This is a genomic window from Streptomyces luomodiensis (genome assembly GCF_031679605.1).
Taxonomy (GTDB): domain Bacteria; phylum Actinomycetota; class Actinomycetes; order Streptomycetales; family Streptomycetaceae; genus Streptomyces; species Streptomyces luomodiensis.
In genome coordinates, this window is record NZ_CP117522.1 from 1,321,412 (window position 1) to 1,376,991 (window position 55,580).

At 73.2% G+C, this 55,580-nt stretch carries 55 protein-coding genes (2 of these 55 running past the window's edge); 33 read left to right on the forward strand and 22 right to left on the reverse strand.

Annotated elements, in window-relative coordinates:
* On the reverse strand, window positions 1-1,030 hold the 5' portion of the coding sequence (locus PS467_RS05390; RefSeq protein ID WP_268970303.1) for an acyl-CoA dehydrogenase family protein. It extends 197 nt beyond the left edge of the window; the window shows 1,030 of its 1,227 coding nt (coding positions 1-1,030); it begins with the start codon at window positions 1,028-1,030; its stop codon lies beyond the left edge, outside the window.
* Window positions 1,031-1,196: 166 nt separating this feature from the next.
* On the opposite strand from PS467_RS05390, the gene PS467_RS05395 reads away from it, so the two are divergent.
* Complete coding sequence (locus tag PS467_RS05395; RefSeq protein WP_268970304.1) at window positions 1,197-1,853, forward strand: TetR/AcrR family transcriptional regulator; 657 nt, start codon at window positions 1,197-1,199, stop codon at window positions 1,851-1,853.
* Between the two features lie 173 nt (window positions 1,854-2,026).
* Here the strand turns inward: PS467_RS05395 and def are convergent, their stop codons facing one another.
* Complete coding sequence (gene def, locus PS467_RS05400; RefSeq protein ID WP_268970305.1) at window positions 2,027-2,578, reverse strand: peptide deformylase; 552 nt, start codon at window positions 2,576-2,578, stop codon at window positions 2,027-2,029.
* A 187-nt stretch (window positions 2,579-2,765) separates the two neighbouring features.
* Here def and PS467_RS05405 point away from each other — a divergent pair, with 187 nt between their 5' ends.
* From PS467_RS05405 to PS467_RS05430, 6 genes are all read left to right on the forward strand, one after another.
* On the forward strand, window positions 2,766-4,004 hold the full coding sequence (locus tag PS467_RS05405; protein ID WP_268970306.1) for a Mur ligase family protein: 1,239 nt from the start codon (window positions 2,766-2,768) through the stop codon (window positions 4,002-4,004).
* Window positions 4,005-4,028: 24 nt separating this feature from the next.
* Window positions 4,029-4,766 (forward strand): type 1 glutamine amidotransferase, encoded by a 738-nt coding sequence (locus PS467_RS05410; RefSeq protein WP_311034237.1) that lies wholly within the window; start codon window positions 4,029-4,031, stop codon window positions 4,764-4,766.
* 166 nt (window positions 4,767-4,932) lie between these two features.
* Window positions 4,933-5,958 carry a 6-phosphofructokinase gene (locus PS467_RS05415; RefSeq protein ID WP_311034238.1) on the forward strand — a complete coding sequence of 342 codons (1,026 nt, stop codon included), beginning with the start codon at window positions 4,933-4,935 and terminating at the stop codon, window positions 5,956-5,958.
* Between the two features lie 73 nt (window positions 5,959-6,031).
* Window positions 6,032-6,982, forward strand: a complete 951-nt coding sequence (locus PS467_RS05420) for a cytochrome c oxidase assembly protein (protein ID WP_311034239.1) — start codon at window positions 6,032-6,034, stop codon at window positions 6,980-6,982.
* A gap of 116 nt (window positions 6,983-7,098) precedes the next feature.
* Entirely contained in the window at window positions 7,099-7,254 is a 156-nt protein-coding gene (locus tag PS467_RS05425) for a hypothetical protein (RefSeq protein WP_268970311.1), read from the forward strand.
* Window positions 7,255-7,380: 126 nt separating this feature from the next.
* Window positions 7,381-8,442: an NAD-dependent epimerase/dehydratase family protein gene (locus tag PS467_RS05430; protein WP_311034240.1), complete on the forward strand. Its 1,062-nt coding sequence runs from the start codon at window positions 7,381-7,383 to the stop codon at window positions 8,440-8,442.
* Between the two features lie 176 nt (window positions 8,443-8,618).
* Here PS467_RS05430 and PS467_RS05435 read toward each other — a convergent pair whose 3' ends face one another.
* The 7 genes from PS467_RS05435 to PS467_RS05465 form a co-directional block, all read right to left on the reverse strand.
* Window positions 8,619-10,286: an alpha/beta hydrolase gene (locus PS467_RS05435; RefSeq protein ID WP_311034241.1), complete on the reverse strand. Its 1,668-nt coding sequence runs from the start codon at window positions 10,284-10,286 to the stop codon at window positions 8,619-8,621.
* A 94-nt stretch (window positions 10,287-10,380) separates the two neighbouring features.
* On the reverse strand, window positions 10,381-11,268 hold the full coding sequence (locus tag PS467_RS05440; RefSeq protein ID WP_311034242.1) for an urease accessory protein UreD: 888 nt from the start codon (window positions 11,266-11,268) through the stop codon (window positions 10,381-10,383).
* Entirely contained in the window at window positions 11,265-11,960 is a 696-nt protein-coding gene (gene ureG / locus PS467_RS05445; protein ID WP_311034243.1) for an urease accessory protein UreG, read from the reverse strand. Before ureG ends, PS467_RS05440 begins: the two co-directional genes overlap by 4 nt.
* A gap of 54 nt (window positions 11,961-12,014) precedes the next feature.
* A complete protein-coding gene (locus tag PS467_RS05450) occupies window positions 12,015-12,674 on the reverse strand; it encodes an urease accessory protein UreF (protein ID WP_311039767.1) in 660 nt (219 codons plus the stop codon).
* Window positions 12,675-12,999: 325 nt separating this feature from the next.
* Entirely contained in the window at window positions 13,000-14,721 is a 1,722-nt protein-coding gene (locus tag PS467_RS05455; protein WP_311034244.1) for an urease subunit alpha, read from the reverse strand.
* Entirely contained in the window at window positions 14,714-15,025 is a 312-nt protein-coding gene (locus tag PS467_RS05460; protein ID WP_268970319.1) for an urease subunit beta, read from the reverse strand. The genes PS467_RS05455 and PS467_RS05460 overlap by 8 nt, the downstream gene beginning before the upstream one ends.
* Before the next feature lie 14 nt (window positions 15,026-15,039).
* Window positions 15,040-15,342 (reverse strand): urease subunit gamma, encoded by a 303-nt coding sequence (locus PS467_RS05465; RefSeq protein ID WP_059145814.1) that lies wholly within the window; start codon window positions 15,340-15,342, stop codon window positions 15,040-15,042.
* Between the two features lie 463 nt (window positions 15,343-15,805).
* On the opposite strand from PS467_RS05465, the gene PS467_RS05470 reads away from it, so the two are divergent.
* The gene (locus tag PS467_RS05470; protein WP_311034245.1) at window positions 15,806-16,759 is read left to right on the forward strand and encodes a M28 family metallopeptidase; all 954 of its coding nucleotides are present in this window, start codon (window positions 15,806-15,808) and stop codon (window positions 16,757-16,759) included.
* Window positions 16,760-16,783: 24 nt separating this feature from the next.
* Here PS467_RS05470 and PS467_RS05475 read toward each other — a convergent pair whose 3' ends face one another.
* Window positions 16,784-17,086 carry a type II toxin-antitoxin system Phd/YefM family antitoxin gene (locus tag PS467_RS05475; RefSeq protein ID WP_268970322.1) on the reverse strand — a complete coding sequence of 101 codons (303 nt, stop codon included), beginning with the start codon at window positions 17,084-17,086 and terminating at the stop codon, window positions 16,784-16,786.
* Window positions 17,087-17,154: 68 nt separating this feature from the next.
* Here PS467_RS05475 and PS467_RS05480 point away from each other — a divergent pair, with 68 nt between their 5' ends.
* From PS467_RS05480 to PS467_RS05500, 5 genes are all read left to right on the forward strand, one after another.
* On the forward strand, window positions 17,155-17,790 hold the full coding sequence (locus tag PS467_RS05480) for an ATP-dependent Clp protease proteolytic subunit (protein WP_311034246.1): 636 nt from the start codon (window positions 17,155-17,157) through the stop codon (window positions 17,788-17,790).
* Window positions 17,791-17,795: 5 nt separating this feature from the next.
* A complete protein-coding gene (locus PS467_RS05485) occupies window positions 17,796-18,104 on the forward strand; it encodes a hypothetical protein (protein WP_268970324.1) in 309 nt (102 codons plus the stop codon).
* A gap of 516 nt (window positions 18,105-18,620) precedes the next feature.
* The gene (locus PS467_RS05490) at window positions 18,621-19,094 is read left to right on the forward strand and encodes a C40 family peptidase (RefSeq protein ID WP_268970325.1); all 474 of its coding nucleotides are present in this window, start codon (window positions 18,621-18,623) and stop codon (window positions 19,092-19,094) included.
* Between the two features lie 90 nt (window positions 19,095-19,184).
* Window positions 19,185-19,583 (forward strand): VOC family protein, encoded by a 399-nt coding sequence (locus tag PS467_RS05495; protein ID WP_268970326.1) that lies wholly within the window; start codon window positions 19,185-19,187, stop codon window positions 19,581-19,583.
* Window positions 19,580-20,785: a nucleotidyl cyclase domain-containing protein gene (locus PS467_RS05500; RefSeq protein WP_311034247.1), complete on the forward strand. Its 1,206-nt coding sequence runs from the start codon at window positions 19,580-19,582 to the stop codon at window positions 20,783-20,785. The genes PS467_RS05495 and PS467_RS05500 overlap by 4 nt, the downstream gene beginning before the upstream one ends.
* Window positions 20,786-20,795: 10 nt before the next feature.
* Here PS467_RS05500 and PS467_RS05505 read toward each other — a convergent pair whose 3' ends face one another.
* On the reverse strand, window positions 20,796-21,224 hold the full coding sequence (locus PS467_RS05505) for an ATP-binding protein (protein ID WP_268970328.1): 429 nt from the start codon (window positions 21,222-21,224) through the stop codon (window positions 20,796-20,798).
* 278 nt (window positions 21,225-21,502) lie between these two features.
* Between PS467_RS05505 and PS467_RS05510 the strand changes: the two genes are divergently transcribed.
* Both PS467_RS05510 and PS467_RS05515 read left to right on the forward strand, forming a co-directional pair.
* On the forward strand, window positions 21,503-22,372 hold the full coding sequence (locus PS467_RS05510) for a helix-turn-helix domain-containing protein (protein ID WP_311034248.1): 870 nt from the start codon (window positions 21,503-21,505) through the stop codon (window positions 22,370-22,372).
* An 18-nt stretch (window positions 22,373-22,390) separates the two neighbouring features.
* Window positions 22,391-22,612, forward strand: a complete 222-nt coding sequence (locus PS467_RS05515) for a DUF397 domain-containing protein (protein ID WP_432280542.1) — start codon at window positions 22,391-22,393, stop codon at window positions 22,610-22,612.
* A gap of 59 nt (window positions 22,613-22,671) precedes the next feature.
* Here PS467_RS05515 and PS467_RS05520 read toward each other — a convergent pair whose 3' ends face one another.
* Window positions 22,672-23,877 carry an 8-amino-7-oxononanoate synthase gene (locus tag PS467_RS05520; RefSeq protein WP_311034250.1) on the reverse strand — a complete coding sequence of 402 codons (1,206 nt, stop codon included), beginning with the start codon at window positions 23,875-23,877 and terminating at the stop codon, window positions 22,672-22,674.
* A 169-nt stretch (window positions 23,878-24,046) separates the two neighbouring features.
* On the opposite strand from PS467_RS05520, the gene bioB reads away from it, so the two are divergent.
* The 9 genes from bioB (at window position 24,047) to PS467_RS05565 (ending at window position 33,233) form a co-directional block, all read left to right on the forward strand.
* Window positions 24,047-25,267: a biotin synthase BioB gene (bioB, locus tag PS467_RS05525; RefSeq protein WP_311034251.1), complete on the forward strand. Its 1,221-nt coding sequence runs from the start codon at window positions 24,047-24,049 to the stop codon at window positions 25,265-25,267.
* Window positions 25,260-26,576, forward strand: a complete 1,317-nt coding sequence (locus tag PS467_RS05530) for an adenosylmethionine--8-amino-7-oxononanoate transaminase (protein ID WP_311034252.1) — start codon at window positions 25,260-25,262, stop codon at window positions 26,574-26,576. The genes bioB and PS467_RS05530 overlap by 8 nt, the downstream gene beginning before the upstream one ends.
* Before the next feature lie 96 nt (window positions 26,577-26,672).
* Window positions 26,673-27,377 (forward strand): dethiobiotin synthase, encoded by a 705-nt coding sequence (gene bioD, locus PS467_RS05535; protein ID WP_311034253.1) that lies wholly within the window; start codon window positions 26,673-26,675, stop codon window positions 27,375-27,377.
* A gap of 114 nt (window positions 27,378-27,491) precedes the next feature.
* Window positions 27,492-28,193: a class I SAM-dependent methyltransferase gene (locus PS467_RS05540; RefSeq protein WP_311034254.1), complete on the forward strand. Its 702-nt coding sequence runs from the start codon at window positions 27,492-27,494 to the stop codon at window positions 28,191-28,193.
* Window positions 28,194-28,294: 101 nt separating this feature from the next.
* Complete coding sequence (locus PS467_RS05545) at window positions 28,295-29,104, forward strand: ABC transporter ATP-binding protein (protein ID WP_311034255.1); 810 nt, start codon at window positions 28,295-28,297, stop codon at window positions 29,102-29,104.
* A gap of 66 nt (window positions 29,105-29,170) precedes the next feature.
* A complete protein-coding gene (locus PS467_RS05550) occupies window positions 29,171-30,124 on the forward strand; it encodes an LLM class F420-dependent oxidoreductase (protein ID WP_311034256.1) in 954 nt (317 codons plus the stop codon).
* A 52-nt stretch (window positions 30,125-30,176) separates the two neighbouring features.
* Window positions 30,177-30,602, forward strand: a complete 426-nt coding sequence (locus tag PS467_RS05555; RefSeq protein WP_311034257.1) for a GNAT family N-acetyltransferase — start codon at window positions 30,177-30,179, stop codon at window positions 30,600-30,602.
* Between the two features lie 247 nt (window positions 30,603-30,849).
* On the forward strand, window positions 30,850-32,232 hold the full coding sequence (locus PS467_RS05560) for a hemolysin family protein (RefSeq protein ID WP_311034258.1): 1,383 nt from the start codon (window positions 30,850-30,852) through the stop codon (window positions 32,230-32,232).
* Complete coding sequence (locus PS467_RS05565; protein WP_311034259.1) at window positions 32,229-33,233, forward strand: hemolysin family protein; 1,005 nt, start codon at window positions 32,229-32,231, stop codon at window positions 33,231-33,233. The genes PS467_RS05560 and PS467_RS05565 overlap by 4 nt, the downstream gene beginning before the upstream one ends.
* 146 nt (window positions 33,234-33,379) lie before the next feature.
* Here the strand turns inward: PS467_RS05565 and PS467_RS05570 are convergent, their stop codons facing one another.
* Both PS467_RS05570 and PS467_RS05575 read right to left on the reverse strand, forming a co-directional pair.
* Entirely contained in the window at window positions 33,380-33,634 is a 255-nt protein-coding gene (locus PS467_RS05570; protein WP_370595145.1) for a hypothetical protein, read from the reverse strand.
* A gap of 82 nt (window positions 33,635-33,716) precedes the next feature.
* On the reverse strand, window positions 33,717-33,953 hold the full coding sequence (locus PS467_RS05575; RefSeq protein WP_311034260.1) for a hypothetical protein: 237 nt from the start codon (window positions 33,951-33,953) through the stop codon (window positions 33,717-33,719).
* Between the two features lie 66 nt (window positions 33,954-34,019).
* Between PS467_RS05575 and PS467_RS05580 the strand changes: the two genes are divergently transcribed.
* The 3 genes from PS467_RS05580 (at window position 34,020) to mug (ending at window position 36,879) form a co-directional block, all read left to right on the forward strand.
* The gene (locus PS467_RS05580; protein ID WP_311034261.1) at window positions 34,020-34,790 is read left to right on the forward strand and encodes an SGNH/GDSL hydrolase family protein; all 771 of its coding nucleotides are present in this window, start codon (window positions 34,020-34,022) and stop codon (window positions 34,788-34,790) included.
* 98 nt (window positions 34,791-34,888) lie between these two features.
* Window positions 34,889-36,322 (forward strand): adenylosuccinate lyase, encoded by a 1,434-nt coding sequence (gene purB / locus PS467_RS05585; RefSeq protein WP_268970343.1) that lies wholly within the window; start codon window positions 34,889-34,891, stop codon window positions 36,320-36,322.
* A gap of 8 nt (window positions 36,323-36,330) precedes the next feature.
* Entirely contained in the window at window positions 36,331-36,879 is a 549-nt protein-coding gene (gene mug, locus PS467_RS05590) for a G/U mismatch-specific DNA glycosylase (RefSeq protein WP_311034262.1), read from the forward strand.
* Window positions 36,880-36,907: 28 nt separating this feature from the next.
* Here mug and PS467_RS05595 read toward each other — a convergent pair whose 3' ends face one another.
* Window positions 36,908-37,348 (reverse strand): hypothetical protein, encoded by a 441-nt coding sequence (locus tag PS467_RS05595; protein ID WP_311034263.1) that lies wholly within the window; start codon window positions 37,346-37,348, stop codon window positions 36,908-36,910.
* A 149-nt stretch (window positions 37,349-37,497) separates the two neighbouring features.
* Here PS467_RS05595 and PS467_RS05600 point away from each other — a divergent pair, with 149 nt between their 5' ends.
* Entirely contained in the window at window positions 37,498-38,718 is a 1,221-nt protein-coding gene (locus PS467_RS05600) for an ROK family protein (RefSeq protein ID WP_311034264.1), read from the forward strand.
* A 154-nt stretch (window positions 38,719-38,872) separates the two neighbouring features.
* On the opposite strand, the gene PS467_RS05605 is transcribed toward PS467_RS05600, so the two are convergent.
* On the reverse strand, window positions 38,873-39,619 hold the full coding sequence (locus PS467_RS05605) for a GntR family transcriptional regulator (RefSeq protein WP_311034265.1): 747 nt from the start codon (window positions 39,617-39,619) through the stop codon (window positions 38,873-38,875).
* 219 nt (window positions 39,620-39,838) lie between these two features.
* Between PS467_RS05605 and PS467_RS05610 the strand changes: the two genes are divergently transcribed.
* From PS467_RS05610 to PS467_RS05635, 5 genes are all read left to right on the forward strand, one after another.
* Window positions 39,839-40,591 (forward strand): SDR family oxidoreductase, encoded by a 753-nt coding sequence (locus tag PS467_RS05610; protein WP_311034266.1) that lies wholly within the window; start codon window positions 39,839-39,841, stop codon window positions 40,589-40,591.
* Window positions 40,592-40,988: 397 nt separating this feature from the next.
* Window positions 40,989-42,569, forward strand: a complete 1,581-nt coding sequence (locus PS467_RS05620; RefSeq protein ID WP_311034267.1) for an alkaline phosphatase D family protein — start codon at window positions 40,989-40,991, stop codon at window positions 42,567-42,569.
* Window positions 42,570-42,656: 87 nt separating this feature from the next.
* The gene (locus tag PS467_RS05625; RefSeq protein ID WP_268970350.1) at window positions 42,657-43,190 is read left to right on the forward strand and encodes a DUF1990 domain-containing protein; all 534 of its coding nucleotides are present in this window, start codon (window positions 42,657-42,659) and stop codon (window positions 43,188-43,190) included.
* A 124-nt stretch (window positions 43,191-43,314) separates the two neighbouring features.
* Complete coding sequence (locus PS467_RS05630) at window positions 43,315-44,598, forward strand: GNAT family N-acetyltransferase (RefSeq protein WP_311034268.1); 1,284 nt, start codon at window positions 43,315-43,317, stop codon at window positions 44,596-44,598.
* A 126-nt stretch (window positions 44,599-44,724) separates the two neighbouring features.
* A complete protein-coding gene (locus PS467_RS05635; protein ID WP_311034269.1) occupies window positions 44,725-46,407 on the forward strand; it encodes a DUF885 domain-containing protein in 1,683 nt (560 codons plus the stop codon).
* A gap of 182 nt (window positions 46,408-46,589) precedes the next feature.
* On the opposite strand, the gene PS467_RS05640 is transcribed toward PS467_RS05635, so the two are convergent.
* The 6 genes from PS467_RS05640 to PS467_RS05665 all read right to left on the reverse strand — a co-directional run.
* A complete protein-coding gene (locus PS467_RS05640; protein WP_311034270.1) occupies window positions 46,590-50,606 on the reverse strand; it encodes an AAA family ATPase in 4,017 nt (1,338 codons plus the stop codon).
* Entirely contained in the window at window positions 50,603-51,844 is a 1,242-nt protein-coding gene (locus tag PS467_RS05645) for an exonuclease SbcCD subunit D (protein ID WP_311034271.1), read from the reverse strand. The genes PS467_RS05640 and PS467_RS05645 overlap by 4 nt, the downstream gene beginning before the upstream one ends.
* A 171-nt stretch (window positions 51,845-52,015) precedes the next feature.
* Window positions 52,016-52,456, reverse strand: coding sequence for an OsmC family protein (locus PS467_RS05650; protein WP_311034272.1), 441 nt, complete (start codon window positions 52,454-52,456; stop codon window positions 52,016-52,018).
* Between the two features lie 103 nt (window positions 52,457-52,559).
* Window positions 52,560-53,915, reverse strand: a complete 1,356-nt coding sequence (locus PS467_RS05655; protein WP_268970356.1) for an LLM class flavin-dependent oxidoreductase — start codon at window positions 53,913-53,915, stop codon at window positions 52,560-52,562.
* A 115-nt stretch (window positions 53,916-54,030) separates the two neighbouring features.
* Window positions 54,031-55,146, reverse strand: a complete 1,116-nt coding sequence (locus PS467_RS05660; protein WP_311034273.1) for an ABC transporter substrate-binding protein — start codon at window positions 55,144-55,146, stop codon at window positions 54,031-54,033.
* A gap of 370 nt (window positions 55,147-55,516) precedes the next feature.
* Window positions 55,517-55,580, reverse strand: partial view of an ABC transporter ATP-binding protein gene (locus PS467_RS05665; protein WP_311034274.1) — the final stretch only. 713 nt of this gene lie beyond the right edge of the window; the window shows 64 of its 777 coding nt (coding positions 714-777); its start codon lies off the right edge, out of view; its stop codon occupies window positions 55,517-55,519.

Consider the following 55,580-nt stretch of genomic DNA (forward strand, 5'->3'; position numbering starts at 1 on the left):
ACATGGAGCCCTCGGCCGACTCGAACGGCTTGCCGTTCACGGCCATCCACGACGCGCGCCACACCAGCAGCCGTGCGGCGTCGATCCGCGTGCGCATGTCGGCGAGCTGGAAGGCGACGCCCTGGTTGTCGATGATGGGGCGGCCGAACTGCTGCCGGGTCCTGGCGTAGTCGAGGGCGACCTCGTACGCGGCGCGGGCGGTGCCGACGGCCATGGCGCCGACGGCCGGGCGGGACGCCTCGAAGGTGGCCATCGCGGCGTTCTTCAGACGCTCCCCGCCCGTCTTGGCCTTCTCGCGGGCGCGCGCGAGGCGTTCGTCCAGCTTCTCCTTGCCGCCGAGCAGGCAACTGCCGGGCACCCGCACCTGGTCGAGGACCACCTCGGCGGTGTGCGAGGCGCGGATGCCGTGCTTCTTGAACTTCTGCCCCTGGGAGAGCCCGGGGGTGTTCGGCGGGACGATGAAGGACGCGTGGCCCTTGGAGCCGAGTTCGGGGTCGACGACCGCGACCACCACGTGGACGCCTGCGATTCCGCCATTGGTGGCCCAGGTCTTGGTGCCGTTGAGGACCCATTCGTCCTTGGCCTCGTCGTAGACGGCGCGGGTGCGCATCGAGGCCACGTCGGAGCCCGCGTCGGGCTCGGAGGAGCAGAAGGCGGCGACCTTCACATCGTCCGGGTCGCCGTACATCTGCGGGATCCAGGTGCCGATCTGCTCCTCGGTGCCGTTGGCGAGGACGCCGACGGCGGCGAGGCCGGTGCCGACGATGGACAGCGCGATGCCCGCGTCGCCCCAGAACAGCTCCTCCATGGTCATGGGGATGCCGAGGCCGCTGGGGTCGAAGTACTGCTGGGCGTAGAAGTCCAGGGAGTACAGGCCGATCTTGGCGGCCTCCTGGATAATCGGCCAGGGGGTCTCCTCGCGCTCGTCCCATTCGGCGGCGGCGGGGCGCATGACGTCCGCGGCGAAGCCGTGGATCCAGTCGCGCACCGCCTTCTGATCGTCATTGAGCTCGAACGAGAACTCCGCCATGACCCCTCCACGTGCTTATTACCTGCGGTAACCGCAGTCTGTTACCGACGAGTAGGCGATGTCAACTCCCCCAGGCATCCGGGCCCCGCGGCCCCCGCGGGTGTTACGTTGCGCAGTGCGCGGAGCGCGATCGCGCGTACGACATCGGGGGCGGGGAGGCAACCTCATGCAGACCGGAACCAGTCAGCGAGCCGATCAGCGACAGGCGGCCCAGCGCAGGCGCAAGGAGCTGCTGGAGGCCGCGGACCGGGTGGTGCTGCGCGACGGACCAGAAGCCTCGATGAACGCCATCGCCGCCGAAGCGGGCATCACCAAGCCCATTCTCTACCGCCACTTCGGCGACAAGGGCGGGCTCTACCGCGCGCTCGCCAAGCGGCACACCGACGCCCTGCTCGCCTCGCTGCGCGCGGCCCTGGACGCGCCCGCCGACGACCGCCGGCAGCGCGTGGAGGCCACGCTGGACACCTATCTGGCGGCGATCGAGGCGCGGCCCCAGGTGTACCGCTTCCTGATGCACCCCGCCGACCACGGCCAGCCGGAGCTGGAGCAGAACTTCGACGTCGGCCACCACTCCGCCCCGCTGCTGCGCCGGCTCGGCGAGGAGCTCGCCACGGTGATCGCCGAGCGGCTGGAGCTGGGCCCCGGCGGCGACGAGGTGGCCCGGGTCTGGGGTCACGGGATCGTCGGCATGATGCACGCGGCCGGCGACTGGTGGCTGCGCGACCGCCCCTGCGCGCGCGACCAGTTGGTGCGCCATCTCACCGATCTGCTGTGGGGGCGGCTGTCCCTGGCGGACGACCGGGTCGGCGCACCGGGCTTCTGAGCACACCGGATCGGCGCACCGGGCTTCTGAGCCCCCGCCACCCCGTCCGCCACTCGCACTCCGCTGGAATCCCGCTGCCATCCCGCCGGAACGGCCCTGGGGGCCGTCCGGCGGATCCACGCACCGAGGACATCAGCGGCGCGCGTGACATCGGCGGCCCGCCGGACAAGGCGCTACGCGTCCGCCGGCGCCGCCCAGGGGGCACGGCGGGCCGCCCGCAGCGCCCTGCGCCGCCGCAGCCCGGTGAGCCGGTCGGTGAACAGCCCGCCGTCCAGGTGGTCGCTCTCGTGCTGGAGACAGCGCGCGAAGAAGCCGGTGCCCTCGATCCGCACCGGCTCCCCGGTCATCGTCACGCCCTCGATCACCGCACGGTCGTACCGCGGAGTGCCCGCCTCGATGCCCGGCAGCGACAGACAGCCCTCCGGCCCCCGCACCGTCACCCCGTCGGCCGCCACCAGCCGGGGGTTGACGACATGCCCCAGATGGCGGTGGTCCTCGTCGTCCGGGCAGTCGTAGACGAAGACCCGCAGTCCCACGCCGACCTGGTTGGCGGCGAGCCCCACCCCGTGCGCCGCGTACATCGTGGCGTACATGTCCTCGACCAGCAGCGCGAGCTCGGCGTCGAACGCGGTGACCTCCTCGCACGGTGCGCGCAGCCCCGGATCGCCGAGGAGCCGCAGGGGCCGCACCGCTCCGCGGCTGCCCGGGATCGCACCATGTCGCATGGCAGTCAAGCGTACGGGGCCCGACGGAGGCGGCCGGTGCGGGTGACGGAATTCGGGACCGCGGCCGGATCTCGATAGGCTGCTCCCCGACCGTGGCCTCCCGGCTGGCGATTCGGCGCGGAGGGGGCGTACCACCGGTGCTCGGGGGGCAGGAGCGGCGCCGGTATGCGAGGAGGATCGAGAGACGATGGCAGGCAACTCGGAGCCGCTGTCACCGCGGGCCAAGCTGGCCGTGACGGCGGGCAAGGCCGCGGCGGCGGTGTCACGGGCCGCGGGCCGCGGCAGTGGATCGGTGATCGGCGGCAAGGTGGCCCTGCGGCTCGACCCCGATCTGCTGAGCAGGCTGGCGCAGCACCTGGACGTGATCCTGGTGTCGGCGACCAACGGCAAGACCACGACCACCCGGCTGATCGCCGAGGCGCTGCGGGCGGCCGGCCCGGTCGTCTCGAACGCGCTGGGCGCCAATATGCCGGCCGGTATCACCTCCGCCCTGGCCGGCGGCTCCGACGCCCGCTACGGCGTCATCGAGGTCGACGAGAAGTACCTGGCCGGTGTGGCGCGCGACACGGAGCCCAAGGCCATCGCGCTGCTCAACCTCTCCCGTGACCAGCTCGACCGCGCCGCCGAGACCCGGATGCTCGCCGAGAAGTGGCGCGAGGGCCTGACCGGCAGCAAGGCCGTCGTGATCGCCAACGCCGACGACCCGCTGATCGTCTGGGCCGCCTCCTCCAGCCCCAATGTGGTGTGGGTCGCGGCCGGGCAGGAGTGGAAGGACGACGCCTGGTCCTGCCCGTCCTGCGGCGGTGTGCTCCAGCGCCCCGGCGACGACTGGGTCTGCGCGGAGTGCGGATTCCGCCGGCCGATCCCCAGCTGGGCGCTGAACGGCGACTACGTCCTCGACCCGCACGGCGCGGCCTGGCCGATCCACCTCCAGCTCCCCGGCCGTGCCAACAAGGCCAACGCGGCCACCTCGGCGGCCGTCGCCGCCGCCTTCGGGGTGCCCCCGCAGGTCGCGCTGGAGCGGATGTACCACGTCCAGGCCGTCGCCGGCCGGTACGACGTGGTCACGTTCCAGCAGCGCCAGATGCGGCTGCTGCTGGCGAAGAACCCGGCCGGCTGGCTGGAGACCTTCTCGCTGATCGACCCGCCGCCCACCCCGGTGATCCTCTCGGTGAACGCGCGCGGCGCCGACGGCACCGACACCTCCTGGCTGTGGGACGTGGACTACACCCGGCTCGCCGGGCACCCGATCTGCGTGATCGGCGACCGCAAGCTGGACCTCGCGGTGCGGCTGGAGGTCGCCGGGCTGGACTTCCGGGTCTGCGCGGACGTGGACGAGGCGGTGCGGATCTGCCCGCCCGGCCGGATCGAGACCATCGCCAACTACACCGCGTTCCAGGACCTGCGCCGCCGGGTCGGCAACTGACCTGCGAGTACGAGAGGCACGAAGATGCGTAGCACGAGCCAGAACGGCCTGCGTCTGGTGTGGGTCTACCCCGACCTGCTGAGCACGTACGGCGACCAGGGCAACGTCCTGGTGGTGGAGCGCCGGGCGCGTCAGCGCGGGCTGGACGTCTCCCGGCTGGACGTCCGCTCCGACCAGCAGATCCCCACCTCCGGGGACATCTACCTGGTCGGCGGCGGTGAGGACCGCCCGCAGCGGCTCGCCGCCGAGCGGCTGCTCCGGGACGGCGGGCTGAACCGCGCGGTCTCCAACGGGGCCATCGTCTTCTCGGTGTGCGCCGGGTACCAGATCCTCGGCCATGAGTTCATCAACGACCTCGGCCAGCGCCAGCAGGGCCTGGGGCTGCTGGACGTGATCAGCACCCGCGGCGAGGGCGCCCGGTGCGTCGGGGACGTGCTGGCCGACATCGACGAGCGGCTGGGGCTGCCCCCGCTGACCGGTTTCGAGAACCACCAGGGCGTCACCCACCTCGGCCCGACCGCCCGCCCCTTCGCCCGGGTCCGGTTCGGCAACGGCAACGGCAGCGGCGACGGCTTCGAGGGCGCGTACAACGACACCGTCTTCGGGACGTACATGCACGGCCCGGTGATGGCCCGCAACCCGCACATCGCGGACCACCTGCTGAAGCTGGCCCTCGATGTGAACGCGCTGCCGCCGGTCGACGACCAGTGGTACGAGGCGCTGCGCAACGAGCGGATCGCGGCCGCGACCCAGCCCGCCTGAGCCGCGGCCCGCTCGCTCGAGCGCCGCTCAGGCCCGGGATGCCCGTATGGCGGACATCCGGCGGACGACCGCGCCCCCGCCGCCCGCTCGCTTGTAGGGTGGCGGGGTTCCGCCGGACGACGCGGTCCGGCCGTCAGCCCCCATCGCAGACAGAGGTATGCGTGCCATGCGCATTGGTGTGCTCACGTCCGGCGGCGACTGCCCCGGCCTGAACGCGGTCATCAGGTCAGTCGTCCACCGCGCCACCGTCGACCACGGCGACGAGGTGATCGGCTTCCAGGACGGCTGGAAGGGCCTGCTGGAGGGTGACTACCGCAAGCTGGACCTGGACGCCGTGAGCGGCATCCTGGCCCTCGGCGGCACCATCCTCGGCTCCACCCGGGTGCGCCCGGAGCATCTGCGGGACGGTGTGGAGCGGGCCAAGGGGCATGTGGCGGAGCTCGGCCTGGACGCGGTCATCCCCATCGGCGGGGAGGGCACGCTGAAGGCCGCCCGGCTGCTCTCGGACGCCGGGCTGCCGATCGTCGGCGTGCCGAAGACCATCGACAACGACATCGCCTCGACCGATGTGACCTTCGGCTTCGACACCGCGGTCGGGGTCGCGACCGAAGCCCTGGACCGGCTGAAGACCACCGCGGAGTCCCATCAGCGGGTGCTGATCGTCGAGGTCATGGGGCGGCACACCGGCTGGATCGCGCTGCATTCGGGTATGGCCGCGGGCGCCCACGCCATCGTCGTCCCCGAGCGCCCGTTCGACATCGAGGAGCTCACCAGGACCGTCGGGGCGCGGTTCGAGGCGGGCAAGAAGTTCGCGATCGTGGTGGTGGCGGAGGGCGCCAAGCCGCGCGAGGGCACGATGGACTACGAGGCCGGCGGCAAGGACGTCTACGGCCATGAGCGCTTCGCGGGCATCGCCCGTCAGCTCTCCGTCGAGCTCGAGCGGCGGCTGGGCAAGGAGGCGCGGCCGGTCATCCTGGGCCATGTGCAGCGCGGCGGCACCCCTACGGCGTACGACAGGGTGCTGGCCACCCGCTTCGGCTGGCACGCGGTCGAGGCGGCCCACCGCGGCGCGTTCGGCACGATCACGGCGCTGCGCGGTACGGACATCGTGCTGGTGCCGCTCGCGGAGGCCGTGGCGCAGCTGAAGACGGTTCCCGCCGAGCGGTACGCCGAGGCCGAGTGCGTGCTCTGAGCTGACGGGTTCTACGCTGGTGCGGGCACATATGGTGCGCACCGGGTAGGAGCAGGAAGGCCGGGGATACTCGATGGATCACGGCGGGCACGGCATGACCATGGATCTGCCGCCGTTCACCCTCGCACGCGGGTTGGAGTTCGGTGGCGATCCGTTCTTCCTGGTCGGCTGTGTGCTGGCGCTCGGGTTGTACGGCTGGGGCGCCGCGCGGCTGTGGCGGCGCGGTGACGCCTGGCCGGTGGGGCGCCTGGTCTCGTTCGCGATCGGAGTGGTGACCATCGCGATCGCGATGTGCACCAAGCTGAACGACTACGGCATGGTCATGTTCAGCGTCCATATGGTGCAGCACATGATCATCAGCATGGTCTCGCCGATCCTGCTGCTGCTGGGCGCGCCGGTGACGCTGACCCTGCGGGCCCTCCCGGCGGCCGGGCGCGGCCGCAAGGGGCCACGGGAGCTGCTGGTCATGCTGTTGCACAGCCGCTATGTGCGGATCATCAGCCATCCGGCGTTCACGATCCCGCTGTTCATCGCGAGCCTGTACGCGCTGTACTTCACCCCGCTCTTCGACTTCCTGATGGAGAGCAAGGCCGGGCACATCGCGATGATGGTCCACTTCCTCGCGGTGGGTCTGGTCTTCTTCTGGCCGATCATGGGTGTGGACCCGGGCCCGCACCGGCCCGGCTATGTGATGCGGATGCTGGAGCTGTTCGCGGGCATGCCCTTCCACGCGTTCTTCGGCATCGCGCTGATGATGGCGTCCGAGCCCATGGTCGGCGTCTACGAGCACCCGCCCGCCTCGCTGGGTATCGACGCGCTGTCGGACCAGACCTGGGCGGGCGGCATCGCCTGGGCCTTCAGCGAGATCCCGTCGGTGATCGTCCTGGTGGCGCTGGTCCACCAGTGGTACAAGTCCGAGCAGCGCCAGGCGCGGCGGATCGACCGCACCGCGGACCGCGACGGCGACCAGGAGCTCGCGGCGTACAACGCCTATCTCGCCTCGCTCCAGTCCCGTAGCGGCTGAGGGCGGGGCTCCGCGGTCTGCTGGCGTCCGGACCCCCGGCCGCGAGACCATGGACCCGGGCCTGGCGGCCCGGGTCCTGGCGAAGGGGCGTCAGGACCGCCGTGAGGAGGTCGGGGATGCCCGGATCCGCGAAGACGATGACGGTGGCCACGGTGGGGGGCCTGGTGCTGGTGACCGCCTACACCGTGACCCTGGGGAGCAACGGCTGGCTGTGGTTCAGCTGGGTGGTGCTCGGACTGCTGACCGTGGGGGTCGTGGTGGCCCGGGGCTGAGGAAACGCGCGCGGAACACGGACGACGAGCCAGCCCGCCAGGGGCCGTGCGTGAGCCCACCGGCGTGGAATCTGCCCGTGGCGAAGGAATGTGGGCAGCGGGGCATCAGCCCCGTAGCGTCCCGGCATGACCACAGGAAGCGTGTGTGTGATCGGGGCCACGGGACAGATCGGCCGGGCGGCGGTGCGTGCGCTCGCCGCCGAAGGGTGGCGGGTGCGGGCCGCCTCACGCGGCGGGGGCCGCGACGAGAGCTGGCCCGCCGAGGTGGTGAGCGTGGCCGTGGACCGGGACGACGACGCCGCGGTGGCCACGCTGATCGGGGACGGCTGCGATGTGGTGCTGGACTGCGTCGCCTACGGCCGGGCGCACGCACGGCAGTTGCTGGGGCTCGCGGACCGGATCGGATCGGCGGTGGTGATATCCACGGCAGCGGTGTACGAGGACGACCAGGGCCGTGGCTTCGGCACCCAGGACCGGCCCGACGGCGCCCCGCGCTATCCGCTGCCGCTCCCCGAGTCCCAGCGGACCGTCCCGCCGGGCGACGGCTACGGCAGCCGGAAGGTCGCGCTGGAGCGGGAGCTGCTGGCCGCCGGGGACCGGCTGCCGACGACGCTGCTGCGCGCCGGCGCGATCCACGGCCCGCACTGCCGTACCCCTCGTGAGCTGTACTTCGTCAAGCGGGCCCTGGACGGGCGGCCGGTGCGGATCCTGGCGTACGGCGGCCGCAGCCGGTTCCATCCGGTGCATGTGGACAACCTCGCGGAGCTGGTGCGGCTGGCCGCCCACCGGCCCGGCTCACGGGTGCTCAACGCGGGTGATCCGCAGGCCCCGACGGTCGCCGACATCGCCGCCGCCGTGGACGGGGTGCTGGGGGTGCGCGCCGAGCAGGTGCTGATCGCCGGAGAGCCGCCCAATCCGCAGGTCGGCAGCACCCCCTGGAGCCTGGCCCACCCCATGGTCTTCGACATGTCGGCCGCCGAGCGGGAGTTGGGCTACCGCCCGGTGACCGGCTACCTCGAGTCGCTGCCCGCGACCGTCGCCTGGCTCGCCGACCGGCTGGCGGGCACCCCGGACTGGCGCGCGGCCTTCCCCGACATGGCCGCGGCCTACGACCCGATGTGCGATCTGTTCGACTACGCGGCCGAGGACGCCTGGCTGCGCAGCGGCGGGAATTCCCTCGCGCCCTGACCACCGGGGCTCGTAGTCCCGGGCGGCCATGACAGAGGTACGGATATGAGCGCCCGGCCGCGCGCGCTCGCCAAGGAGACCGAGCGGATCGTCGCGTCCGGCGGCTGGACCGTCCGGCCGGGGAAACGGCGCCGGGCCCGTGCGGGGTGCGCACGGGCCCGGCTCACCACCACGCGCTACTTGACGACCGCCGCGGCGGCCGCCTCCTTGGCGGCCTTCGCGTCCTTCGCGGCCGCGCCGGACTTCGCGGGTACCGGCGTGGCGTGCGGGGCGCAGGTCACGTCCTTGGCGTCCACCGTGCCCTTGAGCAGGTAGGCGTCCACCCGGTCGTTGACGCACGCGTTGACCAGACCGGTGACGCCGTGCGAACCGGCGTCCTTCTCGGTGATCAGACGCGAACCCTTCAGCCGCTTGTGCAGCTCCACCGCGCCCTCGTACGGGGTCGCGGCGTCACGGGTGCTCTGCACGATCAGCGTCTTGGGCAGCCCCTTGGCGGCCCCCACCTCCAGCGGGGTGTGCTGCTTGCTGCCCCAGGTGGCGCACGGCAGGTTCATCCAGGCGTTGGACCAGGTGAGGAAGGGGTAGTCGCGGTCCAGCCGGGTGTTGTCCCGGTCCCACTTCGCCCAGCTGGTCGGCCACTTGGCGTCGGCGCACTCCACGGCGGTGTAGACGGCGTTGCCGTTCTCCGAGGCGATGTTGCCCGCGGTGTCGGACAGATCGGGGCCCGCGGCCTCGACCAGGGCCGTCTCGTCACCGGCGAGGTAGTCGCTCCACACCTGGGCGACCGTGGCCCATGAGGAGTCGTAGTACGGGGCGCTCTGGAAGAACCCGAGCAGCTCGGCCGGGCCCACGACGCCGCCGATGGGACTCTTCTTGGCGGTCGCGCGCAGCTTCTCCCACTGCTTCTGGACCTTCGCCGGGGTGTCGCCGATGTGGTAGGCGGCGTCGTTCTCGGCGACCCACGCCTTCCAGTCGTTCCAGCGCGTCTCGAAGGCGACGTCCTGGTCCAGATTGGCCTGGTACCAGATCTTCTCCCGGGAGGGGTTGACCACGCTGTCCACGATCAGCCGGCGCACATGGGTCGGGAAGAGCGTCGCGTAGACCCCGCCGATGTACGTTCCGTAGGACACGCCCAGGTAGTTGAGCTTCTTGTCGCCGAGCGCGGCCCGGATGACGTCGATGTCACGGGCGGTGTTGGGCGTCGTCATATGCGGCAGCATCCAGCCGCTGCGCTCCTCGCACCCCTTGGCGTACTCCCGGGCCAGCGTGCGCTGGACGCGCTTGTCCGCCTCGCTGTCGGGCACCGGGTCGAGCTTGGGCGCCTTGGCGTACTCCTGGGGATCCACACAGGAGATGGGCGCGGAGTGGCCCACCCCGCGCGGGTCGAAGCCGACGAAGTCGTACGCCTTCGAGACCTTCGTCCACAGCGGGTTCTCGTTGGTGACCCGGGTCGGGAAGCGGAGCCCGGAGCCGCCGGGCCCGCCCGGGTTGTAGATCAGCGAACCCTGCCGCTCATCGGCGGTACCGGTGTTGGCGACGCGGTCCACGGCGAGCTTGATGGTGCGGCCGCCCGGCTTGGCGTAGTCGAGCGGCACGGTGACATAGCCGCACTGAATCGGCTTGGCCAGCCCCCAGTCGGCCGGGCAGTCCGCCCAGTCGATGCCCTTCTTGGCGGCCTTGGCCGCGGCCACCGCCACCCCACGGGCCTCGGCGGCCCCTCCCGGAATCCGCTCCGAGGCCCCGGCCGTCGGGGCGGCCAGCGCACCGGTTATCAGCGCACCGGTGATCACACCGCCGACCACGCCGAAGAGTGCTGTGCGTCTCACGTAGGAATCCCCCTGCATTGTTGTGCCGCTGAGGCGACGATGATCACAGAGTGCCAGGAGAATTCTTCTGGCCCGCTTACCGCCGAGTACAGGTCAAACCGCCGTTTCTTTATCAAGACGTGAACATCAACCCAAGGGCAGCGGTCGCCTCGTCGAGGATCCGGCGGAGCCGGAGGGCGTCCGGCGCCAGCGCGGTGACCAGGACGGCGGGCCCGGCCAGGGGGGTGAGGACGGCGGTTTCGGCGAGCGGCCGGGGCTCGACGGGGTGGGTGTCGTACACCGGGTCGGCCACGAGGAGTTGCCCCACCGCGCGATGGCCGCCGAGTACCGCGCCGCCGTCCCAGCCCGGGGCGCCGGGGCCGTGGCGAAGTTCCTGGTCGAGGAGGGTGCGGCCGGCCCGGTGGACGGTGAGGCGGGAGGTCAGCCGGCCCGGGGATTCGCCGGTACGGCCCAGGATCTGCTCCTCGCGCAGGACCAGGCGGGCGGTGGCCGCGAGGTCGACGCGGGTGGTCATGCGCAGATCGCTGCCGTGGGCGGAGATCAGGGGCTCGGGCAGCCAGTGCAGGACCGCGCCGTCGGCGACGGTCAGCCGGATGTCGTAGTGGGCGGGCTCGGCCGTCCGGCCGGGCAGGGCGATCGTGGCCGCGGCGGAGCCGACGCGCAGCCGGGTGCCCACGCCGGCCGTCGCCTCCAGGGCGATCCGGTCGCCGCCGAGGGGCGCGCTCATCGCGCCGACCACCGTGACGCGCGCCTGGCCGCTGGTGGCCCGGGTGCGGCGCAGGGCGAGCGGGCCGTCCCCGGCGAGCACGGGCAGCGCGGTGCCGCCGCGTCCGTCCGCCTCGGCCCGCAGCCGCGCGACGGCCCGTACGCCCGTGCCCGAGTTGGCCGTTGTGCCTGGGGTGGCCGTCGTACCTGGGGTGGCCGTCGTCGTGCCTGGGAAGTCCGCACCGCGCCCCGTGTTCGGGGCTTCTCGCGCCGGGCAGCGCCCGGAGGGGGTCATGCCGGGGCCGCCGTCCAGGCGGTGAGGCGTTCGCGGACCCAGTCGGCGATCGGGCGGACGCCGTCCTCGGCGACCAGGGAGGTGAAGACGACGGGGAGCGCACCGCGCTGGGCCTTGGCGTCCCGGGCCATGCGCTCCAGGTCGGAGCCGACGTAGGGGGCGAGGTCGGTCTTGTTGACCACGAGCAGATCGGCGGTGGTCACACCGGGGCCGCCCTTGCGGGGGATGTCGTCGCCGCCCGCGACGTCGATGACGAACACCTGCGCGTCGACCAGGCCCTTGGAGAAGGTCGCGGTGAGGTTGTCGCCGCCGGACTCGACGAGGACCAGGTCGAGCGGGCCCACCGTCTCCTCGAGGTCCTCGACCGCCTCCAGGTTGGCGGAGATGTCGTCGCGGATCGCGGTGTGCGGACAGGCACCGGTCTCCACGGCGGTGATGCGGGCCGTCGGCAGTACCGCGTTGCGCAGCAGGAAGTCGGCGTCCTCACGGGTGTAGATGTCATTGGTGACCACGGCGATGGAGAGCTGGTCGCGCAGCACCCGGCACAGTGCGGCGACGGTCGCGGTCTTGCCCGAGCCCACCGGTCCGCCGAGGCCGATGCGCAGCGCCCGGCGGGTGCCGTCGGGGCGGTGTGGTTCGGCGGCGCCGTGGGTGTGGCGCTGGGGGTAGGTGTCCGCGTGGTCGAGATGCATGACGGCTCCGGTGTTCCAGCGGGGGGCGGGGGATGCGGGGTTGGCTCTTCGCGGTTACGAGGCGAAGAGGCGTACGGACCAGGTGGCGTGCTGTTCGGCGGTGATGTCGAGCAGCGGTGCGGAGGCGGCGGGCAGCGCGCCCGGACCCTCGTCGAGGGCCCGCCGCGCCGCCTCGGCGGCCCGCGCCGCGATCCGGTCGAGTTCGGGGGCGAGGCGGGCCAGGACGGCGGTGGCGTCGAAGGGGTCCAGGCTCAGCAGCCGTACGGTCGCGGTGGCGGGCCCGCTCACCGCCTCGTACCCGGCGGCGTACGCGGCGTCCCGCGGCCCCAGGCCGGCGGCGCGCGCGGCGAGTCCGAGCACCACGGGCTGGTGCGCCCCGCGCGGCCGGGCGGCGGCCAGGGCGTCCAGTTCGGGCGACGGCCAGGTGGCGCGGGCGGCGCGGATCAGCTGGCGGCCGAGCCGCCGTGCGGTCGTGCGCAGCGCGGGGGCGGGGGTACGGACGTCCGCCGCCTCGTCGAGCGTGAGCGGGTCGAGCCCGGCGGCGGCCGCGGCGGCGAGCCCGGCCGCGGTGAGCCCGGCGGTGTGCAGCCGGCCCCGGCAGAACGCCTCCAGGGAGGCCGGGTCGTGGATCCGGCCCGCCGCGACGGCGGCCTCGGCGCCGCCGGAGTGGGCATGGCCTCCGGCCGGGAAGCGGCCGTCGGTGAGGATGAGCAGCGCGGCGGCCCCGCCGGGGGCTTCGCCTCCGGGCCCGCGTCGCGTGGCCTGCGCCCCGGCCCCCGCCGCGGGCCCTGCGAACGGGCCTTCCGCCCCCGGACGCGCCCGGTTCGGCCCGTCCACCGGACGCGCCCGGTTCGGCCCGTCCACCGGACGCGCCCGGTTCGGCCCGTCCGGGGGCGGGGCACCGGGGGCCCAGGGGGCGGGGTCCCAGGGGTGCGGGAAGGGGCGGGGTGGGGGAAGGTCCGCCGACGGCCCGTCCGCGGCCGGACCTCGGCCGGGCCGGGCGGTGGGCGGGGTCTCGTTCGTGGTCATGACGGTCCGCTCAGAAGAGGAAGTACCGCTGGGCCATGGGGAGTTCGGTCGCCGGGGCCGATTCCACGGGCTCGCCGTCGATGGTCACCGTGAAGGTGTCGGGGTCGACCTCGACCCGTGGCAGGGCGTCGTTCTCCCGCATGTCCGCCTTGGTGACGCCGCGTGTGCCACGAATGGCGGCGAACCGCTTGCCGAGGTCCAGCCGGTCCACGAGACCGTCGTCGAGGGCCGTCTGGGTCACGAAGTTGACCGAGCCCGTGGCCGCCGCGCGGCCGAGCGCGCCGAACATGGGGCGCGGCAGGACCGGCTGCGGGGTCGGGATGGAGGCGTTGGCGTCGCCCATCTGCGCGTAGGCGATCTGCCCGCCCTTGATCACCAGGTGTGGTTTGACGCCGAAGAACGCCGGTTCCCACAGCACGAGGTCGGCGAGCTTCCCGGTCTCGACCGAGCCGATCTCCCCGTCCAGGCCCTGGGCCACCGCCGGGTTGATGGTGTATTTGGCGACGTAGCGACGTGCCCGGTGGTTGTCGGCGCGGCCATCGCCGGGGAGGGCGCCGCGGCGCCGCTTCATGACGTGCGCGGTCTGCCAGGTGCGCAGCACGACCTCGCCCACCCGTCCCATGGCCTGGGCGTCGGAGGAGATGATCGAGATCGCGCCGAGGTCGTGCAGCACGTCCTCGGCGGCGATGGTGCTGGGCCGGATGCGGGACTCGGCGAAGGCGAGGTCCTCGGGGACGGCCGGGTTGAGGTGGTGGCAGACCATCAGCATGTCGAGGTGTTCCTCGACGGTGTTGACGGTGTGCGGGCGGGTCGGATTGGTGGAGCTGGGCAGCACGTTCGGCTGGGAGACCACGGTGATGATGTCGGGTGCGTGTCCGCCGCCCGCGCCCTCGGTGTGGTACGCGTGGATGGAGCGCCCGGCGATGGCGGCGAGGGTGTCGCCGACGAAGCCCGCCTCGTTGAGGGTGTCGGTGTGGATGGCGAGCTGGGCGCCGCTCTCCTCGCAGACGCCGAGACAGGCGTCGATGGCGGCGGGGGTGGCCCCCCAGTCCTCATGGATCTTGAAGCCGAGGGCGCCGCCGCGCAGTTGGGACCACATCGCCTCGCGCGAGACGGTGTTGCCCTTGCCGAGGAGTCCGATGTTGACCGGATACCCCTCCAACGCCTCGAACATCCGGGCAAGGTGCCAGGGGCCGGGGGTGACGGTGGTCGCCTTGGTGCCCTCGGCGGGTCCGGTGCCGCCGCCCACCAGGGTGGTGATCCCGCAGGAGAGCGCCTGGTCCACGATGGTCGGGGAGATGAAGTGGACATGGGCGTCGATGGCGCCCGCGGTGAGGATCCTGCCGTTGCCCGCGATGACCTCGGTTTCGGGGCCGATGACGAGGTCGGGATGGACGCCGTCCATGGTGTCGGGGTTCCCGGCCTTGCCGATACCGGTGATACGGCCGTCACGCAGGCCGATGTCCGCCTTGACGACGCCCCAGTGGTCGAGCACGACGGCGCCGGTGATCACGGTGTCGGGGGTGCCCTCGGCGCGGGTGGCGCGGGACTGGCCCATGGATTCCCGGATCACCTTGCCGCCGCCGAAGACCGCCTCGTCCCCGGCCCGGCCGGGTCCGCCGCTGCGGTCCTCCTCGATCTCGATGAGCAGGTCGGTGTCGGCGAGCCGTATACGATCCCCCGTCGTCGGGCCGAAGAGATCGGCGTATCCCGCGCGGTCGAGCTCAGCCATCGAGCGGTCCTTTCGTCTCGCCCCTGAGCCCCGGCACGATCCGGGCCCCCGCGATCGGGACCAGGGCCACCTCGACGGGGATGCCCGGTTCGAAGCGCACGGCGGTGCCCGCGGCGATGTCCAGCCGCTTGCCGTGGGCGGCGGCGCGGTCGAAGTCGAGCCCGGGGTTGGCCTCGGCGAAGTGGTAGTGGGAGCCGACCTGGACGGGCCGGTCGGCGGCGTTGAGCACGGTGAGACGGGTGACCGGCCGCCCCTCGTTGCAGGTCACCGGCTCATCGGCGTAGAGGATCTCTCCGGGGATCACGGGACGCCCTTCGGTCAGGCGATCGGCTGATGGACGGTGACGAGCTTGGTGCCATCGGGGAAGGTGGCCTCGACCTGGACGTCGTGGAGCATTTCGGGGACGCCCTCCATGACCTCGTCACGGGTGAGCACCTGGCGGCCGGAGGCCATCAGCTCGGCGACGCCGCGGCCGTCGCGGGCGCCCTCCAGGATGTGCGCGGTGATCAGCGCCGTCGCCTCGGGGTGGTTGAGGAGCACGCCTCGGGCCCGTCGCTTCTCGGCCACGTCGGCGGCCACATGGATGAGCAGACGTTCCTGCTCATGCGGGGTCAATCGCATGCTTCCCACCTCATCCTCGTCCTGTCCGGCGGAAACCATCCGCTCAGCACGGTGCGGGGCGGCTGGTGCCCGGCCTCCGCGGGCCAGGGCCCTTGCGACGGACCCTAGTTCCGTGTCGTTTCGGTGGCGTTAACGGATCAGTCCTGATCTCAGTCCCGGTCCCAGCCGTGATCCCAGTCCTGAGGCACTCCTGATGCAGTCCTGATCTCAGTCCCGGTCCCAGCCGTGATCCCAGTCCTGAGGCACTCCTGATGCAGTCCTGATCGCTGCTGGTCACTCCGGTCGCGCGGCCCCTCGAACACGCCCTGACGCCCCCGCCGCCGGCGCCCGTCATCCGCTGGGCGGACCTCCGCGTCCGGCTATCGCGCTTGACGGCTCCACCGGATACCCCCGATTCTCGTCTCCGCAACACCATGATTCACCTGTTCCGCTCCAACCCCCCACATCACAACGGAGCCCAACTGTGAAGCGAATAACGTCATTCCGCCGTGGCACGCTCGCGGCCGGAACCGGTGCCGCGCTCGCCGTGGCCCTGCTGACCGGCGCCGCGAGCGCCGGCGCCACCGTCACCCCCCACGCCGCGGCCCCCGACGTGGACGTCGCGGCCGTCAAGGCCGACCTGAGTGAACTTCAGTCCATCGCGGACGACAACGGCGGCAACCGTGCCCATGGCGAGGCCGGCTACCAGAAGTCCGTGGACTTCCTCAAGGGCAAGCTGGACGAGGCCGGATTCACCACCTCCGTCCAGGAGTTCACCTCCGGCGGCGAGACGGGCTACAACCTCATCGCCGACTGGCCGGGCGGCGACGACGGCAAGGTGGTGATGGCCGGCGCCCATCTGGACTCGGTCCAGGCCGGCCCCGGTATCAACGACAACGGCTCCGGTTCGGCCGCGATCCTCGAGGTCGCGCTCGCCGTGGCCAAGGCCGACCTCCAGCCCGCCAAGCACCTGCGGTTCGCGTGGTGGGGCGACGAGGAGGACGGCATGGTCGGCTCGACGCACTACGTCGACAACCTGGCCTCCGACGAGACGTCGAAGATCGACAGCTACCTCAACTTCGACATGCTCGGCTCCCCCAACCCGGGCTACTTCGTCTATGACGACGACCCCGAGCTGGAGAAGGTCTTCACGGACTGGTACGCGGCGAAGGACATCACGACCGAGCCGGAGACCGAGGGCGACGGCCGCTCGGACCACGCCCCCTTCAAGGACGCCGGGGTGCGGGTCGGCGGTCTGTTCAGCGGCGCCGAGGCCACCAAGAGCCAGGCGCAGGCCGATCAGTGGGGCGGTACGGCGGGCGAGGCGTTCGACCCGTGCTACCACTCCGCATGCGACAAGACGTCGAACATCGACGACAAGGCGCTGGACCTGAACACCGACGCCATCGCCAACGCGATCTGGGAGCTCAGCTCCTAGTACCCGTCCGCCACTTCCCGTCCGTCACTTCTCGCGGCCCGGACGCCGATCCCCGGCGTCCGGGCCGCTGTGTTCCGCCGCGATGCCGAAGCGCCGCCGTTCGCCCGGAGCGGACGACGAGGTGCGCATCGACGACACGGTACTGATCACCTGCTCCTCCGCGCCCGTTTCGATCTCCTCCAGTCGCCGCAGGTCAGCCGCGGATACCAGGGCGACCAGCGGCTTCCCGTGGCGTGTGACGACCACCCGCTCGCCGCCGTACACCACGCGGTTGATCAGCTCCGCGAGCTCCGCACGGGCTTGCGTCACCGGAATTTCGTAAGCCATGCTCCCATCATATCGGGATGTACGTCCTGTACATTTTAACGGAGCCCACGACGCCGAGAGGTGACGCGATGGAACGACCGACCGCGCGCTATGTCCTGCCCGAGCTCACCGAACGCACCAGCTCGGGGGTCCGCACCATGGACCCGTACGCCAAGCTGCTCTCCGAGCGGATCGTCCTCCTCGGCACCCCGCTCGACGACACCGCCGCCAACGATGTGATCGCCCAGCTGATCCATCTCGAACACGCCGCCCCCGACCAGGACATCTCGCTCTACATCAACTCGCCCGGCGGCTCGTTCGGCGCCATGACGGCGGTTTACGACACGATGCGCTTCGTCACCTGCGACATCGAGACGGTCTGCCTGGGCCAGGCCGCGTCGGCCGCCGCCGTGCTGCTGGCCGCCGGCGCCCCCGGCAAGCGTCTGGCCCTGCCGGGCGCGCGGATCCTCCTCCGCCAGGTCGGGTTCGACGAGCCGGTCGAGGGCACCACCTCGGACCTGCGCGTCCAGGCCGATGAGCTGCGACGGACCCAGGCGATGCTCGAGGAGATGCTGGTGCGGCACACCGGCCGGAGCGCCGAGCGGATCCGCGCCGACATCGACCGCGACAAGATCTTCGACGCCACGGACGCGGTGGCGTACGGGCTGGTGGACAAGGTCACCCGGAGCCGTAAGCGGCCCGGCGCGCCGCTGCGGGCGAGGTGAGCGCGGTGCTGCCACCGGAGCTGCCCCCGCTGCCCGCGCTCACCCGCGCGGAGGGGGAGGTCGTCGACGGCTATCTGGACGTGGTCGATCTGCTGGGCCGGATCAATCCGGCCCGCGGCCGTGACACCTACGGGAGTCTGCGGGCCGCCCAGGCGCTGGTGGGGAAGGCCACCGCACTGCGCGACGCGCTGGCGCTGATGCATGAGCGCGGGGAGAGCGAACTGCACACCGCGACCCTGGCCCGTGCGCTGCGGGTGCTGGACGGGGAGCGGCGCGCGGCGCGGGTCACACTGCCCCCGGCGCTGCGGACCTGAGCCGGGCCGGGACGGGGACGGGGCCGGGGCCGGGCCGGTACGGGGACGGGGCCGGGGCCGGGCCGGTACGGGGACGGGGCCTGGGGCCGCGCCCGTGGGGCCGGGGCCGGGGCGGCGCCCGTACGGAGGCATGGGCCGCGTCCGTACGGGGGACCTGGGCGGCGCCCGTACGGTTGGGGCGGCCCGTACGGGGACCTGAGCGGCGCTCGTGCCGGAGCCGGGGCCATCGCCCGAACGGCGGAGCCGGACTCCGGCGGTCCGGGCGCGGTCGGCTTGCGCCCCGCGGGCGCCCCGGGTTCGTACCGCCATCCGCACCACCAGCCTCGGCATGGCGTTCGGGCAGGTCACGGACGTGGCGCGGGGCGGCCGGTATCACCCGAACGGGCCAGCCGTGACCACCGTCACACCGTGCCGTCCCGACTCGGAACCGGGGGCGCGGCTGCGTGACCATCCCTGGGGACGACAGGACTCCGCCGCCGTACCGGGGCGGGGTCGGCTCACGAAGGGTGGCGCATGATGTCCGCGCACATACGTATCCCCAGGATGTTCTCCCGAGCGAGCGCCGTCTCCGCCCTCACCGTCGCCGCCGTCGGGGGCACCGTGGCGACGCCGGGGTGTCCACCGGAGGCCGAGGCGGCGACCGCCGCGGCCAAGGCGCTGCGGATCGCGGCCTCGAAGAAGGGCGCGCCATACCGATACGGCGCGGCGGGGCCGAGGCGCTTCGACTGCTCCGGTCTGACGCAGTACGCGTACAAGCGGGCCGGGAAGCGGCTGCCGCGCACCGCGGCCGCGCAGTACAACCGGACGCGCCATATCAAGGCCGGCTCCCGCAAGGGCGGGGACCTGGTGTTCTTCCACTCCGGAGGCGCGGTGTACCACGTCGGTGTGTACGCGGGCGGCGGCCGGATCTGGCACGCCCCCAAGACCGGTGAGGTGGTGCGGCTGGAGCGGATCTGGACCAGCAAGGTCTGGTACGGCCATGTGCGCTGACCCGCTGTAGGTGTCAGTGGCCATGGGTAGGTTGACGGGGCCGGGACACGGTTGTGGACCGGCCCCGTCCCGACCACCGAAAGGCACCTCATGACCTATCTCAACCCGGTCCGGCACATCACCTTCGACGCCCATGACCCCTACGCCCTGGCGCGGTTCTGGTCCGGGCTGACCGGCTATCCGCTGGAGGACGACGCCAAGCCGGACGACGACGATGTGCTGATCAGCCCGGGTCAGCCCGGGGTGCCGGGGCTGCTGTTCCTGCGGGTCCCGGACACCAAGACCGTCAAGAACCGTGTGCACCTGGACATCCAGCCGCCGTCGGGCACCCGGGACGCGGAGGTGGAGCGGCTGATCGGGCTCGGCGCGAGGGTCGTGGACGACCGGCGCACGGACGACGGGCTGGGGTGGGTGGTGATGTCCGACATCGAGGGCAATGAGTTCTGCGTGGAGCGCGGCGCCGTCGAGCGCGGTGTGGTGCCGGCATGAGCGAGCCGTTCCAGCCGGACCGGATCTACGACCAGGTGTATCTGCTCTTCGTCGACACCTCCGGGTATTCGACGATCGTCCGCTCGAACCCCAGGGACCGGGCCGCGCACGCCTTCGATCTGCTGCGCGAGCGGATGCGGGCCCGGATCGGGCAGCTCTCGACGCAGCATCGCTGCGCCCGCAGCGACTTATGGAGCTGGCGCGGCGACGGGGGTTTCTTCGCGGTCCACGACGACAGCGAGAGCGTGGCCCGCGATGTGGCGCTGGAGGCGGCCCGCGCCTTTCTCACCCTGGATCTGCGCCATCTGCGGGACGAGTTCGCCCAGGCGGGGGTGGACGGGGAGCTGCATGTGCGGATGGCGGTGCACAAGGGGGCGATACGGCACACCGGCGAGGGCCGGACCGGCGCCATCCACTCCCCCGACATCAATCTGGCGGCGCATCTGGAGAAGGCGACTCCGCCGGACTGTCTGGCCGTCTCGGAGGATGTGTACCGCACCGCGGGGGCGTACGCGAAGCTGTTCGCCCATGTGGGAAGCCATGAGGGCAAGGACGTCTATCTGATGGCGGGCGACGGCGGGCCGGACGGGGCGGCCAAGGCGTGGCTGGCGGGCCAGGGGCTCGCGGACGGCTCCCCCGTGCACGCGTATCCGGAGCGGCCGAGCCCCCAGGAGAAGGCACGGCTGCTGGACGCGGCGGCCGAGGAGGTCCTCGACATGGGGACGGCGCTGCGCACCTCCTCCAGCCGGCTGGTCACCACCGAGCGCCCGGCCCGCTATCGCGACGCGGTCCTCACGCTGCTGCGCCGGGGCGGCACCTACCGCTGCTATCTGCTGGACCCGTCCTCGGACGCGGCGGCCACGCTCTCCCGCCAGTACCAGGAGGACATGACGCGGAAGATCAAGGATTCGCTGGAGCGGTTCGGCCGCTTCAAGGAGCGCTACGGGGCGGAGGCCGAGGGCTTGCGGGTCTACCAGACCGACGAGTTCCCGGGGTTCTCGGCGCTCGGCGTCGATATGCGCCGGCCCAGCGGGCTGATTCTGTACTGCTCGTATCTGATGGGCACGAGCCGGTACGGGGTGATCGAGCGTGGCGACATGCCGCACTATCTGGTCGGTGCGGGCGCCGGGCGGGTCTTCACCCGCATCCGTGAGCTGGCCGAGGACCGTGCCTCGGCGGGACGGGTCCAGCGCGTGCTGTGAGCAGGCCGGCTCAGCGGACCGGCACGATCCACGGCAGGGCGATCCACACGGTTTTGCCGCCCTCCGCGGTCGGGGTGACGAACACCTCGCCGCCCGACTCCGCGGCCAGACAGCGGACGATGACCATCCCGCGCCCGCTGTCCTGCTGGGTGGCCAGCGGCAGCCATCTGGGCCATCTGGGATGACTGTCGGTGACCCCGATCTCCAGCCGCTGCTCGCGGTCGAGCCGCAGGTCCACGGTGAAAGTGGGCGACTGGCCCACGGTGTGCTCCACGGCGTTGGTGGCGAGCTCGGAGACGATCAGCCGCACCGTGTCGGCGGCCTCCGCTCCCGTCCCGAGCCCCCATTCGGCGAGCACGTCCGTGACATAGGCGCGTGCCGCGGGAACCGACTCCGGTGCGCTCGGCAGAGTGACGGATGCTTCCTGATGGTCTGCCATGACGGCCTGTCCCTTTCCCGCCGGGGCGCGGCTGCGGACGCGTTCGACGTGGGTGCTGCGAAGCCGGCGAAGTCGTGGGCTGCCCCGGCGGCTCTACGCGTCAGACTGCCACCGATGCCCTCCGTAACGGGGGCGATCCACCGAGTTATGCATATATCTGTCGCCCAAAGCGGTGAACTCTGCTACGGAAGACCGGATTTGGACGGCACACTGGGCCACTGGTGCGACACGCGCGGTGCGCGGCGCACCACCGATAAAGCCGGTGGGAGGGAGAACCGATGCGGTACGGCCCGGCGGTGCGCCGCCGCAAGCTCGGCGCGGAGCTGCGCCGCCAGCGCGATCTGGCCGGACTCACCAGTGGTGAGGCCGCCCGCCGACTGGGCTGGCACCAGTCGAAGGTGAGCCGGATCGAGACCGGCCGGAGCGGGGCCAAGCCCGCGGACGTGGCGCGGCTGCTGGAGCTCTACCAGGTCGCCGACCCCGAGCTGCGCGCTCTGCTGGAGGCGCTGTGCGGCGGGGGCGCCTCGGATCCGGAGGGGTCACGGCGCGGCTGGTGGTACGCGTACCGGGATCTGCTGCCGCCCGCCTACCGGGACTTCATCAGCCTGGAGGCGGAGGCGTCCGAGGCGTACACCCTGGAGACCACGGTGGTGCCCGGTCTGCTCCAGACCCCGGATTACGCACGGGCGGTGACCCGCGCGGCGCTCCCGGATCTGCCGGGGCCCCAGGTGGACGCGTTGGTGGAGGTGCGGATCGCCCGTCAGTCGGTGCTGCACGGCGAGCGGCCGCTGCGGCTGCACGCGGTGCTCGACGAGGCGGCGCTGCGGCGCGCGGTGGGCGGACCCGAGGTCATGGCGGCGCAATTGCGTCATCTGGCCGAACTCTGCGCACTGCCTCAGGTGCGACTGCAAGTGCTGCCATATTCCGCCGGAATGCCCATCGGTATGACTGGTCCTTTCATTATTTTCTCTTTTCCGCACATTAGTGACCTGGACGTAGTAGTTCTCGACCACTTGACGAGTAGCCTCTATCTGGAGCGGAAAGAAGACCTCCGGGCGTACAGCGCCGCATTCGATGTACTGCGGTCCCACGCCCTGGCACCTGAGGAATCGTTGACCTTCATCGACAAAATCGGGGGCGGCGCCTGAGGGGGCACCATGTCCAGTATGTCCGCCAACTCCGTCGACTGGCTGCGCAGCAGTTACAGCGTCGGCATGAACAATTGCGTCGAGACGGCCCTGCTGGGGCCTGACCGGCTCGGCGTGCGCGATTCGAAGAACACGGCGGGCCCCGTCCTGCTGTTCACCCCGTCGGCCTGGGCCTCCTTCGTCGAGGGGCTCAAGGACGACGGTCCCGGCTCCGGCACCTCCCACCCGGCCGGAGGCTGATCCGTCCACGATCCGCCGGTGAGCGGATGACATCCGCTCGCCGCCCTGTCAGTGACCCATCAGGCGGCCGGCGCGGTTCTCACGATCACGTCGGCCGCCTCCTCGACCTGCTGTTCCGTCAGGTCCCCGCGCGCGGTCAGCCGCAGCCGGGAGACACCGTCCGGGACGGACGGCGGACGGAAGCACCCCACCATCAGCCCGGCCGAGCGGCAGTCCGCGGCCCAGCGCACCGCCCGCTCCGGCGACGGAGCCCGCACCGACACCACCGACGCGTCCGGCCGCACCGCGGCCAGCCCGGCGGCGGTCAGCCGCCCGTACAGCCCCATGGCGACCTCACGGACCCGGTCGGCGCGCTCCGGCTCCCGGCGCAGCAGCCGCAGACTCGCCAGGGCGGCGCCCACCGCAGCCGGGTTGAGCCCGGTGTCGAAGATGAACGTCCGTGCGGTGTTCACCAGATGCTCGATGACCCGGGCGGGGCCCAGCACCACCCCGCCCTGGCTGCCCAGCGACTTGGAGAGGGTGGCCGTGGCCACCACGTCCGACGCGCCGGCCAGCCCGGCCCGGTGTACCGCGCCGCGCCCGCCCTCGCCGAGCACCCCCAGGCCGTGCGCCTCGTCCACCACCAGCGCCGCGCCGTACGCGCGGCAGGCCCCGGCGAGGGCGGACAGCGGGGCGGCGTCGCCGTCCACGGAGAAGACCGCGTCGCTGACGGCGAGGGCGCGCCGGCGCGCCGGGTCCGCTCCGGTCCCGCCCGCGGTCTGATCGCACGCGTCCGCCGCGGCCGCGTCCAGCACCTTGCGCACCGCGCCCGGGTCGGCGTGCGGGACGACGGCGACCTCGGCCCGGGAGAGCCGGCAGCCGTCGATGAGCGAGGCGTGATTGCCCGCGTCGGAGACGATGAGGGCGTCCCGGCCGCTCAGCGCGGAGACGGCGGCCAGATTCGCGGCGTAGCCGGAGGAGAACACCAGGGCCGCCTCGAATCCGCAGAAGTCCGCCAGCTCCCGCTCCAGCGTGGTGTGCAGCTCGGTCGAGCCGGTGACCAGGCGCGATCCGGTCGATCCGGCGCCCCAGCGGCGCGCCGCCCCGGCCGCGGCGGCCGTCACCTCCGGATGCCGGGCCAGCCCCAGATAGTCGTTGCTCGCCAGGTCGAGGAGCGGGAAGTCGGCGGGCCGTGGGGTGAGCCGGCGCACCAGCCCGGCCCGGTCGCGTCGCTCCCGCTGTGCCTCGATCCATGCGAACGCGTCGTCCGGGCGGTCCTGGGGCATCGGCTGCCTCGCCTTCCGTTGCCTCGTCAAGGGCACCGACTGTCGGGTCCGGATAGAACGTAGCCTCGTCCATGCCCGGTCATGGTGTGGCAATACCCACACCTCGGCGAGCGCGTGTTGTGCGGTTCCTCCTTGGCCCGGGACGGTGGGGTAGGAAAGGATCAACGCCATGGATCTGCTGAACACGCTGGTGGACAAGGGGTTGCGACGCGAGTCGCCGACCCGCGAAGAGGCACTCGCCGTCCTGGCGACCTCCGATGACGAGGTGCTCGACGTGGTGGCCGCGGCGGGCAAGGTGCGCCGCGCCTGGTTCGGGCGGCGGGTGAAGCTCAACTACCTGGTGAACCTCAAGTCGGGACTGTGCCCCGAGGACTGTTCCTACTGCTCACAGCGGCTGGGCTCGACGTCCGGGATCCTCAAGTACACCTGGCTGAAGCCGGACCAGGCGGCGGCCGCGGCGAGCGCCGGGGTCGCGGGCGGCGCCAAGCGGGTGTGCCTGGTCGCCAGCGGACGCGGGCCCACCGACCGGGACGTGGACCGGGTCTCCCAGACCATCGCCGCCATCAAGGAGCAGCACAGCGACGTCGAGATCTGCGCCTGTCTGGGGCTGCTGTCCGACGGTCAGGCGGAGCGGCTGAAGGAGGTGGGTGCGAACGCCTACAACCACAACCTCAACACGTCCGAGGCGACGTACGGCGACATCACCACCACCCACACCTACGCCGACCGGGTCTCGACCGTGCGGCAGGCCCAGGCGGCGGGGTTGTCCGCCTGCTCCGGGCTGATCGCGGGCATGGGCGAGTCCGACGAGGACCTGGTGGACGTGGTCTTCTCGCTGCGCGAGCTGGACCCGGACTCGGTGCCGGTCAACTTCCTCATCCCCATCGACGGCACCCCGCTGGCCGGGAAGTGGAGCCTCACCCCGCAGCGCTGCCTGCGGATCCTGGCCATGGTGCGGTTCGTCTGCCCGGACGTGGAGGTGCGGCTCGCGGGCGGGCGCGAGATCCATCTGCGGACGCTTCAGCCGCTGGCCCTGCACCTGGCGAACTCGATCTTCCTCGGCGACTATCTGACCACCGAGGGCCAGGCCGGCAAGGACGATCTGGCGATGATCGCCGACGCGGGCTTCGAGGTGGAGGGCGCCGGCACCACGACGCTGCCCGCGCACCGCGCGGACGTAGGCGCCGCCGCCGGGGCCGGCTGCGGCGGTCACAGTGAGGCGGGCGGCGGCTGCGGCCCGTGCGGCGAGGCGGCGCCCGCCGACGCCGTACCCGCCCAGGCGGCGGCCGTCGCACCGGTCTCGGCGCCGGCGGCCACCGAGGAGTCCCACGCCGACCTGGTGGCGGTGCGCCGCCGCGGGGCGGGCACGGATCTGCCGCCCAATGCCTGAGCCGCTGACCCCGGCCGAGCTGCGGGCGCTGGACCGGCAGCACGTCTGGCATCCGTACGGACCGATGCCCGGCCGTCAGGACCCCCTGGTCGTGGAGTCCGCGGCCGGGGTCCGGCTGCGGCTGGCCGAACCGGTGGAGGGTGTCGGCGAGCTGGTGGACGGGATGTCGTCGTGGTGGTCCGCCATCCACGGCTACAACCACCCGGCGCTCAACGACGCGGCCCGCGGTCAGCTGGACCGGATGAGCCATGTGATGTTCGGCGGGCTCACCCATGAACCCGCCGTCCGGCTGGCCACCCGTCTGGTGGAGATCACGCCGGAGCCGCTGCGCCATGTCTTCCTGGCCGACTCCGGGTCGGTGTCGGTCGAGGTCGCGGTGAAGATGTGCCTCCAGTACTGGCGCTCCCTCGGCCGCCCCGCCAAGCGGCGGCTGCTGACCTGGCGCGGCGGCTACCACGGCGACACCTGGCAGCCGATGGCGGTGTGCGACCCGGACGGCGGAATGCACCGGCTGTGGTCCGGTGTGCTGCCCGAGCAGGTCTTCGCGGACGCGCCGCCGCCCGGTTTCGACGCGGACCCCGACCCCGCGTACGAAGCGCATCTGCGGGAGCTGGTGGCCCGGCACGCCCATGAGCTGGCCGCGGTGATCGTGGAGCCGGTGGTGCAGGGCGCGGGCGGGATGCGCTTCCACTCCCCCGCGCTGCTGCGGGTGCTGCGCGAGGCGTGCGACGAGCACGATGTGCTGCTGGTGTTCGACGAGATCGCCACCGGCTTCGGCCGCTCGGGCACGCTGTTCGCGGCCGAGCACGCGGCGGTGTGCCCCGATGTGATGTGTGTGGGCAAGGCGCTGACCGGCGGTTATCTGACCCTGGCCGGCACGCTGTGCACTCCGCGGGTGGCGGAGGGCATCTCGCGCGGCGAGGTACCGGTGCTGGCCCACGGTCCGACCTTCATGGGCAATCCGCTGGCCACGGCCGTCGCCAACGCCTCGATCGATCTGCTGCTCTCCTACGACTGGCGGCAGGAGGTCAAGCGGATCGAGACCGGGCTGCGGGAGGGCCTCGCGGAGGCGGCCGGCCTGCCCGGCGTCCGGGACGTACGGGTGCTCGGCGCCATCGGCGTCGTCCAGCTGGACCGTCCGCTGGACGGCGCGGGGATGGCCGCGGCGACCCGGGCCGCGGTGCGCGAGGGTGTATGGCTGCGCCCGTTCCGCGATCTGCTGTACACCATGCCGCCGTACATCACGGGCGACCACGATCTGGCCCGGATCTGCACGGCGGTACGGGCGGCGGCGGGCGCGGCCGGCTGACCCCGCCCGCGCCCGCGTGACGGCCGGCCCCGCGCGGAACCGGCCGTCCTCGGGTGCGACGGGCATGAACGAAAGCGAAAGGCAACGGAAACGAAGATGTCAGTACTGGTCGTCACCGGCACGGGCACCGAGGTCGGAAAGACCGTCAGCACGGCGGCCGTCGCCGCCGCGGCGCTCGCGCGCGGCCGCTCAGTGGCGGTACTCAAACCCGCCCAGACCGGTGTCGCCGAGGGCGAGCCGGGCGACGCCGCGGAGGTGGCCCGGCTCGCCGGCGCGGTGACCCTGCTCGAACTCGCCCGCTACCCCGAGCCGCTGGCCCCCGCCACGGCCGCCCGCCGCGCCGGACGGCCGCCGGTGCGGCCGCGGGAGGTGGCGGAGGCGGCCGAGAAGCTGGCCACCGAGCACGATCTGGTGCTGGTCGAGGGCGCGGGCGGGCTGCTCGTACGGTTCGACGAGACCGGGGCGACGCTCGCCGACGCGGCCCGGCTGCTCGGCGCCCCCGTCCTCGTCGTCGCCCAGGCGGGCCTGGGCACGCTCAACGCGACCACCCTCACCACCGAGGCCCTGCGCGCCCGCGGGCTGGAGTGCCCCGGCGTCGTCATCGGCAGCTGGCCCGCCACCGTGGACCTCGCCTCCCGCTGCAATCTGGCCGATCTGCCGGAGTCCGCGGGCGTGCCGCTGCTGGGCGCCGTCCCCGAGGGCGCCGCGGCCCTTCCGCCGGCCGAGTTCCGCGCCGCCGCGCCCGGCTGGCTGGCGCCCCGGCTGGGCGGGACCTGGGACGCGGAGCGGCCGGCCCGCTGACGGCTCCGCGCCGCGTAGCGGCACCTCCCGCCTGGGCAGAATCCCGGTATCGGTCCATCGTCCGTCACCTCGGACACGTATCCGGGGCACGTACCTGGGACAAGGGGGTCTCCCATGCCCGTACGCCGCCGCACACCGCCGCGTGACGCCGTCCATCACCCGCTCTTCGCCCGCTGTTACGCCCGGCTCTGCCCGCTGGCCGACGAGCGGGCCGGGCTGGGCGAGCTGCGCGCCGAGCTGCTGGCCGGGCTGTCCGGCCGGGTCATCGAGATCGGCGCGGGCAGCGGGCTGAACTTCCCCCACTACCCCGAGACCGTCTCCGAGGTGGTCGCCATCGAGCCGGAGCGCCATCTGCGGCGGCTGGCCACCCGGGCGGGGCTGCGGGCCGGGGTGCCGGTGGACGTGGTGCCGGGCGTCGCCGAGGCGCTGCCGGTCAAGAGCGAGGCGTTCGACGCGGCGGTGGCCTGTTTGGTGCTGTGCTCGGTACGCGATGTGCGGCGCGCCCTCGCCGAGCTGTTGCGCGTGCTGCGCCCCGGCGGTGAGCTGCGCTTCCTGGAGCACGGCCGCGCCGACGGGCGCGTCCTGGCGACGGCCCAGCGGGCGCTGGACCGCACGGTGTGGCCGCTGGTGTTCGGTGGCTGCCACACCGCGCGCGAGGTGCGGTCCGAGATCGTGGCCGCGGGCTTCGAGCCGGTCGGCCACCGCGGACTGCGCGTTCCCGACCGGGGCCCCACGCTGCCGACGTCGCCCTGTGTGCTCGGCACCGCGCGCCGTCCGTCACCGGATTCCCCCCGGCCGTTCCCGTCCGCCGGCTGACTCCGGCGGACGGAGATGCGCGCACTGGCGGCCGGCAAGGCGCGCACCGGCGGCCGGATCCCTACCATCGAGGGCACGACGTTCCGATACGGGGAGGCATCGTGTCCACACCGGCGGCAACGAAGACGGACGGGTACGCGGAGGGCGGCGCCCGTGCGGCGGCCCGCGCCCAGTCCCTGACCAAGGCGTACGGCAGCGGCGAGACGGCCGTCCTCGCGCTGGACGCGGTGGACGTGGAGATCGAACGGGGCAGGTTCACCGCGGTGATGGGCCCGTCCGGATCCGGCAAGTCCACCCTGATGCACTGTCTGGCGGGTCTCGACACGGTCTCGTCGGGCCGGGCCTGGCTGGGCGACACCGAGATCACCGGCCTGCGCGACAAGGAGCTGACCCGGCTGCGCCGCGACCGGATCGGCTTCATGTTCCAGTCGTTCAATCTGCTGCCCACGCTCAACGCGGCCGAGAACATCACCCTGCCCATGGACATCGCGGGCCACAAGCCCGATCCCGAGTGGCTGGACCGGGTCATCGACACCCTCGGGCTGCGGGACCGGCTGCGGCACCGCCCCGCCCAGCTGTCCGGCGGACAGCAGCAGCGGGTGGCGTGCGCGCGGGCGCTCGCCTCCCGCCCGGAGCTGATCTTCGCGGACGAGCCGACCGGCAACCTGGACTCACGGGCGGGCCTGGAGGTGCTGCGCTTCCTGCGGGAGGCCGTCGACGAACTGGGCCAGACGGTCGTCATGGTCACCCACGACCCGAGCGCCGCCGCCCACTCCGACCTGGTGCTCTTCCTCGCCGACGGCCGGATCGTGGACCGGATGGAGCGGCCCACGGCCGAGTCGGTGCTGGAGCGGATGCGCCTGTTCACCAGAACCGGCACCGCGCCCTCCGGAACCGGAGCGGCCGAATGAGGACGATGGGCCCCGAACGGAGCCGATCTCGGATACGTTCGCGATATCCGCGATCAAGGAGGGCTCATGGCAAGGCCGTTCCGTTTCGGAGTCAATCTGCTCACCCTTGAATCGGCCGAGGCATGGCGGGAGAAGTGCCGCCGCGCCGAGCGGCTCGGCTACGACGTGCTGCTGGTCCCCGACCACCTCGGCAACCCCGCCCCGTTCCCGGCCCTGGCCACCGCCGCCGAGGTGACCGAGCGCCCGCGGCTGGGCACCTTCGTGCTCAACGCCGGCCTCTGGAACCCCGCACTGCTCGCCCGGGAGGTGGCCACCTGCGACGCGCTCACCGGCGGACGGCTGGAGCTCGGCCTGGGCGCCGGCTACGTCAAGGCCGAGCACGACAGCGCCGGGCTGCCCTTCGGCTCACCACGGGAGCGGGTGGACCATCTGGCGCACACCGTGGCCGAGTTGGAGCGTCTGCTGACCGATACCGAGCACAGACCGCGTCCCGCCCAGTCCCCGCGCCCGCCGCTGCTGCTCGGCGGCAACGGTGACCGGCTGCTGCGGCTGGCCGCGCGCCATGCGCAGATCGCGGCCTTCACCGGAGCGGTGCAGGCCCCCGGCAAACCCGAAGGCGCCCTCCAGCTGATCAGCCCCGAGGCGCTGGAGGAGCGGGTGGGCGCCTTCCACCGCTTCGCCGCCGAAGCGGGGCGCCCCACCGCCGAGGCCCAGGCGGCGGGCGAGGAGACCGCCGGGGCCCAGGGCGCGGGCGAGGAGACCGCCGAGCTGAACTACCTCATCCAGATGGTCGGGCCCACCGGTGACCGGCGCGCCAAGGTGCGTGAGCTGGCCGCCTACGCACCGGACCTCACCGAGGACCAGCTGCTGGAGCACCCCGCGCTGCTGCTCGGCGACGCCAAGGAGATGGCGGAGCAGCTGCGGGCCCACCGCGAGCGGTTCGGCTTCTCGTACTTCACCGTGCTGGAGCACAACATGGACGCGCTCGCCCCGGTGATCGAGCAGCTGCACGGCTGCTGACCGGGCCGTATTCGCGTCGACGCCGCGGTCCGCCCGATGATGGGATGCGACCATGAACGATCTTCGGATACGGACCGCGGCCCCCGCCGACCTCGACACCGTGCTCGCCTTCTGGAAGGAGGCGGCGGAAGGCACCAGCATCAGCGACGACCGGGACGGGGTGGCCCGGCTGCTCGACCGCGACCCGGAGTCGCTGCTGCTGGCCGAACGGGGCGGTGAACTCGCCGGGACCGTGATCGCCGGCTTCGACGGCTGGCGCTGCCATCTGTACCGGCTGGCCGTCCACCCCGGGCACCGCCGCCGGGGCGTGGCGACGGCCCTCCTGGCGGCGGCCGAGGAGCGGTTCGCCGCCCTGGGCGGACGGCGCGGGGACGCGATGGTGCTCGACGAGAACGAGCTCGCCCACCACGCGTGGAGCGCGGCCGGCTACGCACCCCAGCCGCAGTGGAGCCGCTGGGTCAAGCCGCTGCGCGCCTGACGGTGGCCCCGGCCCCGGCGGCCGCCGGGGCCGCCCGGCACGGACGTGTGGGGCGGCCCAGCACGGACGGATCCACTGAGCGCGGACGTATCCACTTAGCATGGACGTAAGCCACGCCCCGAGCTTCCGAGCCTCCGAGCCGTGAAAGGTGTGAACGTCCGCCGATGGGCGAGCCTGCCGAGCCTCCCCGTGGTCGACATCGCGCGATCCTCCGGTCCCTGCCGGATCATGGGACGGAGGTGAACCGATGACCGAAGTCCTCCTCCTGGCCGTGGCGCTCCTCCTCGCGGTCGCCTGTGGCGCCTTCGTCGCGGCGGAGTTCTCCCTGACCACGGTCGAGCGCGGCGAGCTGGAACGGGCGGCGAGAGCCGGGGAGCGCGGTGCGGCCGGGGCCTGGAAGGCCGTACGGAGCCTCACCTACCAGCTGTCCGGCGCACAGCTCGGCATCACCGTGACCAATCTGGTCGTCGGCATGCTGGCCGAGCCCTCCGTCGCGGCCCTGCTGGCCGGGCCGCTCGCCGCGATCGGCGTGCCCGAGTCGGCCGTCCGGTCGGTGGCGCTGGTGCTCGGCACGTTCCTGTCGACCGTGGTGCTGATGGTCGTCGGTGAGCTGGTGCCGAAGAACTGGGCGATCTCCCGGCCGCTGCCGGTCGCGAAGGCCGTCGCCACCCCGCAGCGCGCCTTCAGCTCCCTCTTCCGGCCGCTGATCACCCATCTCAACAACACCGCCAACCGCACCGTGCGCCGGATGGGTCTGGAGCCCGCCGAGGAACTGGCCTCCGCGCGCGGTCCGCAGGAGCTGATCGCCCTCGCCCGCCACTCCGCCAAGGAGGGCGCGCTGGAGAAGGACACCGCCGAGCTGTTCGTCCGCACCCTCAACCTCGCCGGGCTCACCGCGCAGAACGTGATGACCCCGAGGGTGCGGGTGATGGCGCTGGACGTACGGGCCACCGCCGAGGACGTGGCCAACGCGACCCGCGCCACCGGGCTGTCCCGCTTCCCCGTCTACCAGGGCAGCCTGGACACCGTCACCGGCCTCGTCCACATCAAGGACGTCCTGTCGATCCCCGCCGAGGTACGGCCCCGCCACCCGGTGTCCGAGCTGGCCCGCGAACCGCTGTTCGTTCCGGAGACGCTCACCGTGGACCGGCTGCTGGACCGGCTCTCGGCCCAGCGCAGCATGGCCGTGGTCATCGACGAGTACGGCGGTACGGCCGGCGTCGTCACCCTGGAGGACATCGTCGAGGAGGTGGTCGGCGAGGTCCGCGACGAGCACGATCCGCATGAGGCCCCCCGCCTGGTCCCGATGGGCCTGGACGCACAGGGCCACGCGCTGTACGACACGGACGGCGCGGTCCGTGTCGATCAGCTGGCGGACATCGGGCTGCGGGTGCCCCCGGGCCCGTACGAGACCCTGGCCGGGCTGATCGCGGCCGAGCTGGGCCGGATCCCGGCCGTCGGCGACACCGTCGAGCCGGCGGGCTGGCGGCTCGAGGTGCGTAAGGTGTCCAGCCACCGGGCCGCCCGGGTGCGGCTGCGGGCGCCGCTGCGCGGTGCCGCGGCCGACAGCGACCTGGGCCGCCACGATGGCGAGGGGGGCCACCGTGACGAGGGGGCGGCGGGCCGATGATCGCGCTGCAACTGCTGATCGCCCTGCTGACGCTGGTCCTCAACGCCTTCTTCGTGGGTGCCGAGTTCGCCCTGATCTCGGTGCGCCGCAGCCAGATCGAGCCGCGCGCCCAGCAGGGCGACCGGCGGGCGCGGGCCGTGCTGTGGGGCCTGGAGCATGTGTCCGCGTTGCTGGCCGCGGCCCAGCTCGGCATCACGCTGTGCACGCTGGTGCTGGGCGCGGTCGCGGAACCGGCCATCGCCCATCTGCTGGAGCCGGTCTTCCACCTGGTGGGTCTGCCGCTGGAACTGGTGCACCCGGTCTCGTTCGTCATCGCGCTGTCCCTGGCGACCTATCTGCACATGCTGTTCGGCGAGATGGTGCCGAAGAACGTGGCGCTGGCCGAACCGGTACGCACCGCGCTGCTGCTCGGCCCGCCCCTGGTCACCCTCGCCCGTGCGCTGCGCCCGGTGATCCTCGCGGTGAACGCCCTCGCGAACGCGCTGCTGAAGCTGTTGCGCGTGGAGCCCCGGGGCGAGGTCGCGGCGACCTTCTCGGACGACCAGCTGGCCCGGATGGTGTCGGACTCCAGCGAGGCCGGGCTGCTGGACGACCGCGCCACCGAGCGGCTGCGGGACGCGCTGGAGCTGGGCCGGCGACGGGTGCGGGACGTGGTGCTGCCCATGGACCGGGTGGTCACGGCGCGGCTCGGGGTGACCCCCGAGGAACTGGAACTGCTGGCGGCCAGGACGGGCTTCTCCCGGTTCCCGGTGGTCGACGACTCCGGGCGGATCCCCGGCTATCTGCATGTGAAGGACGCGCTGGACGCCCGGCCACGGGATGTGCCGTTCCGCCCCGACCAGCTGCGGCCGATCCCCCGGGTGCGGTCCCATACGCCGCTGGACGATGTCCTCACCGCGATGCGCGACAGCCGCACCCACCTCGCGGCGGTGATCGCCGCGGACGGCCGGCTGGAGGGGCTGGTCACCATGGAGGACGTGCTGCGTGAGCTGGTCGCCTGACCACATCCGGCCACACCTGGACCCGCCCGGTCACACCTGACCCGCCCGGCCACACCTGGACCCGCCCGGTCACGCCTGACCCGACCGGCCACACCTGGACCTGACCGGTCACCCCTGTCCCCGACCGGTCGCTCCTCCCCCGACGGTCACTCCTCGTCGCGTCTGGACTCATGGGCGATGATGCACGCCTGCCAGTGGGCCAGCGCCTCCTCCCGTCCGCCGCCGCCCTCCTCGGCCACCGCCACCAGCGCATGGGCGGCCATCGCGGCGAGCCGCACGGCGACCCGGCACACATCGCGCGTCTCGAGCGGCTCCAGGAGAGCGGCCGCGCCCTCCCCGTCGTCGGCGAGCGCGGCGGCGACGATGGCCATGGTCGTACGGTCGCATTCGAAGGCATCCACGCCGACCAGACTGCCCCGCCGCGCGGCGCGCGGAACCCCGTACGGGCCAACCGGGGTACCGGCCGGGCGGTCGCGCGAGGACTCAGCGGCGGAGACCGGGGCCGGGAGCTGGGCCGGTGCCGGGCCGGGATCCGGCCGGGTCGTACCGAAAGATCACGTATTCGATCCGTCCGATGACCTTGGTGCGGTTCGTCCGCCGGTACAGCTCCGGCGGCCGGAAGATGTTGTCATCGTAGATGTCCGCGCCGGGCTCCACATTCCAGCTGGCGGTCGTCCCGTTCCGCGCTCCGCCCTCGAAGTAGATGTGGGTCATCGCCATGCCGCTCATCATGCTCGTGCTCGGCGGTCCACGCAGCCCGCGTACCGGGATAAGATCGCCCGAGCCATGCAGACGGACATCACCTACAGCAGCTTTGTCGCGGTCGGCGACTCCTTCACCGAGGGCATGTCGGACGAGCTTCCCGACGGCACCTACCGGGGCTGGGCGGATCTGCTCGCCGGGCGGCTCGCGGCCCGCGCCCCCGGATTCCGCTATGCCAATCTCGCGGTGCGCGGCAAGCTCATCGGGCAGATCGTCGAGGAGCAGACGGGCCCGGCGGCGGCCATGGGCGCCGATCTGATCACCCTGGTCGGCGGGCTGAACGACGTACTGCGGCCGAAATGCGACGTCGGCCGGGTGTGCGGACTGCTGGAGGAAGCCGTCGAGCGGCTGGCGCCCACCTGCAAACAACTGGTGCTGATGCGCAGTCCGGGGCGGCGCGGACCGGTGCTGGAGCGGTTCCAGCCACGGATGGAGCGGCTGTTCTCGGTCATCGACGAGTTGGGCGCCCGGCATGACGCGACTGTGGTGGACCTGTTCTCCTCCGAGGTCGTCGGGGACCCCCGGATGTGGGCCGAGGACCGGCTGCATCTGAACACCGAGGGGCACCGGCGGGTCGCCGAGGCCGTATGGCAGGCGCTGGGCCATGAGCCGGAGGACGACTGGAACGCGCCCCTGCCGCCCGCCGTGCCCGTCGGGTGGCTGACCCGCCGCACCGCGGACGCCCGGTTCGCCCGCCGGCACCTCGGACCGTGGATCGGCAGGCGGCTGACCGGCCGTTCCTCGGGCGACGGACGCGCCCCCAAGCGCGCCGAGTTGCTGCCGTACGAGGACTGATCCACGGGCCCGCGCCCGGGACCCTTCCGTCCCCGGCCGGGCCGGGGTGCTTCGGCCACCGGTCTGGCCTGCGAGGACGGCCAGTAGACTCTGTCCACGTGACTGGTAAGCCGCGCATTCCGAACGTCCTGGCCAACCGCTACGCCTCCGCGGAGCTGGCCGTCCTGTGGTCCCCCGAGTACAAAGTGACGCTGGAGCGGCGGCTGTGGCTCGCCGTGCTCCGCGCCCAGAAGGACCTCGGAATCGAGGTGCCGGACGCCGCGCTCGCCGACTACGAGCGGGTCCTGGAGACCGTCGACCTGGCCTCGATCGCCGAGCGCGAGAAGGTCACCCGCCACGATGTGAAGGCCCGGATCGAGGAGTTCAACGCCCTCGCCGGCCATGAGCACGTGCACAAGGGCATGACCTCCCGCGATCTCACCGAGAACGTGGAGCAGCTCCAGATCCGGCTCTCCCTGGAGCTGGTCCGGGACCGTACGGTCGCGGTGCTGGCCCGGCTCGGCAAGCTGGCCGCCGAGCACGCGGAGCTGGTGATGGCCGGCCGGTCGCACAATGTGGCGGCGCAGGCCACCACGCTCGGCAAGCGGTTCGCCACCGCCGCGGACGAGCTGCTGGTGGCGTACGGGCGGCTGGAGGACCTGCTGGGCCGCTATCCGCTGCGGGGCATCAAAGGCCCGGTGGGCACCGCGCAGGACATGCTGGACCTCCTCGGCGGCGACGCGGAGAAGCTGGCCGAGCTGGAGCGGCGGATCGCCGCCCACCTCGGCTTCGCCCAGGCGTTCACCTCCGTCGGCCAGGTCTATCCGCGCTCCCTGGACTACGACGTCGTCACCACGCTGGTGCAGCTGGCCGCGGCCCCGTCCTCGCTGGCGAAGACCATCCGGCTGATGGCCGGGCACGAGCTGGTGACCGAGGGCTTCAAGCCCGGCCAGGTCGGCTCCTCCGCGATGCCGCACAAGATGAACACCCGCTCCTGCGAGCGCGTCAACGGCCTCGCGGTGATCCTGCGCGGCTATGCCTCGATGGCCGGTGAGCTGGCGGGTGACCAGTGGAACGAGGGGGATGTCTCCTGCTCGGTGGTGCGCCGGGTCGCGCTGCCGGACGCGTTCTTCGCCTTCGACGGGCTGCTGGAGACCTTCCTGACGGTGCTCGACGAGTTCGGCGCCTTCCCCGCCGTCGTCGCCCGTGAGCTGGACCGTTACCTGCCCTTCCTGGCCACGACGAAGGTGCTGATGGGTGCCGTGCGGGCCGGGGTGGGCCGCGAGGTCGCCCATGAGGCGATCAAGGAGAACGCGGTGGCCGCTGCGCTGGCGATGCGCGAGCGCGGCGCCGAGCGCAATGAGCTGCTGGACTCCCTCGCCGCCGATGAGCGGATCCCGCTGGACCGGGCCGCGCTGGACGCGCTGATGGACGACAAGCTGTCGTTCACGGGCGCGGCCGCGGACCAGGTCGGCGCGGTGGCCTCGCGGATCGAGGAGATCGTCAAGCGGCATCCGGAGGCCGCGGCCTACACCCCCGGCTCGATCCTCTGACGCCGGCGATGACCCCCGCCGAGCTGGAGGCCGCCCGCGACCGCCTCGTCCCCGATGTGGTCGCGGGCGATCTGCGGGTCCTCTTCTGCGGTATCAACCCCGGGCTCATGACGGCCGCCACCGGTCACCACTTCGCCCGCCCCGGCAACCGGTTCTGGCCCGCCCTGCACGCCTCGGGCTTCACCCCCCGCCGACTCCACCCGTCCGAACAGGCGGAACTGGTGCGCTACGGGCTGGGCATCACCAATGTGGTGGCGCGCGCCAGCGCGCGGGCCGATGAGCTGAGCGACGAGGAGTACCGGGAGGGCGGCCGGATCCTGGAGGAGAAGGTGCAGCGTCTGCGGCCGCGCTGGCTGGCGGTGGCGGGGGTCACCGCCTACCGGGTCGCGTTCGGCGACAAGCGGGCGAAGATCGGGCCGCAGCCGCGCACCATCGGCGAGACCCGGATCTGGGCCCTGCCGAACCCGAGCGGGCTCAACGCGCACTGGACCCTGCCGGCCATGGCGGAGGAGTTCGGCCGGCTCAGGGCGGCGGCCGCGGCGGAGGACAGGTCCTAGGACCCTGGCCGGCGGATCGGAAGGTGCGTCATATCGTGTCCTCCGCCCCTATCGCCACCAGCAGCTGGAACGGCAGCTCGCGGTCGCCCTGCCCCACCCCCAGCCCGACCCAGCGGCCGTCGACGCGCCAGATGTGCAGCTCGGGCACGTAACCGCACAGGGTGTCCAGCGGGGGCGGGACCGGCTCGCCCATCGCCGACCGCTCCAGGGCGTCCGTGAGGTCGAGGACCTCGGGGGCGCCCCACCGTAAGGTCAGCACCTGGACCAGCGCGCTCAGCTCCGCCTCGAACTCCTCCAGCACCTCCTCGACCCGGGTGAGGTCCGCGTCCCAGAAGTCCTCGCTGACGCGGAGGTCGGCGACATGGAAGCCGGGGCCGCCGGCCACCCGCCCGTGCACGGTCCGCTGCCCGGGGAAGTCCCGGGCGCGCAGCCGGTCGATCGAGGCCACATGGTCCGCCGTACTGGTCATGGTGTCAGTAAACCGCGCGGGTCGGACATCTGACGGCCCGGCGGCTGACGTACGCGCGGCCGGGCGGCCCGGGAGCGGGAGGGGGCACTCGCCGCGTCCGCGCCCAGCGGATACGATCCGGCAGATACGCACTGGGAGGGAGGCCGACGTTGGGGCGGCTCACCGGCGGGGATCCGTCTTTGCTGCGACGCATCAACTCCGCCGTGGTTCTGCACGCGTTACGCGCGGCGACCGCGTCCGGCACCGCCGCCGGAGATGGCGGGGACGACACGGGCGGCCGCGCGGGAAGCGCGAGCCTGACCGATCTCACCCGGGTGACCGGACTGTCCCGGCCCACCGTGGAGGGCGTGATCGACGGGCTGACCGACAGCGGTCTGGTGGTCGAGGTGCCCGCCGAGGAGGGCGGCGTCCGCCGCCAGGGCCGCCCCGCGCGCCGCTTCCGGTTCCGGGCCGAGGCCGGGCATCTGCTGGGCATCGAGATAGGGGCGCACCGGGTCGCCGCGCTCCTGTCGGACCTCGACGGCCGTGCGCTCGGCTCGATCGTGCGCGAGGTCTCCGAGAAGGCATCGGCGGACGAGCGGCTGGAGCGGGTGCGGACCGCGGTCGCGGATCTGCTGCGGCGCGCGGGGGTGGCCCGGTTCTCGCTGCGCGCGGTCGGGGTGGCCAGTCCCGGCGTCGTCGAGGCGGATGGCACCGTCCATCTGTGTACCGCCCTCCCCGGCTGGACCGGGCTGCCGCTGGGTGAGCGGCTGCGGCGGTCCTTCCGCTGTCCGGTGCTGGTCGAGAACGACGCGAACACCGCCGCGGTGGCCGAGCACTGGAAGGGCGCGGCCGCCGGTTCGGACGATGTGGTCTTCGTCCTGGCCGGGTTGAGCCCGGGTGCGGGGTCGCTGATCGGCGGCCGGCTCCACCGCGGCTTCGGCGGCGCCGCCGGGGAGATAGGGGCGCTGCATCTGCTGGGCCGCGAGGCCACCCCGGAGGAGGTGCTCTCCACGACCGGGGAGCCGCTGAACCCGCTGGACGAGGCGCAGGTCGCGCATGTCTTCGCGCTGGCCCGCGACGGCGACGCGCGGGCCCGCGCGGCCGTGGACCGCTTCGTGCGCAGACTGGTGCACGACACGGCGGCCCTGGTGCTGGCCATGGATCCCGAGATCGTGGTGGTCGGCGGTTGGGCCGCCGGACTGGACGGTGTGCTGGGCCCGCTGCGCGACGAGCTGGCCCGTTACTGCCTGCGGCCCCCGCAGGTCGCGCTCTCGCTGCTCGGCGAGGCGGCGGTGACCACGGGGGCGCTGCGGCTGGCCCTGGACCATGTGGAACAGGAGCTGTTCGCGGTGGACAGCACGGTGACGACCCGCCGCGCGAGCCGCTGACGCGGGGCGTACGGCGGCGCTGCCGCGGGGCATTCACGCGGCGAGTGGCTCTGCGGCGAGTGGGGCGCCTGGGGACTGGACTCCTACGGCGCGGAGGCGCGGGGCGGGCCCGGGGTGCGGGGCGGGCCGCTGGGGGGTGCGGGGCGGGCCCGGATCAGCCCGCCAGAAGCTCCTCGCCCGCGCCGTCGCCGAAGGTGAGCCGGCAGGTGTCGGCCCGGTAGGTGGCCACGGCGACGGCCGCCGTACGGCCCTCGGTCACATAGCGGGTGGTCACCACGAGGACGGGGGCGCCGGGCAGCCGGTCGAGCTCCTTGGCGTCGTCCGCGCGGGCCGAGCCGAGCTCCACGGACCGCTCACGGCCCTCCAGCTCCAGTCGGCGCAGCTCGCGCAGCACGGCGCGGGCGCGGGCCGGCCCGCTGGGGGTCTCGATGGCGGCGAGGCCGGGGACGGACTCGGCCGGTACGTACAACAGCTCGGCGGCGAGCGGCCGGCCGTGGCTCATCCGGGTGCGGCGCACGCGGTGGACCGGGGTGTCCGGGGCGGTCTCCAGCAGCCGGGCGACCGCGGCGGGCGGCACGGCCTCGACGCTGTCGACGGTCCGCCAGCTGTCCTCGCCGGAGGTGTCGGCCCAGCCGTGGGCGTAGTCCCCGACGGCCACGCCGACGCGGGGCGGGGCGACGGTGGTGCCGACGCCGCGGCGGCGCTGGAGCCTGCCCTCCAGCTCCAGCTGCTCGAGGGCCTGCCGGAGGGTGGCGCGGGCGACGCCGAAGCGGGCCGCCAGCTCACGCTCGTTGGGCAGCACCTCCCCGACCGCGAACTCCGAGTCGAGCGCGTCGCTCAACACGGTCTTCAGATGCCAGTACTTGGGCTCAGGCACCGATTCCAGCTGCGTGGTCCCCACCCTGTCCCCCTCGGTTCCTACGGCGTGTACTACGGCTGACAGTGGTGCGCGCGGCGGGCGCTGTGCCACGTGTTATGCGCGCTTCTTTATGAAAGGTTGTTGCAGTATCAATGCGACCATAAGGCGGCGGACGGACTTGGTCAAGACCAATCCTTTGGTCGGTTATCGTCTGTGATCACCACAGCGAGGAGCGTCACGGGGCGGGAGCTGAGAACACTGATGGAGACCAACCAGGTCACGGTGGTCACCGGGGGCAGTCGCGGCATCGGCGCGGCGGTGGCGGTGCGGCTCGCCCGCGCCGGGCACAGCGTCGCCATCGGCTACGAGCACGCCCGGGACGCGGCCGAGCGGTGGGCGGCGGCGGTGCGCGCGGAAGGTGTCCGGTCGGTGGTGGTCCAGGCGGACACCAGCGACGCGGAGCAGGTCGAGGCGATGTTCGACCGGGTGCGGGACGAGCTGGGCCCGATCACCGGGCTGGTCAACAACGCCGGGATCACGGGGCCGTTGGGCCGCTTCACCGAGACCTCGCCGGAGGTGATGCGCCGCGTGGTGGACGTCAATGTCACCGGGGCCCTGCTGTGCGCCCGGCGGGCGGCCCGCGAGATGTCCACCCGCCACGGCGGCCAGGGCGGCGCCATCGTCAACATCTCCTCGGGCGCGGCGACGACCGGCAGCCCCGGTGAGTATGTGCACTACGCGGCCAGCAAGGCGGCGGTCGACGCGATGACGGTGGGCCTGTCGAAGGAGCTGGCGGCGGAGGGCATCCGGGTCAACTCGGTCCAGCCGGGCATGACGCTGACCGATATCCACGCCCGGATGGGCGACCCCGAGCGGCCCTGGCGCGATCCGGGCCGGGTGCCGATGGGGCGTCCGGGCGAGCCGGAGGAGATCGCGGGCGCGGTGGCGTGGCTGCTGTCGCCGGAGGCGTCGTACACGACGGGGGCGGTACTGCGGGTCGCGGGCGGGCTGTAGCCGCGTCGCACCCCGGGCGCCGTAAGGAGACCCGAGCCCCCTTACGGCGCGCGAAGGCCCCGGGCCGACGGCCGTTGTCCGGCCCGGTCCGCGGCTGCCGCGCCGCTACAGGCCCGGAGCCGGACTTCCTCGCGCGGGCCGCGCGGGCCGGGGTCGCACTCCGTCCGCTCGTCGGCTATGGGGCCCCGCCGGATGACGGCCGGGTACGGCTGGTGCTGGGGTACGCCCATCCGCCGCCCGCCCGGATCGCGCGCACCGTGGGCCTCCTCGCCGGGGTGGCGCCCGGCACTTCCCCGGCAGCGCCGCCCAGTTGTTCACTGGGCGTTCGGCAAAGTGGCACCTGGCGCCGATAACACAGAACCGCACAGCGGTTCCATCAGCACGAGGAGGGTCCACCATGACGCGGGAATCCGGCAGAGGGATCGGGCGGCGCAGGGTACTTCAGGGGTCGGCGGCCGCGTCGGCGGCGCTCGCGGTGCCCACCGTGGCGTCGGCCGCGTCCGGGGCGCCCGCCCAGGCCCTGTCGGGGCGTCCGAGTGCCCAGTGGGGCGTGCAGGTGGGCGATGTGACGACGTCGTCGGGGCTGGTGTGGGTCCGCTCCGACCGTCCGGCCCGGATGATCGTGGAGACCTCCGCGACCGAGTCCTTCGCGCGGGCCAAGCGCTGGCACGGCCCGCTGGTCGGCCCCGGTACGGACTTCACCGGGCGCACCGCGCTGCACGGCCTGCCCGCCGGGAGCCAGGTGCACTACCGGGTGCTGCTCGCCGACCCGGACGATCCGCGCCGCACCGGTGAGCCGGTGCACGGCACCTTCCGTACGGTTCCCGAGCGCCGTAAGGGCGTGCGTTTCGTGTGGTCGGGCGATCTGGCGGGCCAGGGCTGGGGCATCAACCCGGACCACGGCGGCTACCGCATCTTCGAGGAGATGCGCCGCCGCGAGCCGGACTTCTTCCTGTGCAGCGGCGACAACATCTACGCCGACGGGCCGATGACCGAGACCGTCACGCTGCCCGACGGCTCCACCTGGCGCAACCTCATCACCCCGGAGAAGACCAAGGTCGCCGAGACGCTCGACGAGTACCGCGGCAACTTCCGCTACAACCTCCTCGACGCCAATCTGCGCCGCTTCCACGCCGAGGTGCCGACCATCACCCAGTGGGACGACCACGAGGTGCTCAACAACTGGTACCCCGGCGAGATCCTGGCCGACGACCGCTACACCGAGAAGAACGTGAACGTGCTGGCGGCCCGCTCGCGCCAGGCGTTCGCCGAGTACTTCCCGATCAGCACGCTGCGGCCGGACGCGAGCGGCCGGGTCTACCGGGTCCAGCACCACGGCCCGCTGCTGGACGTCTTCGTCCTGGACTGCCGTACGTACCGGGACGCCAACTCGCCGAACCGGCAGCCGGAGGACACCCAGGGCATCCTCGGCGCCGAGCAGCTGGCCTGGCTCAAGCGCGAGCTGTCGCGGTCGCGCGCGGTGTGGAAGGTGATCGCCTGCGATATGCCGCTGGGCCTGGTGGTGCCGGACGGGAACACCGACTTCGAGGCCGTCGCGCAGGGCGACCCGGGCGCCCCGCTCGGCCGGGAGCTCCAGATGGCCGAACTGCTCCGGTACATCAAGCACCGGAAGATCACCGGCACGGTGTGGCTGACGGCGGACGTCCACTACACCTCGGCGCAGCACTACGACCCCTCGCGGGCGGCGTTCAAGGACTTCGCACCGTTCTGGGAGTTCGTCAGCGGTCCGCTGAACGCGGGCGCCTTCCCCTCGGTGAAGCTGGACGGCACGTTCGGCCCCGAGCAGTCCTTCGTCAAGGCGCCCACCCGGTCGAACGTCTCACCCGCCGAGGGCTACCAGTTCTACGGCGAGGTGGACATCGACGGCGATAGCGCCGAGATGACCGTCCGGCTGCGTGAGGACGGCGGAAAGGTGCTGTTCACCAAGGTGCTGAGGCCGGGTCTGGTCGGCCAGTAGCCCGCGCACGGCGCGCGGCCTGAGGCGGCGTCCTTACGGTGCCCGGCCGGGGCCGCGCACCGTAAGGACGCCGCGTACGGTACGGGTATGGGATCCTCCGACGCTCCCGGCCCGGCCTCCCGGCTCACCTATCCGGAGGTGGGCGCCACCCGGCGGTGGCCGCTGCCCTCCGGCTACCGCCATCTGCGGGTGCGCACCCGCGTCGGCCACGGCCGCGCCACGCTCGAGGCGGCCGGGCGGGCGGTCATGGACTGGCGGATGCACCGGGCGGTGGGGGTCTCGATCCAGGCCGCGGATCCGGTCGCCACGCCGGGACGGCCGGTCGTGGTGGGCCTGGGCGCCGGGCGGCTGCGGCTGCGCGCGCCCTGCGAGGTGGTGTGGACGGTCGCGGAGGAGACCCGGACCGGCTTCGCCTACGGCACGCTGCCCGGCCATCCGGAGCAAGGGGAGGAGTCGTTCGTGGTGAGCCTGGAGCCGGATGGCGCGGTGGTGCTGACGGTGACGGCGTTCAGCCGCCCGGACTCCTGGTACAGCCGGATCGGAGGGCGGCTGGTACCGCTGTTCCAGCGGGCGTACGCACGGCGCTGCGGCAGGGTACTGCGCCGATGGGCGGTAGGGTGAGGGAAATTCCCGGCTTCAACAATTTGATTTCGGACAAAATAAGCTTCTGTTATCAGATGCGCCCTTAACCCATCGGTCACAATCCGTTTGTGATCACGCAACACCCTTGCGCAAGGGTGTTTGCATGACATTTCGAGCGAGCCCCGAGTCCCCCTCCCCGCGCCGTCCCCACCGGTGGCACGATCTGCTCGCACGGTGGACACGACGCCAGGGCCACGCGCCGCCGGGCACCTCACCCTCGCCCGCGGCCGGCCCGCACACCGCCGACGCCGCGGGCGCCCCGGAGACCACGCCCCCCGAGGCCACGACCCTGTGGCGGATGCGGACGACCGTACGGGACCAGCCGGGCACCCTCGCCGCGCTGTGCGCGGCGCTGGCCGCGTACCGGGTGGACATCCTGGCCCTCCAGACCCACCCGCTGACCGACGGCACGGTGGACGAGTTCCTGCTGCGCGCCCCCGAGTCCCTGGCCGCCACCGAGCTGGCCGATGTCGTCACGGCCGGAGGCGGCAGTGACACCTGGGTCGAACGGGCCGACACCCACGACCTGGTGGACGCGCCGACCCGGGCGCTGACCCTGGCCACCCGCACCGCTCTGGACGCGGCCGAACTGCCGCTCGCCCTGCGCCAGCTGTTCGGCCGCTGCACCATCCACTCGGTGCCCGCCACGTCACTGGGCGGCCGCTCCCTGGACAGCACACCGCCGTCCGAGGGCGTCCTGGAGGAGACCGTGATGCGGCTGCGCGACCCGTCGGGCGGCGCGATCGTCATCGAACGGCCGTACCTGCCGTTCACCCCGACCGAGTTCGCGCGGGCCCGCGCACTGGTCGAGCTGGACGCCCGGCTCGGCCCGCGGGTCCCGCACGGCGGCGATGTGCTGACGCTACCCGAGGGCAACGCCATCACCGTGCGCCGCGCCGACCCCGGCGACCTGGCCGCGGCGCGCGAGATGCACGCCCGCTGCTCCCCCACGACACTGGGACTGCGCTACCACGGCCCGGTCGGCGACGCCGACCGCTACCTCGACCATCTGCTGAACCCGCGCTTCGGCCGCACCCTGGCCGCCCACACCGCCTCCGGGCGGCTGGTCGCCCTCGGCCATCTGCTGTGGGACGGGGACGAGACCGAGGTCGCGCTGATCGTCGAGGACGAGTGGCAGCGGCGCGGCGTCGGCGGGGAGCTGCTGCGGCGGCTGGTCACGATGGCCGCCGAGACCGGCTGCGAGAGCGTCTACGCCGTCACCCAGTCGGCCAACACCGGCATGGTGGCCGCGATGCGCTCCCTCGAACTGCCGCTGGACTACCAGATCGAGCAGGGCACCCTAGTGATCAGCGCCCGGCTCGACCCGGCGCCGGCGCCCGCCCAGGTCCCGCCACTGCCGCTGCCGGCCCCGCCGCACGGGCACTGAGGAGTCCATGCCCACCGCCGTCCGCCGGGGCGGCCGGCCCCTCGGCCTCGTCACCCATCTCACTCCCCGGACGTCACATCGCGATGTTGCTGACGCCGCACTGGGAAACGTACGAGGATGGGCCGCATGTCCGACACCAAGAACGCTCTGCTGCCCCGCCAGGTCGCCGACGACTATGTCGACGCCCTCATCGAACTCGACCCGATCACCGGCACCTATCTGGGCGTTCCCGAGAGCTCCCGGCGCCTCCCGGACTTCTCCCCCGAGGGGGCGAAGGCCACTGCCGACCTCGCCCGCACCACCCTGGAGCGGCTGGCCGAGGCCGAGGCGCGCCCCGGCGCGGACACCGACGCCGAGCGCCGCTGCGCACGGCTGCTGCGCGAACGGCTGACCGCCGAGCTCGCCGTGCACGACGCCCATGAGGGGCTGCGCGCGGTCAGCAACCTGAGCTCCCCGCTGCACTCGGTGCGCGGCATCTTCACCGTGATGCCCGCCCAGACCGAGGAGGACTGGTCGGCGATCGTGGCCCGGCTGCGCGCCGTACCGGCCGCGCTGGAGGGGTACCGCGCCTCGCTCGCCGAAGGGCTGCGGCGGAACCTGCCGGCCGGCCCCCGGCAGGTGGCCACGGTCCTCGAGCAGCTGGCGGAGTGGATCGGCACGGACGGCGGCTGGTTCGCCGACTTCACCGCCGAGGGCCCCGACGCGCTGCGCGCCGAGCTGGACGAGGCGGCCGCGGCGGCGACGGGCGCGCTGGTCGCGCTCCGCGACTGGCTGCGTGACGTCTACGCCCCGGCCGTCGAGGGCGCCCCCGATGTGGTGGGGCGTGAGCGCTACCTGCGCTGGGCCCGGATGTGGAACGGCACCGACCTCGACCTGGACGAGGCGTACGCGTACGGCTGGTCGGAATTCCACCGCATCCACGCCGAGATGCGCGTCGAGGCCGAGAAGATCCTCCCCGGCGCCACCCCATGGGAGGCGCTGCGCCACCTCGACACCCACGGTGTCCACATCGAAGGCGTCGAGGAGACGCGGGTGTGGCTCCAGGAGCTGATGGACGAGGCCATCGAGAAGCTGAACGGCACCCACTTCGACCTGGCCGAGCGGGTCAAGCGGGTCGAGTCGATGATCGCCCCGCCGGGCAGCGCGGCGGCGCCGTACTACACCCAGCCGTCGGTGGACTTCTCCCGCCCCGGCCGGACCTGGCTGCCCACGATGGGCGAGACCCGCTTCCCCGTGTACGACCTGGTCTCCACCTGGTACCACGAGGGCGTCCCCGGCCACCATCTCCAGCTCGCCCAGTGGGCGCACGTCGCCGACCAGCTCTCCCGCTACCAGGCCACGGTCGGCATGGTCAGCGCCAACGCCGAGGGCTGGGCGCTGTACGCCGAGCGGCTCATGGACGAGCTGGGCTTCCTGTCCGACCCGGAGCGGCGGCTGGGCTATCTGGACGCGCAGATGATGCGGGCGCTGCGGGTGATCGTCGACATCGGGATGCATCTGGAGCTGGAGATCCCCGGCCATTCGCCCTTCCACCCCGGTGAGCGATGGACCCCGGAGCTGGCGCGCGAGTTCTTCGGGCTGCACTGCGGCCGCCCCGCGGACTTCCTCGACAGCGAGCTGGTGCGCTATCTGGGCATGCCGGGTCAGGCCATCGGCTACAAGCTGGGCGAGCGGGCCTGGCTGACGGGCCGGGACGCCGCCCGTAAGGCGCACGGTGACGCCTTCGACGCCAAGAAGTGGCACATGGCGGCGCTGTCGCAGGGGTCGCTGGGTCTTGACGACCTGGTGGATGAGCTGTCGGCGCTCTGACCCTTCGCCGGGGGCGCGCCTGTGATCTCCCGCTGGAGGGGGACGCTGGAAGGGGTCGCTGGAAGGGGGTCGCTGGAAGGGGACGCGCCTCCGCTCCTTCCCAGGGGGCACGGGACGGCCACATCCGTGAGGGTGCGGCCCGTCCCGCTTCAGGGGCTTCGGCGCGGCGGCCGGTGCCGTCGTCAGCGTGCGGCGGCGGTGCGGTGGCGTACGGCCGAGCCCGCACGGTCCTTGACCACCTCCAGCTGGGCCGGGATCCGTCGGCGCAGATCGGCGACATGGCTGACGATGCCGACCGTACGGTCCCGCTCGCGCAGCGAGTCCAGGACGTCCATGACCTCGTCCAGGGTCTGCTCGTCCAGGCTGCCGAACCCCTCGTCGATGAAGAGGGTGTCCAGTCGGACCCCGCCCGCCTCGTCGGTGACCACGTCGGCGAGGCCGAGCGCGAGGGCGAGCGAGGCGAAGAAGGTCTCGCCGCCGGAGAGGGTGGCGGTGTCGCGTTCGCTGCCGGTCCAGGCGTCGATGACGTGCAGGCCGAGACCGGAGCGACCGCGTCCGCCGGACCGGGCGTCGGAGTGCACCAGCGTGTAGCGCCCGGAGGACATGTGGCGCAGCCGCGCGCTGGCCGCCGCCGCGACCTGCTCCAGCCGGGCCGCGAGCACATACGCCTCCAGCCGCATCCTGCGCTCGTTGTCGGCGGAGGTGCCCGCCGCGAGTGCGGCGAGGCGGGCGATCCGGTCGTGCTCCGCGCGCAGCGGGGCGAGCCGCCGGGCGTCGGCGACCGTCTGCGCGGAGAGCGCGTCGAGCTCCTCGCAGCGGGTGCGGGCGGCGGCGTCCGCGGCCGAGACCTCGCGCAGCGCGCGGGTGGCCGCGTCGGCCGCCGCCTGCGCCGCCGCCGGGTCGGCGGGCGGCGCCTGGGCCGCGGCGAGCACCCTCGGGTCGGACAACTCGGCCGCGACCGCCGCCGACTCCGTCTGCCACGCGTCGAGACGGCGGCGCGCCTCGCGCTGCCGGTCCGGGGGCAGTACGGCCTCGGCGGCCTGCTCCGGGGTCTCGAACCCGGCCCGGTACGCGGCGTCGGCGAGCCGGGCGTCGGCCTCCTTGAGCCGGTCCGCGGCCGCCTCGGCGTTCCGCGCCGCCTCGGCGGCGTCGGCCAGCAGCCCCGCCTGCCGCTCCAGCCGCGCCGCGCGCTCCGCGACGGTCGCGTCCGCGCCGCGCGCCTGCTCCAGCTCCGCCAGCAGCGCGGCCCGCTCCCGGACCAGGGCCTCCCGGTGCGAGGTACGGGCGGCCGCCCGCCGTTCGGCCTCCTGCCGCTGGGCCGTGCGCCGTGCGTGCTCGCGCTCGGCCCGGTCCAGGGCCTCCCGGGCGGCGTGCCCGTCGGCCGCCGCGTCGCGGGCCTCGGCGTACGCGGCCCGCAACCCGGCCAGGGTCCGGTCGAGTCCGTCCGCGTCCTCGCCCTCGGCCGTGGCCTCCGCGCCCGCGCGGGCCTCCCGCAGCGCGTTCCGCGTCCGCTCGGCCTCCTCACGGGCCTCCTCGGCGCGCTGGTAGTCCGCCAGCGCGGCCTCCTCCGCCGTACGGTCCACATGCCCGGCCCCGGGCCGGGCCGGGCTCGGGTGCTCGGTCGCCCCGCACACCGCGCAGGGCTCTCCCGGGCGCAGCCCGGCCGCCAGCTCGGCGGCGATCCCGCGCAGCCGGCGCTCCTTGAGGTCGAGCCAGTTCTGCCGCGCGGCGGCGGCGCCCTCCCGGGCCCGCAGCAGCGCTTCCCGCGCCTGCCGCTCCCGCCCGGCGAGCCGGTCCCGCTGCCGGGCCGCCTCCAGGCGCCGCTCGGCGGGTTCGATCCGCCCACCGATCTGCTCGGCCCGGGTGGCGGCCTCCTGCGCCGCCTCGATCCGCCGCTGGTGCGCCCGGTGGCTCTCCTCCCACCCGGCGAGCCACTCGGCGGCCTCCTCGATCGCCTCCTCGTCGGCGCGGGCTTCCCGGTCGAGCGCGGCGATCTCGGCGGCGACGGCCTTGGCCCGCGCCTCGCCCCGCCGCGCGGCGCCCAACGCCCCGAGCTCCTCCCGCACCCGCCGCTCGACCCGTCCCAGCCACTCGGCATCGGCCTCGGCGAGCGTCGCGGGCGTGGTGGCGTGCGTGGCGTGGGAGTCGACTCGGCCGTCCCGCACACCGGCCGGGTCCGCCGCCGTCCCGCCGCCCTGCGCACCGGACGCGGTCCGCCCGACGGCCTCGGACGACACGCCCGAGGCTCCCGCCCCGCCGGAGACACCCTGGCTCAACGCGCCCGGGGCGCCTCCCCCGGTCGCCGCCCCGGCCACGGCGTGCGGCCCCGCGGAACCGCCGTTCGCCGTGCCGTCCCCCGTGGGCGCGGCTCCCGCCGTCTGCCACGACACGCTCGGGGCCGCCGTAACAGCGGCCTCGGCACCGGACCGTGCCCCCTGCGCTCCGCGCCCGTCCGCACGCTCCGCGTCCGGCCCGGCGGAACCGCCGTTCGCCGCGCCGTCCCCCGAAGGCGCGGCTCCCGCCGTCTGCGACGATGCGTCCGCAGGGCCCGCCGGGCCGAACGGCGCCGAGCCCGGCACTCCAGCAGCGTCCCCGCACCGGGCACCCTCCGCACCCGACCCGGCAACGGCGCACCGCTCAGAGGCACTGACGCCCTCCCCCGAGGGCGCCGCCTGCAACGGCACACCCGAAGGACCCACCACTCCGGGCGACGCCGAGCCCGGCACTCCGGCAGCGCCCCCGTACCGGGCACCCTCCGCACCCGACCCGGCAACGGCGCACCGCTCAGAGGCACTGACGCCCTCCCCCGAGGGCGCCGCCTGCAACGGCACACCCGGCGGACCCACCACTCCGGGCGACGCCGAGTCCGGCGCTCCGGCAGCGCCCCCGTACCGGGCACCCTCGCCGCCCGCCCCGGCAACCGCGCACTGGTCAGAGGCACCCGCGCCCTCCCCCGAAGACACAGCCTGCGACGGCACACCGCCCGGCGAACCCACCACTCCGGGCGGGGACGCGCCGGGATCGGCAGTGGGCGCGCCCTGGCCGGGGGAGGTCCGCTGGTCGGGGATCTCCGCGATCGTGGCCAGGCCGGGCTCGGCGGACAGCCGGGCGCGGGCCTGGCGTTCGGCGGTTTCGGCGGTGCGGTGGTCGCGGGCGGCGGCGGTGCGCAGGTCGAGCGCGGGGGCCACCGCGTCGGCCGCGCGGGCGCGTTCCAGCAGCTCGCGCAGCCGGTCGTGGTCGGGCCGCCGCCGTTCCAGGTCGTCCGCCCGGCGGCAGGCCTCGGTATGGCGGCGCTGTAGCCCGGCCCGTTCGCGGGCGGCGTCGGCGGCCCGTTGGGCGGCGTCGTGGGCCGCTTCGGCGGCCCGTACGGCGGAGAGCGCGATGTCCCGCCGTTCGCGGGCGCCCGTGCGGGCGACGGCGGCCCACTCCAGGACGGCGTCGGCCAGCCCCGGCTCACCGGGGGCCGGCTCGGGCAGCGGATACCCGTCGAGTTCCGTGGTACGGCCCGCCGCCTGCGCCATCCGGTGGGCGAGCGCGAGCAGCCGTTCGTCCCCGGCCGCGACCCGTTTCTCGGCCGCTCGCCGCAGCTCTCCCAGCCGTTCCTCGACGGCGGCGAAACGGCCGGTGTCGAACAGCTTGCCCAGCAGCTTGCCGCGCGCCAGCTCGTCCGCGCGCAGAAAGCGGGCGAAGTCGCCCTGTGGCAACAGCACCACCTGGCAGAACTGCTCCCTGCTCATGCCGAGCAGCTGCCCGATCTCCTCGCCGATCTCCTGGTGCGAGCGGCTGAGCGCCTTCCACTCCCCCGCCCCGGAAGCCGCGCCGGAAGCGGAGCGGGAGTATTCGCGCAGCAGGGTTTGCGCCTTCTCCCGCGTCATTCCCGTGCCCCGCTTCTTGGGGCGCGGCTGCTCGGGGCGCCGAGTGATCTCCAAGCGCCGCCCGCCGACGGTGAATTCGAGCACGACCTCGGTCGGGGTCAGCGGTTCGGCGTGGTCGCTGCGCAGCGAGAGTCCGCTGCCCTGGCGGGCGCCGGGCACCTGGCCGTACAGGGCGTAGCAGACCGCGTCCAGGACGGACGTCTTGCCGGCGCCGGTCGGCCCGTGCAGCAGGAAGAGCCCGGCGGCGGACAGCTCGGCGAAGTCGATCTCCTGGGTGGCGCCGAACGGGCCGAAGGCCGTGACGGCGAGCCGGTGCAGCCTCATCGCGCCACCTCCCCGGCCGCCGTCCGAGCCGCCGCCGTCCCGGCCGCCGACGTCGCGGCGCCGTTCCGCCCGCTCCGCACACCGTCCTCGTGCGCCTCGCCCCGTACCGCCTCCAGCGCGTCGCCGAGCAGCGCGCGCTCCGCCTCGTCCGGGCCGCGGCCGCCCCGCACATGCGCCACGAAGTCCTCGGCGATCTGCCGGTCCGAACGGCCGCGCAGCCGCTGTGCGTACGAGGCGAGTGGGTCCTCGGGGGGCCGCTCGGGGTCGAAGACCAGCGTGAGCACATGGGGGAAACGCCGGGTCAGCCGGGCCATCGGCTCATGCGGCCGCACCGCGTCGGTCAGCGTCGCCTCCACCCACGCCTCCTCATGGCGGTCGAGGTCCGGGTCGGCCAGCAGTTCCTCGATCCGGCCGCGGATCCGGGCCAGCGGCCGCGGCACCGGGCACGCCACCCGTTCGCAGGACGGCGGCTCGCCCGCCGCCCCCAGCTCCACCACCCACATGGACTTGTGGTGCGCCGCCTCGGAGAAGGAGTACGCGAGCGGGGAGCCCGAGTAGCGGATGCGCTCGGTGATGGCCTGGCAGCCGTGCAGATGGCCGAGTGCGACATAGTCGGCGCCATCGAAGACCTCGGCGGGTACGGAGGCGACTCCGCCGACCGTGATGTCCCGCTCGCTGTCGCTGACCGCGCCGCCGGTGACGAAGGCGTGCGCGAGGACGACGGACCGGGTGCCGGACGGCCGGGCGGCGAGGTCGGCGCGCACCCGGTCCATGGCGGCGCCCAGCACCGCCGTATGACCGGCCGCCGAGGCGCCCAGCTCCTCGCGCACCAGAGCGGGTTCGAGATACGGCAGCCCGTAGAAGGCCACCTCGCCGTGGTCGTCGGAGAGGACGACGGGGGTGGCGCATCCGGCCGGGTCGGTGCGCAGATGGATGCCGGCCCGGTCGATCAGTCCGGCCCCGACGCCGAGGCGGCGGGCCGAGTCATGGTTGCCCGAGATCATGACCGTGGGCACCCCGAGGTCCGCGAGCCGGTGCAGGGCGTCGTCGAAGAGTTCGACGGCGGCGAGTGGTGGCACGGCGCGGTCGTAGATGTCGCCCGCGACGACCACCGCGTCGATGTGCCGTTCCCGCACGGTGGTGACGAGGTGGTCGATGAACGCGCGCTGCGCGGCAAGCAGGCTGACCCGGTGAAAGGACCGTCCGAGGTGCCAGTCGGAGGTGTGCAGAATTCTCACAAGCGGGCTCCGACCTGCACTTCTGTCCTTCCTCCACTCCGATGGCCGACATCGCGCCCGCAGCGTGCGCACGGTGCGGGCACCGACCACGTTAGCCGCGGTCGGTGCCCCGTCTCTCACGGACCTCGTATTTTCCCGTCCATGCCGTGCCCCGCCCCGCCCGGACTCCCCTCACGCCGTGGGGGTGACCGGTTCCGGTGTCCCGGCACGGACGGCGAGCTCGACGGTGCCGCCCCGGCGCAGGGTGTTGTAGATCGGACAGCTTCCGGCGAAGAGTCCGGCCAGGGTCTCGGCCTCCTCCTGGGTGACGCCGTGCAGCAGCAGATCGAGCCGGAGGTACTCGTACCGTGTGGGGTCCTGGCGGTCCCGTAGGTAGCTGATCTCGGCCCGTGCGCCGGTCAGGCCCGATCCGCGCTCCAGGGCGTGGAGCTGGATGTTGCTGAGGGAGCAGGAGGCCAGGGAGGACAGCAGCAGCTCCCCCGCCTGGACGGCCTCCGCCGGTCCGGTGCGCGCGTCGGAGACGAAGTGGTTCGTCCTGGCGGTCACCAGGAAACGCCCCGTGGTGTCGGTGGTGCGGCCGGTGATGCTGACGACATCGCCTGCTGTGGTCATCGTCCTCGTGTCCTCATGTCCTGGTGTCCTCGTGTCCTCGTGGTCGTCGATGCGGGGGGGCGGGCCGGGCGCGGGAGGCCGCCCGCGCCCGGTCGGTGTCCGGTCAGCCGCCGTAGCGGCGCTCGCGCCACGCCCCGGCCCGGGGACGGTCCAGGCCCAGGTTGTCGCGCAGGGACTTCCCGGCGTACTCGGTGCGGAACACGCCCCGGCGCTGGAGCTCGGGCACCACCTGCCGGACGAAGTCCTCGAACGCCCCGGGGGTGTGGACGGCGCCCACGGTGAAGCCGTCGCAGCCGCCCTCGGTGAACCACCGTTCCATGCTGTCGGCGACCTCGGCGGCGGTGCCGATGAACTCGCCCTCGGTCCGGCCGCCGTACCGCTTGCCCAGCTCACGCAGCGTCAGACCGTCCCGCCGGGTCATCTCCACCACCTCCTTGTAGTGGCCCTGGACGCCGGGTACGTCGACATCGGGCAGGGGCTCGTCGAGCGGCAGCCCGGAGAGGTCGACGTCCAGGTGGTAGGAGAGGGTCGACAGTCCGGCCAGCGGCGGCACCAGGTCCGTCAGCCGCCGCTCGGCCTCGCGTGCGGCCTCGCTGGTGGGGCCGACGATGGGGGTCGCCATGGGGAGGATCTTGATGTCCTCGGCGCGGCGGCCGTGGCGCACGGCGCGCTCCTTGATCTCCCGGTAGAACTCCTGGGCCGACTCCAGGGAGGCGTGGCTGCAGAAGATGACGTCCGACCAGCGGGCGGCGAAGTCACGGCCCTTGGGCGAGGCCCCGGCCTGGATGATCACCGGATAGCCCTGCGGGGGTCGGGAGACGTTCAGCGGGCCGCGGACGCTGAACCACTGGCCCTCGTGGTCGATGCGGTGCACCCGCTCGGGGTCGGCGAAGAGCGGGGCGGCCGGGTCCATGACGAGGGCGTCGTCCTCCCAGCTGTCCCAGAGCTTGCAGGCGACCTCGAGGAACTCGTCGGCCCGCTCGTAGCGCTGGTCGCGGGCGATGTGCCGGTCGTTGCCGAAGTTGCGGGCCTCGGAGTCCTGGAAGGAGGTGACCACGTTCCAGGCCGCACGGCCGTGGCTGAGGTGGTCGACCGTGGCGAAGGAGCGCGCCACCGGGAAGGGCTCCAGGTAGCTGGTGGAGACCGTGGCGGCGAGCCCGAGGTGGTCGGTGACGGCGGCGATCGAGGCCAGGACGGGCGTCGGGTCCAGGCGGAGGGAGCCGAGCGCGCCGTACCGGAGCTGGCTGTCCATGCTGCCGCCGAGGCGGTCGGGCACGGACAGGATGTCCGCGAAGAACATCAGGTCGAACTTGCCCTGTTCGAGGACCCGGCCGATGTGCTGGTAGTAGGAGGCGGACAGCCAGCCCGGTTCGGAGCCGGGGTAGCGCCAGCCCCCGGGGCGGCCGGGCCCCGCGGTCACGAAGGCGGCCAGGTGCATCTGGTGGTGAGGAGTGCTCATCGCAAGGTCTTTCTGCTGTGGGCGGGGGCCCTGAGTGCCGGACGGGCGCCCGCTGCCGCCGTGCCGTGCGGACGATGCCGCCGTGCCGTGCGGGCGGGGCGCCGGGGCGGCTCGGTCATGTCGCCAGTTCGGCGGCGACGGTCTTCCTGATCGAGTCGAAACGGGAGTCCCGCAGGAACCCGGCCACGTCGATCTTCGACGGATAGACGCCGAGGGCCTGGAAGTTGTCGGCGAGGTCCTGGGTGCTCTCGACGGCCGCGCGGTCCACCGGTGCCAGGGCATCGGCCGGGGAGTCGGACAGGCGCTTGTCGCGGGTCAGCTCCAGGTAGACCTCGCGCTCCAGGCTCTGGGAGCCGAACCCGCCGATCTTGTCGAAGAACGCGACGCTCTTGGCCGGGTCGGCGTTGATGGCGCGCTGGGCGTCGCGGACGACCCGCACGGCCTTCGCCACGGCCTCCGGGTACTCCTTGGCGAAGGACTCGCTCGCCACGTAGAAGCTGTAGTCGTAGGTCTTCACCTTGGGCAGGCTGCGGGCCTCGTGCCGGGCTCGGGCCAGGCCGATGGCGGGCTGCCAGCTGATCCAGGCGTCCACCTTGCCGCCTGCGAAGGCGGACTCGGCGTCGGCGGCGGGCAGGTTGACGTACTCGATGTCGTCCAGCCGCAGACCGGCGGTCTCCAGGTACTTGATGAGGCTGTAGGTGCCGGTGGTGCCCTTCTGGTCGGCGACCCGCTTGCCCTTGAGGTCGCTCGCGCCGCGGATGGGCGAGTCCTTCGGGACGAGGATCTCGACCTCGTCGCCGGGGAGCGGATAGGCGGCGAGCGGCACGATGGGGACACCGCCGCCGACCGCATAGGCCACGGCGGTGGCGGTGGCGAAGGAGAAGTCCACGCTGCCCGAGGAGAACGCCTCCATCACCGGCAGCGAGGCGGTGAACCCGGCCGGCCAGGTGACGGTGGTGCCGCCGAGTTCCTTGCCGAGGTCGAGGCCGTTCAGCCGGTAGCGCAGGGCCGCGGGCACCCCGGTCTTCCCGCTGCCGATGACCGCGAAGCGGAGCTTCTCCGGCACTCCGTCGGCGATCGCCCGGCTCTTCGGTTGCGCACCGCCACCGCAGGCGGACAGGGCGGGGGCGAGGGCCGCGGCGGCGCCGAGGGCGAGGAGGCCGCGGCGCGGGAGCGCGCCGGGCAGGGAGGTTCCGGCGGGTGAGCGGGAGGAGGTGCGGTGCACGGTCACGATGAGGTCCTTCACGTTCGCGGGAGCGTCGGGGGCGGGGCGGGGGCGGGGAGGCAGGGCGGCGGGGGCGGGATGACGGCCGCCGGTCGGATGGCGGCGGGCTCCGGCTCCCGATCAGGTGGCGGCGGGCCCTGGCCCCCGATCAGGTGGCGGCGGGGCGCGGTGACGGCCGTCCGTCAGGCGGCAGCGGATTCCGGTCGCCGGTCAGGTGGCGGCGGGGTTGGCAGCGGGGTTCCGGCCACCGGTCAGGCGGCAGCGGGGTTCCGGCCACCGGTCAGGCGGCAGCGGGGTTCCGGCCACCGGTCAGGCGGCAGCGGGGCTCCGGCCACCGGCCGGACGGGCGGCGGCGGGGCGTGGTGACGGCCGTCCGTCAGGCGGCGCCGGGGGCGGCGGAAGCGGGTTCGACCAGATCCCTGAGGAGTTCCTCCTTCCAG

Excerpts from the sequence above, each read along its gene's own strand:
- PS467_RS05395 (WP_268970304.1), top strand. The coding sequence starts at position 1,197 with ATGCAGACCGGAACCAGTCAGCGAGCCGATCAGCGACAGGCGGCCCAG.
- PS467_RS05455 (WP_311034244.1), bottom strand. The coding sequence starts at position 14,721 with ATGGCTGAGCTCGACCGCGCGGGATACGCCGATCTCTTCGGCCCGACG.
- PS467_RS05630 (WP_311034268.1), top strand. The coding sequence starts at position 43,315 with ATGACATTTCGAGCGAGCCCCGAGTCCCCCTCCCCGCGCCGTCCCCAC.
- PS467_RS05430 (WP_311034240.1), top strand. The coding sequence starts at position 7,381 with ATGACCACAGGAAGCGTGTGTGTGATCGGGGCCACGGGACAGATCGGC.
- PS467_RS05655 (WP_268970356.1), bottom strand. The coding sequence starts at position 53,915 with ATGAGCACTCCTCACCACCAGATGCACCTGGCCGCCTTCGTGACCGCG.
- PS467_RS05475 (WP_268970322.1), bottom strand. The coding sequence starts at position 17,086 with ATGGCTTACGAAATTCCGGTGACGCAAGCCCGTGCGGAGCTCGCGGAG.
- PS467_RS05520 (WP_311034250.1), bottom strand. The coding sequence starts at position 23,877 with ATGCCCCAGGACCGCCCGGACGACGCGTTCGCATGGATCGAGGCACAG.
- PS467_RS05530 (WP_311034252.1), top strand. The coding sequence starts at position 25,260 with ATGCCTGAGCCGCTGACCCCGGCCGAGCTGCGGGCGCTGGACCGGCAG.
- PS467_RS05550 (WP_311034256.1), top strand. The coding sequence starts at position 29,171 with ATGGCAAGGCCGTTCCGTTTCGGAGTCAATCTGCTCACCCTTGAATCG.
- PS467_RS05650 (WP_311034272.1), bottom strand. The coding sequence starts at position 52,456 with ATGACCACAGCAGGCGATGTCGTCAGCATCACCGGCCGCACCACCGAC.
- PS467_RS05495 (WP_268970326.1), top strand. The coding sequence starts at position 19,185 with ATGACCTATCTCAACCCGGTCCGGCACATCACCTTCGACGCCCATGAC.
- bioB (WP_311034251.1), top strand. The coding sequence starts at position 24,047 with ATGGATCTGCTGAACACGCTGGTGGACAAGGGGTTGCGACGCGAGTCG.
- PS467_RS05415 (WP_311034238.1), top strand. The coding sequence starts at position 4,933 with ATGCGCATTGGTGTGCTCACGTCCGGCGGCGACTGCCCCGGCCTGAAC.
- PS467_RS05440 (WP_311034242.1), bottom strand. The coding sequence starts at position 11,268 with ATGACCCCCTCCGGGCGCTGCCCGGCGCGAGAAGCCCCGAACACGGGG.
- PS467_RS05640 (WP_311034270.1), bottom strand. The coding sequence starts at position 50,606 with ATGAGGCTGCACCGGCTCGCCGTCACGGCCTTCGGCCCGTTCGGCGCC.
- PS467_RS05505 (WP_268970328.1), bottom strand. The coding sequence starts at position 21,224 with ATGGCAGACCATCAGGAAGCATCCGTCACTCTGCCGAGCGCACCGGAG.
- PS467_RS05560 (WP_311034258.1), top strand. The coding sequence starts at position 30,850 with ATGACCGAAGTCCTCCTCCTGGCCGTGGCGCTCCTCCTCGCGGTCGCC.
- PS467_RS05635 (WP_311034269.1), top strand. The coding sequence starts at position 44,725 with ATGTCCGACACCAAGAACGCTCTGCTGCCCCGCCAGGTCGCCGACGAC.
- PS467_RS05420 (WP_311034239.1), top strand. The coding sequence starts at position 6,032 with ATGGATCACGGCGGGCACGGCATGACCATGGATCTGCCGCCGTTCACC.
- mug (WP_311034262.1), top strand. The coding sequence starts at position 36,331 with ATGACCCCCGCCGAGCTGGAGGCCGCCCGCGACCGCCTCGTCCCCGAT.
- PS467_RS05490 (WP_268970325.1), top strand. The coding sequence starts at position 18,621 with ATGTCCGCGCACATACGTATCCCCAGGATGTTCTCCCGAGCGAGCGCC.
- PS467_RS05410 (WP_311034237.1), top strand. The coding sequence starts at position 4,029 with ATGCGTAGCACGAGCCAGAACGGCCTGCGTCTGGTGTGGGTCTACCCC.
- PS467_RS05500 (WP_311034247.1), top strand. The coding sequence starts at position 19,580 with ATGAGCGAGCCGTTCCAGCCGGACCGGATCTACGACCAGGTGTATCTG.
- PS467_RS05435 (WP_311034241.1), bottom strand. The coding sequence starts at position 10,286 with ATGCAGGGGGATTCCTACGTGAGACGCACAGCACTCTTCGGCGTGGTC.
- PS467_RS05575 (WP_311034260.1), bottom strand. The coding sequence starts at position 33,953 with ATGGCGATGACCCACATCTACTTCGAGGGCGGAGCGCGGAACGGGACG.
- PS467_RS05595 (WP_311034263.1), bottom strand. The coding sequence starts at position 37,348 with ATGACCAGTACGGCGGACCATGTGGCCTCGATCGACCGGCTGCGCGCC.
- PS467_RS05510 (WP_311034248.1), top strand. The coding sequence starts at position 21,503 with ATGCGGTACGGCCCGGCGGTGCGCCGCCGCAAGCTCGGCGCGGAGCTG.
- PS467_RS05480 (WP_311034246.1), top strand. The coding sequence starts at position 17,155 with ATGGAACGACCGACCGCGCGCTATGTCCTGCCCGAGCTCACCGAACGC.
- PS467_RS05580 (WP_311034261.1), top strand. The coding sequence starts at position 34,020 with ATGCAGACGGACATCACCTACAGCAGCTTTGTCGCGGTCGGCGACTCC.
- PS467_RS05610 (WP_311034266.1), top strand. The coding sequence starts at position 39,839 with ATGGAGACCAACCAGGTCACGGTGGTCACCGGGGGCAGTCGCGGCATC.
- PS467_RS05555 (WP_311034257.1), top strand. The coding sequence starts at position 30,177 with ATGAACGATCTTCGGATACGGACCGCGGCCCCCGCCGACCTCGACACC.
- PS467_RS05465 (WP_059145814.1), bottom strand. The coding sequence starts at position 15,342 with ATGCGATTGACCCCGCATGAGCAGGAACGTCTGCTCATCCATGTGGCC.
- PS467_RS05625 (WP_268970350.1), top strand. The coding sequence starts at position 42,657 with ATGGGATCCTCCGACGCTCCCGGCCCGGCCTCCCGGCTCACCTATCCG.
- ureG (WP_311034243.1), bottom strand. The coding sequence starts at position 11,960 with ATGCATCTCGACCACGCGGACACCTACCCCCAGCGCCACACCCACGGC.
- PS467_RS05515 (WP_432280542.1), top strand. The coding sequence starts at position 22,391 with ATGTCCGCCAACTCCGTCGACTGGCTGCGCAGCAGTTACAGCGTCGGC.
- PS467_RS05620 (WP_311034267.1), top strand. The coding sequence starts at position 40,989 with ATGACGCGGGAATCCGGCAGAGGGATCGGGCGGCGCAGGGTACTTCAG.
- PS467_RS05565 (WP_311034259.1), top strand. The coding sequence starts at position 32,229 with ATGATCGCGCTGCAACTGCTGATCGCCCTGCTGACGCTGGTCCTCAAC.
- PS467_RS05405 (WP_268970306.1), top strand. The coding sequence starts at position 2,766 with ATGGCAGGCAACTCGGAGCCGCTGTCACCGCGGGCCAAGCTGGCCGTG.
- bioD (WP_311034253.1), top strand. The coding sequence starts at position 26,673 with ATGTCAGTACTGGTCGTCACCGGCACGGGCACCGAGGTCGGAAAGACC.
- def (WP_268970305.1), bottom strand. The coding sequence starts at position 2,578 with ATGCGACATGGTGCGATCCCGGGCAGCCGCGGAGCGGTGCGGCCCCTG.
- PS467_RS05540 (WP_311034254.1), top strand. The coding sequence starts at position 27,492 with ATGCCCGTACGCCGCCGCACACCGCCGCGTGACGCCGTCCATCACCCG.
- PS467_RS05425 (WP_268970311.1), top strand. The coding sequence starts at position 7,099 with ATGCCCGGATCCGCGAAGACGATGACGGTGGCCACGGTGGGGGGCCTG.